Source organism: Rahnella sp. RcJ3, assembly GCF_009498575.1.
In the GTDB taxonomy this organism is placed as follows: domain Bacteria; phylum Pseudomonadota; class Gammaproteobacteria; order Enterobacterales; family Enterobacteriaceae; genus Rahnella; species Rahnella aceris.
The window spans coordinates 172830-230500 of the sequence record NZ_QSNX01000008.1; the positions used below are offsets into that span (position 1 = coordinate 172830).

At 50.5% G+C, this 57671-nt stretch carries 48 protein-coding genes and 1 other annotated feature (2 of these 49 cut by a window edge); of the genes, 15 read left to right on the forward strand and 33 right to left on the reverse strand.

Features of this window, described 5'->3' with window-relative positions; all coding sequences use genetic code 11:
* From DXU84_RS12690 to DXU84_RS12745, 12 genes are all read right to left on the reverse strand, one after another.
* A protein-coding gene (locus tag DXU84_RS12690; RefSeq protein WP_015689761.1) for a flagellar protein FlhE crosses the window boundary here: on the reverse strand, positions 1 to 89 show its beginning. 328 nt of this gene lie to the left of the window's left edge; the window shows 89 of its 417 coding nt (coding positions 1-89); the start codon lies at positions 87 to 89; its stop codon lies off the left edge, out of view.
* A gap of 1 nt (position 90) precedes the next feature.
* Entirely contained in the window at positions 91 to 2175 is a 2085-nt protein-coding gene (flhA, locus tag DXU84_RS12695; protein WP_015689760.1) for a flagellar biosynthesis protein FlhA, read from the reverse strand.
* Entirely contained in the window at positions 2168 to 3322 is a 1155-nt protein-coding gene (gene flhB / locus DXU84_RS12700) for a flagellar biosynthesis protein FlhB (protein ID WP_013575156.1), read from the reverse strand. The genes flhA and flhB overlap by 8 nt, the downstream gene beginning before the upstream one ends.
* A gap of 325 nt (positions 3323 to 3647) precedes the next feature.
* Entirely contained in the window at positions 3648 to 4292 is a 645-nt protein-coding gene (gene cheZ, locus DXU84_RS12705; RefSeq protein ID WP_013575155.1) for a protein phosphatase CheZ, read from the reverse strand.
* Positions 4293 to 4302: 10 nt separating this feature from the next.
* Entirely contained in the window at positions 4303 to 4692 is a 390-nt protein-coding gene (gene cheY / locus DXU84_RS12710) for a chemotaxis response regulator CheY (protein ID WP_013575154.1), read from the reverse strand.
* Between the two features lie 46 nt (positions 4693 to 4738).
* Positions 4739 to 5788 (reverse strand): chemotaxis response regulator protein-glutamate methylesterase, encoded by a 1050-nt coding sequence (locus DXU84_RS12715; protein WP_013575153.1) that lies wholly within the window; start codon positions 5786 to 5788, stop codon positions 4739 to 4741.
* A complete protein-coding gene (gene cheR / locus DXU84_RS12720; RefSeq protein ID WP_013575152.1) occupies positions 5788 to 6660 on the reverse strand; it encodes a protein-glutamate O-methyltransferase CheR in 873 nt (290 codons plus the stop codon). The genes DXU84_RS12715 and cheR overlap by 1 nt, the downstream gene beginning before the upstream one ends.
* Positions 6661 to 6722: 62 nt before the next feature.
* Entirely contained in the window at positions 6723 to 8393 is a 1671-nt protein-coding gene (locus DXU84_RS12725) for a methyl-accepting chemotaxis protein (RefSeq protein ID WP_153375904.1), read from the reverse strand.
* A 121-nt stretch (positions 8394 to 8514) separates the two neighbouring features.
* Positions 8515 to 10209: a methyl-accepting chemotaxis protein gene (locus tag DXU84_RS12730; protein ID WP_013575150.1), complete on the reverse strand. Its 1695-nt coding sequence runs from the start codon at positions 10207 to 10209 to the stop codon at positions 8515 to 8517.
* 96 nt (positions 10210 to 10305) lie between these two features.
* Entirely contained in the window at positions 10306 to 10899 is a 594-nt protein-coding gene (locus DXU84_RS12735) for a hypothetical protein (protein WP_037034841.1), read from the reverse strand.
* A gap of 8 nt (positions 10900 to 10907) precedes the next feature.
* Entirely contained in the window at positions 10908 to 11204 is a 297-nt protein-coding gene (locus DXU84_RS12740) for a hypothetical protein (protein ID WP_013575148.1), read from the reverse strand.
* Positions 11205 to 11402: 198 nt separating this feature from the next.
* On the reverse strand, positions 11403 to 12878 hold the full coding sequence (locus DXU84_RS12745) for an MFS transporter (RefSeq protein WP_013575147.1): 1476 nt from the start codon (positions 12876 to 12878) through the stop codon (positions 11403 to 11405).
* A 114-nt stretch (positions 12879 to 12992) separates the two neighbouring features.
* Here DXU84_RS12745 and ftrA point away from each other — a divergent pair, with 114 nt between their 5' ends.
* Positions 12993 to 14006 (forward strand): transcriptional regulator FtrA, encoded by a 1014-nt coding sequence (gene ftrA, locus DXU84_RS12750; protein WP_013575146.1) that lies wholly within the window; start codon positions 12993 to 12995, stop codon positions 14004 to 14006.
* 566 nt (positions 14007 to 14572) lie between these two features.
* Here the strand turns inward: ftrA and cheW are convergent.
* The 7 genes from cheW to DXU84_RS12785 all read right to left on the reverse strand — a co-directional run bounded on the left by cheW (position 14573) and on the right by DXU84_RS12785 (position 22435).
* The gene (gene cheW / locus DXU84_RS12755) at positions 14573 to 15070 is read right to left on the reverse strand and encodes a chemotaxis protein CheW (RefSeq protein ID WP_013575095.1); all 498 of its coding nucleotides are present in this window, start codon (positions 15068 to 15070) and stop codon (positions 14573 to 14575) included.
* Between the two features lie 82 nt (positions 15071 to 15152).
* Positions 15153 to 17189 (reverse strand): chemotaxis protein CheA, encoded by a 2037-nt coding sequence (gene cheA, locus DXU84_RS12760; RefSeq protein WP_153375938.1) that lies wholly within the window; start codon positions 17187 to 17189, stop codon positions 15153 to 15155.
* Between the two features lie 36 nt (positions 17190 to 17225).
* Positions 17226 to 18329: a flagellar motor protein MotB gene (gene motB / locus DXU84_RS12765; RefSeq protein ID WP_013575093.1), complete on the reverse strand. Its 1104-nt coding sequence runs from the start codon at positions 18327 to 18329 to the stop codon at positions 17226 to 17228.
* On the reverse strand, positions 18326 to 19216 hold the full coding sequence (motA, locus tag DXU84_RS12770; RefSeq protein ID WP_217244285.1) for a flagellar motor stator protein MotA: 891 nt from the start codon (positions 19214 to 19216) through the stop codon (positions 18326 to 18328). Before motA ends, motB begins: the two co-directional genes overlap by 4 nt.
* A gap of 176 nt (positions 19217 to 19392) precedes the next feature.
* Entirely contained in the window at positions 19393 to 20001 is a 609-nt protein-coding gene (gene flhC / locus DXU84_RS12775) for a flagellar transcriptional regulator FlhC (protein ID WP_013575091.1), read from the reverse strand.
* Positions 20002 to 20003: 2 nt separating this feature from the next.
* Positions 20004 to 20348: a flagellar transcriptional regulator FlhD gene (gene flhD / locus DXU84_RS12780; protein WP_013575090.1), complete on the reverse strand. Its 345-nt coding sequence runs from the start codon at positions 20346 to 20348 to the stop codon at positions 20004 to 20006.
* A 1262-nt stretch (positions 20349 to 21610) separates the two neighbouring features.
* A complete protein-coding gene (locus tag DXU84_RS12785) occupies positions 21611 to 22435 on the reverse strand; it encodes an SDR family oxidoreductase (protein WP_112198259.1) in 825 nt (274 codons plus the stop codon).
* Positions 22436 to 22764: 329 nt separating this feature from the next.
* Positions 22765 to 22886, forward strand: a sequence feature (His leader region).
* Between the two features lie 74 nt (positions 22887 to 22960).
* Here DXU84_RS12785 and hisG point away from each other — a divergent pair.
* The 8 genes from hisG to hisIE are packed head-to-tail and all read left to right on the forward strand — an operon-like array spanning position 22961 to position 30115.
* Positions 22961 to 23860, forward strand: a complete 900-nt coding sequence (gene hisG, locus DXU84_RS12790; protein ID WP_013575087.1) for an ATP phosphoribosyltransferase — start codon at positions 22961 to 22963, stop codon at positions 23858 to 23860.
* Positions 23861 to 23863: 3 nt separating this feature from the next.
* Positions 23864 to 25177 carry a histidinol dehydrogenase gene (gene hisD, locus DXU84_RS12795; RefSeq protein WP_013575086.1) on the forward strand — a complete coding sequence of 438 codons (1314 nt, stop codon included), beginning with the start codon at positions 23864 to 23866 and terminating at the stop codon, positions 25175 to 25177.
* A complete protein-coding gene (gene hisC, locus DXU84_RS12800; RefSeq protein WP_121019428.1) occupies positions 25177 to 26310 on the forward strand; it encodes a histidinol-phosphate transaminase in 1134 nt (377 codons plus the stop codon). The genes hisD and hisC overlap by 1 nt, the downstream gene beginning before the upstream one ends.
* Positions 26311 to 26324: 14 nt before the next feature.
* Positions 26325 to 27389, forward strand: coding sequence for a bifunctional histidinol-phosphatase/imidazoleglycerol-phosphate dehydratase HisB (gene hisB, locus DXU84_RS12805; RefSeq protein WP_015689709.1), 1065 nt, complete (start codon positions 26325 to 26327; stop codon positions 27387 to 27389).
* Positions 27389 to 27979, forward strand: a complete 591-nt coding sequence (gene hisH / locus DXU84_RS12810; protein ID WP_013575083.1) for an imidazole glycerol phosphate synthase subunit HisH — start codon at positions 27389 to 27391, stop codon at positions 27977 to 27979. Before hisB ends, hisH begins: the two co-directional genes overlap by 1 nt.
* Before the next feature lie 5 nt (positions 27980 to 27984).
* A complete protein-coding gene (gene hisA, locus DXU84_RS12815) occupies positions 27985 to 28722 on the forward strand; it encodes a 1-(5-phosphoribosyl)-5-[(5-phosphoribosylamino)methylideneamino]imidazole-4-carboxamide isomerase (protein WP_013575082.1) in 738 nt (245 codons plus the stop codon).
* The gene (gene hisF, locus DXU84_RS12820) at positions 28704 to 29477 is read left to right on the forward strand and encodes an imidazole glycerol phosphate synthase subunit HisF (RefSeq protein ID WP_013575081.1); all 774 of its coding nucleotides are present in this window, start codon (positions 28704 to 28706) and stop codon (positions 29475 to 29477) included. The genes hisA and hisF overlap by 19 nt, the downstream gene beginning before the upstream one ends.
* 23 nt (positions 29478 to 29500) lie before the next feature.
* Complete coding sequence (gene hisIE, locus DXU84_RS12825; RefSeq protein WP_041689068.1) at positions 29501 to 30115, forward strand: bifunctional phosphoribosyl-AMP cyclohydrolase/phosphoribosyl-ATP diphosphatase HisIE; 615 nt, start codon at positions 29501 to 29503, stop codon at positions 30113 to 30115.
* A gap of 118 nt (positions 30116 to 30233) precedes the next feature.
* Here the strand turns inward: hisIE and gndA are convergent, their stop codons facing one another.
* The 8 genes from gndA to rfbC form a co-directional block, all read right to left on the reverse strand.
* Entirely contained in the window at positions 30234 to 31643 is a 1410-nt protein-coding gene (gndA, locus tag DXU84_RS12830; protein WP_013575079.1) for an NADP-dependent phosphogluconate dehydrogenase, read from the reverse strand.
* A gap of 274 nt (positions 31644 to 31917) precedes the next feature.
* Positions 31918 to 32736, reverse strand: coding sequence for a glycosyltransferase (locus tag DXU84_RS12835; RefSeq protein ID WP_370461770.1), 819 nt, complete (start codon positions 32734 to 32736; stop codon positions 31918 to 31920).
* A 14-nt stretch (positions 32737 to 32750) separates the two neighbouring features.
* On the reverse strand, positions 32751 to 33671 hold the full coding sequence (locus tag DXU84_RS12840; RefSeq protein ID WP_134706176.1) for a glycosyltransferase family 2 protein: 921 nt from the start codon (positions 33669 to 33671) through the stop codon (positions 32751 to 32753).
* A 76-nt stretch (positions 33672 to 33747) separates the two neighbouring features.
* Positions 33748 to 38784 (reverse strand): rhamnan synthesis F family protein, encoded by a 5037-nt coding sequence (locus DXU84_RS12845; protein WP_153375906.1) that lies wholly within the window; start codon positions 38782 to 38784, stop codon positions 33748 to 33750.
* Complete coding sequence (locus DXU84_RS12850; protein ID WP_112151819.1) at positions 38771 to 40150, reverse strand: ABC transporter ATP-binding protein; 1380 nt, start codon at positions 40148 to 40150, stop codon at positions 38771 to 38773. Before DXU84_RS12850 ends, DXU84_RS12845 begins: the two co-directional genes overlap by 14 nt.
* Positions 40140 to 40976, reverse strand: a complete 837-nt coding sequence (locus DXU84_RS12855) for an ABC transporter permease (RefSeq protein ID WP_153375908.1) — start codon at positions 40974 to 40976, stop codon at positions 40140 to 40142. Before DXU84_RS12855 ends, DXU84_RS12850 begins: the two co-directional genes overlap by 11 nt.
* A 116-nt stretch (positions 40977 to 41092) precedes the next feature.
* The gene (gene rfbD / locus DXU84_RS12860) at positions 41093 to 41965 is read right to left on the reverse strand and encodes a dTDP-4-dehydrorhamnose reductase (RefSeq protein WP_134706174.1); all 873 of its coding nucleotides are present in this window, start codon (positions 41963 to 41965) and stop codon (positions 41093 to 41095) included.
* A gap of 79 nt (positions 41966 to 42044) precedes the next feature.
* Positions 42045 to 42584: a dTDP-4-dehydrorhamnose 3,5-epimerase gene (rfbC, locus tag DXU84_RS12865; RefSeq protein ID WP_112198264.1), complete on the reverse strand. Its 540-nt coding sequence runs from the start codon at positions 42582 to 42584 to the stop codon at positions 42045 to 42047.
* 613 nt (positions 42585 to 43197) lie between these two features.
* Between rfbC and rfbB the strand changes: the two genes are divergently transcribed.
* The gene (gene rfbB / locus DXU84_RS12870; RefSeq protein WP_153375910.1) at positions 43198 to 44262 is read left to right on the forward strand and encodes a dTDP-glucose 4,6-dehydratase; all 1065 of its coding nucleotides are present in this window, start codon (positions 43198 to 43200) and stop codon (positions 44260 to 44262) included.
* 19 nt (positions 44263 to 44281) lie between these two features.
* Complete coding sequence (rfbA, locus tag DXU84_RS12875) at positions 44282 to 45154, forward strand: glucose-1-phosphate thymidylyltransferase RfbA (protein ID WP_037034876.1); 873 nt, start codon at positions 44282 to 44284, stop codon at positions 45152 to 45154.
* Positions 45155 to 45268: 114 nt separating this feature from the next.
* Here the strand turns inward: rfbA and galU are convergent, their stop codons facing one another.
* The gene (gene galU / locus DXU84_RS12880) at positions 45269 to 46156 is read right to left on the reverse strand and encodes a UTP--glucose-1-phosphate uridylyltransferase GalU (protein ID WP_013575068.1); all 888 of its coding nucleotides are present in this window, start codon (positions 46154 to 46156) and stop codon (positions 45269 to 45271) included.
* A 462-nt stretch (positions 46157 to 46618) separates the two neighbouring features.
* On the opposite strand from galU, the gene DXU84_RS12885 reads away from it, so the two are divergent.
* On the forward strand, positions 46619 to 48208 hold the full coding sequence (locus DXU84_RS12885; protein WP_013575067.1) for a TerC family protein: 1590 nt from the start codon (positions 46619 to 46621) through the stop codon (positions 48206 to 48208).
* Positions 48209 to 48286: 78 nt separating this feature from the next.
* Here DXU84_RS12885 and asmA read toward each other — a convergent pair whose 3' ends face one another.
* The 4 genes from asmA to apbC form a co-directional block, all read right to left on the reverse strand.
* A complete protein-coding gene (asmA, locus tag DXU84_RS12890; protein WP_013575066.1) occupies positions 48287 to 50137 on the reverse strand; it encodes an outer membrane assembly protein AsmA in 1851 nt (616 codons plus the stop codon).
* Between the two features lie 43 nt (positions 50138 to 50180).
* Complete coding sequence (dcd, locus tag DXU84_RS12895) at positions 50181 to 50762, reverse strand: dCTP deaminase (RefSeq protein WP_013575065.1); 582 nt, start codon at positions 50760 to 50762, stop codon at positions 50181 to 50183.
* Positions 50763 to 50799: 37 nt separating this feature from the next.
* On the reverse strand, positions 50800 to 51441 hold the full coding sequence (gene udk, locus DXU84_RS12900) for a uridine kinase (RefSeq protein WP_013575064.1): 642 nt from the start codon (positions 51439 to 51441) through the stop codon (positions 50800 to 50802).
* Between the two features lie 146 nt (positions 51442 to 51587).
* Positions 51588 to 52700: an iron-sulfur cluster carrier protein ApbC gene (apbC, locus tag DXU84_RS12905; RefSeq protein WP_013575063.1), complete on the reverse strand. Its 1113-nt coding sequence runs from the start codon at positions 52698 to 52700 to the stop codon at positions 51588 to 51590.
* Between apbC and metG the strand changes: the two genes are divergently transcribed.
* Positions 52694 to 54883 (forward strand): methionine--tRNA ligase, encoded by a 2190-nt coding sequence (metG, locus tag DXU84_RS12910; RefSeq protein ID WP_255425905.1) that lies wholly within the window; start codon positions 52694 to 52696, stop codon positions 54881 to 54883. The genes apbC and metG overlap by 7 nt on opposite strands.
* 193 nt (positions 54884 to 55076) lie before the next feature.
* On the opposite strand, the gene DXU84_RS12915 is transcribed toward metG, so the two are convergent.
* Positions 55077 to 55349 (reverse strand): DUF1127 domain-containing protein, encoded by a 273-nt coding sequence (locus DXU84_RS12915; protein ID WP_013575061.1) that lies wholly within the window; start codon positions 55347 to 55349, stop codon positions 55077 to 55079.
* 168 nt (positions 55350 to 55517) lie between these two features.
* Here DXU84_RS12915 and DXU84_RS12920 point away from each other — a divergent pair, with 168 nt between their 5' ends.
* Positions 55518 to 56936 (forward strand): PLP-dependent aminotransferase family protein, encoded by a 1419-nt coding sequence (locus DXU84_RS12920; RefSeq protein ID WP_013575060.1) that lies wholly within the window; start codon positions 55518 to 55520, stop codon positions 56934 to 56936.
* 25 nt (positions 56937 to 56961) lie between these two features.
* Positions 56962 to 57671, forward strand: the 5' portion of a protein-coding gene (locus DXU84_RS12925) for a LysR substrate-binding domain-containing protein (RefSeq protein ID WP_015689689.1). Its footprint extends 181 nt past the window's final position; the window shows 710 of its 891 coding nt (coding positions 1-710); the start codon lies at positions 56962 to 56964; the stop codon falls past the right edge of the window.

The following is a 57671-nucleotide window of genomic DNA, read 5'->3' on the forward strand; positions in this document are numbered from 1 at the left end:
ACGCCGCGCTGGGTATCGGACCATGAACCGGACGCGGCCAGCGCGGGCAGGCTCAGTGTGGTCAGCAACAACAGTGTGGCGCGGCGCATGTTATTCACCGCCGATGGTGGCGGTCATGCGGATCTGGCGGCTGTCGCTCATTTCCAGATTCGACATCACGACGATATTGGGCAGTGAACGGCGCAGGAAGCGTGACAGCAGCGGACGCAGTGCGTGGTTCACCAGCAGAACCGGTGGCGCACTGAGCATATCCTGACGTTGTAATGCCGCCTCGGACTGGGTCAGCAAACGTTCAGCCAGACCTGGTTCCAGACCACCGCCGCTTTGCAGCGCCTGTAACAGCAGACGTTCCAGGGAGGTATCCAGTCCGATAACCTGCACTTCACCGCTGCCCGGGAACCACTGCTGGGTAATCGCCCTGCCGAGCGCAACACGCACCACGGACGTCAGTTCGTTAGGATCCGGCTGGTTCGGGGCATATTCCGCCAGTGTTTCAACAATGGTGCGCATATCGCGGATCGAAACGCGTTCAGATAACAGGTTCTGCAACACTTTGTGCATATTGGTCAGAGAAATGATGCCCGGAATGAAATCTTCCGTCAGCTTCGGCATTTCTTTGGTGACACGTTCCATCAGTTCCTGCGTTTCCTGACGGCCAAACAGCTCTTTGGCGTGCATGCTGATCAGGTGATTCAGATGCGTTGCGACCACGGTACTGGCTTCCACCACGGTATAACCCTGAATTTGCGCCTGCTCACGCATAGCAGGTTCAATCCAGACCGCCGCCAGCCCGAATGCCGGATCAACCGTCGCTTCGCCTGGCAATTCGCCAATCGCGCTGCCCGGGTTGATCGCCATCCAGCGGCCCGGATGCGCCGCACCCGTACCGATTTCCACGCCTTTCATCAGGATACGGTAGCCTGCTGGTGGCAGTTCGAGGTTATCGCGAATATGAATAACCGGCGGCAGATAGCCCATTTCCTGTGCGAATTTTTTACGGATACTGCGGATACGTCCCAGCAGCTCGCCGTTTTGGGCGAAGTCCACCATCGGGATCAGACGGTAGCCCACTTCCATACCCAGCGGGTCTTCAAGCTGAACGTCCTGCCAGCTGGCTTCTACCATTTGTTTACCGTTGTCTGCCACGGCCGGTGCGGCCGCTGCGGTGGCCGGTTTTTTCAGCTCCTGACCGCGAGTCCACCACGCCAGCGCCAGCAGCCCGGCGGTGAACATCAGGAAGACAAAGTTCGGCATGCCCGGCACCATACCGAGTAACCCCAGAACACCGGCACTCAGCATCATGACGCGCGGATTGCGGAACAACTGGGTCACCATCTGCTCGCCGACGTCTTCGTTGGTGCCGACGCGGGTGACGATAACACCGGCTGCAGTAGAGATAACCAGCGCCGGGATCTGCGCAACCAGACCGTCACCGATGGTCAGCAGCGTATAACTTTCAGCCGCATGGCCGAGATCCATACCGTGTTGCAACACACCCACCAGCAGGCCGCCGACGACGTTGATAATCATGATCATCAGACCGGCAACGGCGTCACCCCGCACGAATTTACTTGCACCGTCCATTGAACCGTAGAAGTCCGCTTCCTGCGTCACGTCGCTGCGGCGTTTTTTCGCTTCGTCTTCGCCAATCAGACCGGCGTTCAGATCCGCGTCAATCGCCATCTGTTTGCCGGGCATCCCGTCAAGCACAAAACGCGCGCCCACTTCGGCAATACGCCCGGCACCTTTGGTGATAACCATGAAGTTGATCAGCACCAGGATGATAAACACCACGATACCGATGGCGAAGTTGCCGCCGACCAGGAAGTGACCGAAGGCTTCAATCACCCGCCCCGCGGCCGCGCCGCCGGTATGCCCTTCCAGCAGGATCACACGGGTTGAGGCAACGTTCAGCGACAGACGTAATAAGGTGGAAAACAGCAGAATGGTCGGGAATGCCGCGAAATCCAGCGTGCGCTGGGTAAACATTGCCACCAGCAACACCATGATGGATAACGCAATGTTAAAGGTGAACAGCAGGTCAAGGATGAACGGTGGTAACGGCAACACCATCATCGACAGGATGATCAGGATAAGAATTGGGCCTGCCAGTACCTGCCATTGTCCGGACTTAAAGTTGGCGGGTAAACGCAGTATCGCGGCCAGATTAGCCATGGGTATCACTCTCTCCTGCTGCAAAATCCAGACCTTCAGGGACTGGTAAATGTTGAGGTTTTTTCGGGATCAGCCCGCCTTCGCGCTTCCAGCGTTTCAGCTGATAAACCCAGGCCAGAACTTCAGCCACGGCGGCATACAGCGTCGCCGGAATTTGCTGACCAATGTCACTGTGCCGGTAAAGCGCACGCGCCAGAGGCGGCGCTTCCAGCATCGGAATTTTGTGCTCGACACCGAGTTCCCTGATACGCAGCGCCACGTCTCCCGCGCCTTTCGCCAGTACTTTCGGTGCACTCATTTTGTTTTCACTGTATTGCAGCGCAACGGCGTAGTGCGTCGGGTTGGTCACGATAACGTCCGCTTTTGGCACATCGGCCATCATGCGGCGCCTGGCCATTGCACGTTGCTGCTGGCGGATACGCCCTTTAACGTGCGGGTCACCTTCCTGACTTTTATGTTCGTCGCGGATATCCTGCTTGCTCATGCGCAGCTTTTTCAGGTTGCTCCAGATTTGCCAGAACACGTCGAAACCCACCATCGGCGTTAATCCCAGTACCACCATCAGCCCGCAGAACACCACCATGTTCAGTGCTTCACCCAGCGCCGGAATGGTCGGTTGCGCCATGAGCCGCATCATGTCCGGCCATTTATGCCACAAATACAACCCGGCGACGGTGCCGACCAGCAAGGCTTTCAGAACGGCTTTCAGCAGTTCCGCCAGCACCTGACCGGAGAATAAACGTTTCAAACCGGCAATCGGATCCATACGGCTGAACTTGAACTCAAAGGATTTACCGCTGAACATCAGGCCGCCGAGTAACAGCGGCGCGGCGAGTGCGATCAAAATCAGGCCGCCGATCACCGGCAATAATGCCCAGACTGCGCGGCCCAGCAGCGTCGCCATCTGCTGCAAAACCTGCCGGTCATCGCTGACCATGCCGTGATCAAACTTAAGACCTTGCGAAATCATCACGCCAAGCTGCCGCGCCATAGATTCGCCCGACATCCACAGCAGCGTTAAGCCGCCTCCCAGCATCAGAATTGAGGTCAGTTCGCGCGAGCGCGGTATCTGCCCTTCCTCACGCGCTTTTTCAAGCCGGTGTGCGGTGGGGGCCTCACTTTTTTCGAGATCGCTTTCTTCAGCCACCGGCGGTTCCTGTCAGGGTTTACCCGGCATGTAAAACACGACGGGCACAATTTCATGCAAACTCCCAACGTCACTGGAGTTGTAGCAAGGCAGCAAGCGAGAGGATCCCGATGAGCTGATATGAGTCAGTGATTCGGGTGAACGAACGACGCTACAGATTCAATGACGCAGGGATAGCATGACAAAAGCGGCGAAGTCTTATTGGTGAATTAGAGAGGGAAAATGGCGGCTATTCAGCAGATGAATTTATTTGTAAAAATTCCAGATAAGGAAAACACCCCTCAGTGCGAGACGGAGAGGTGTTTATTGCTGACGTGCTGGCACATCAAAAACCTAATGAATCCAGCAGATCGTCTACCTGTTCTTGTGAGGCCACAACACCGACACCGTTGGAATCGAGTTGCGGGCCGTTCAGCAGGCTGTCGTTTTCGCGCTTCGCTTTAGCCTGTTGTTCAGGAATATTTTCCATCAGCACCATTAACAGCTGATTTTCGATTTCCTGTACCACGGTCATCATGCGTTTAATGACCTGACCGGTCAGGTCCTGGAAGTCCTGTGCCATCATGATTTCCATCAACTGAGCATTGGTAAAACTGGTGTGCTCAGGGATTTCTTTCAGGTAGCTGCGGGTGTCCGTGACCAGCTCGCGGGCATCCGATAATTCAATCGGATTTTCAAACCATTCATCCCAACGCTTATCAAGTTTCTTCGCGGCAGATTCAAGTTTGTTCTGACGAGGCTGCGCAGCCTCAACACAGTTCAGGGCGCGTTCAGCCGCCTGAGCCGTCATGGTGACAACATAATCAAGACGATCGCGGGCATCCGGAATTGCTTCGGCTGCCTGAGCAATGGCCTGATCCAGACCAAGTTCACGCATGCTGTCACGCAACATACGGGTCAGTTGCCCAATACGGGCGATAATTTCGCCCGCGGTTGCTGCATCATTTGCAGGCATTGGTATCTCTGCCATATACGGACTCCTACATGCCCAGTTTTTCGAAGATTTTGCCCAGTTTTTCTTCCAGCGTGGCGGCGGTAAAGGGTTTAACCACATAACCACTGGCCCCGGCCTGTGCGGCGGCGACGATGTTTTCTTTCTTCGCTTCTGCGGTTACCATCAGCACCGGCAACTTGCCCAGCGCAGCGTCAGCACGGATGGTTTTCAGCAGATCCAGACCGTCCATGTTGGGCATGTTCCAGTCGGATACCACGAAGTCAAAACCCCCGGCGCGCAGTTTGTTCAGCGCATCAACACCGTCTTCTGCTTCTTCAACGTTGTTGAAGCCCAGCTCTTTCAGCAGGTTGCGCACGATACGACGCATGGTAGAGAAATCGTCTACTACCAGAAATCTCAGATTTGGATCGGCCATGTTTTATCTACTCCTAAGGTTTGCTACCCAGCACAAGGCTGAAAAATTAAATACGTAATGCCTGACCGGCTGATATTTGCGCCAGCATCCGCTGGCTGATTTGGCTGAGATCCACCACTTCGTTTACGCCACCGGTGGCGATAGCCTCACGGGGCATACCGAACACCACACAACTGGCTTCGTTTTGTGCAAGGGTGTAAGCCCCTGCCCGGTGCATCTCAAGCATGCCGGCGGCGCCGTCATTGCCCATTCCCGTCAGGATCACCCCAACGGCATTGCGTCCGGCAAACTGCGCCACCGAACGGAATAAAACGTCGACCGACGGACGATGGCGGTTCACCGCCGGACCGTCGTTCAACTTAACCTGGTAGTTGGCGCCACTGCGCGTGAGTTCCATATGTCTGTCACCCGGTGCGATATACGCATGGCCCGGCAAAACACGCTCTCCGTCTTCCGCTTCTTTCACCGTGATCTGACATAACTTGTTCAGACGGTCGGCGAAAGAACGGGTGAAACCCGGTGGCATATGCTGGGTAATCATCAGCGCCGGACAGGTCGGCGGCAGCGGTTGCAGCACGTGGCGGATAGCCTCTGTGCCGCCCGTTGATGAGCCGATGGCAATCAGTTTTTCACTGCTCAGCAGCGGCGTATGGCTGAGAATACGCGGCTGATCAATGTTGACGCTTTTGTTCAGACGCGCTTTTGAGGCCGTGCGGATTTTATCGGCAATCATCTCGCTGTAGGCCAGCATACCTTCACGGATACCCAGTTGCGGTTTGGTCACAAAGTCAATCGCGCCAAGCTCCAGTGCACGCAGGGTAATTTCCGAGCCTTTGCCGGTCAGTGAGGAGACCATCACCACCGGCATCGGACGCAGACGCATCAGCTTTTCGAGAAAATCCAGGCCGTCCATACGCGGCATTTCAACATCCAGCGTCAGCACGTCCGGGTTAAATTTCTTGATGAGATCACGCGCCACCAGCGGATCGGGGGCGGTCGCGACCATTTCCATATCCGGATGGCTGTTGATGATTTCAGTCATCAGCTGACGCATTAACGCCGAGTCATCGACGCTCAACACTCTGATTTTATTCATTACCTCTCCTTGGCGAGGCCATAGACAGTCTGACCGCGCAAATAAAATTCCCGGCTGATTTGGCTGAAGTTTTCGGAGTGTCCGGCAAACATCAGACCACCCGGTTTAAGTAACGGAACAAATCGGCGTAAAATTTTCTCCTGCGTTTCTTTATCGAAATAAATCATCACATTACGGCAGAAAATTGCATCAAACGGACCGTTCAGCTGCCACTGGTTCGCCAGCAGATTCAGTTGCTGGAAAGCCACCATCTGCGCCAGTTCGGGACGCACACGCACCAGGCCACTGTGCGGGCCTGTGCCTTTGAGGAAAAATTTCTGTAACTGCTGCGGGCTGAGCGTGCGCAGTTCTTCGAGGCGGTAAACCCCGGCGGTGGCTTTCTCAAGCACCTGCGTATCGATATCACTGGCCTGAATGCGGCAGCTTGCCATCCGCGGCCCCAGCGCTTCACTCAGCGTCATGGCGATGGAATAGGGTTCTTCGCCGGTCGACGCCGCCGTGCTCCAGACGCTGTAACTGTTCGGACGCGAACGGGCATGTTCTGCCAGGATCGGGAAGTGATGCGCTTCGCGGAAAAACGCCGTCAGGTTGGTGGTCAGCGCATTAATAAACGCCTGCCATTCCGGACTGTTGCTGTCGTTTTCCAGCAGCGCCATATAGCTGGTGAAATCATTAAGCCCAAGTATCCGCAACCGCCGGACCAGGCGGTTGTAGACCATTTCGCGTTTGTGATCCGCCAGCACAATACCCGCGCGCTGATAGATAAGCTCACTTATCCGGCGGAAATGGGTATCGGACAGCGGTAAACGCTGGATCATCTGTGCCATGATCGAAGTGTTATCAGCACTCATTGGCGAGCCTGGTTGATTCATGGTGCAGCTCCATTAGAGGGACAGGTGGTGTAACGGGTACCCAATTCACTCTTCATCTGGTATCAGAATGTTTCCCAGTTATCTGCCGATACCGCGCCTGCGGTTGCCGGAAGTAATGCGGGTTGGGCCACCTGGCGGGATGTCAGGCCCTGAGCCAGTCCGCTGCGGCGTTGACCTGCGCCGTCAGTGGTGGCAAGGCGAAACACCGATACCGCACGGGTCAGATTTTCAGACTCGATTTCCAGCGCATGCGTGGAAGAAGCGGCCTGCTGAACCAGCGTGGCGTTTTGCTGTGTAACCTGATCCATTTGGGTCACGGCAATCGATACCTGTTCGATGCCACGACTTTGTTCGTCAGACGCCGAGGCGATTTCGCCCATGATGTCAGTTACGCGGGTGACAGCACGAACGATGTCATCCATGGTATTTCCGGCGGATTCAACCAGTTGGGAACCCTGACTGACGCGGCTGACAGATTCATCTATCAGTGCTTTGATTTCTTTCGCGGCCTGTGCGCTGCGTTGTGCCAGGGTTCGTACTTCACCGGCCACGACCGCAAATCCACGGCCCTGCTCACCGGCACGTGCCGCTTCAACCGCCGCGTTCAGTGCCAGAATGTTGGTCTGGAACGCAATGCCATCAATGACGCTGGTGATTGCGCTGATTTTCTTCGAGCTGCCTGCAATATCATTCATGGTTTTCACCACGTTGCCGGTCAGTTCACCACCTTTTTCTGCGGTATTCGACGCATCGCGTGCCAGTTGCGTGGCCTGACAGGCATTCTCGGCATTCTGTTTCACGGTGGCGGTCAGTTGTTCCATGCTCGCTGCGGTTTCTTCCAGCGCCGACGCCTGCTGTTCAGTCCGTGAAGACAAATCAGTGTTGCCCGCCGCGATCCCTTTCAGGCCGGAGAACATGGTGTCAGCGCCGTGACGCACGGTGCGGACGGTGTCTGCCAGCGACGTTTGCATCTGCTGCAGGCTTTCCAGCATGACTTTAATTTCGTAGCGCCCTTCTGCAACAATGGGCGAAGAGATATCACCGGCCCCGATGCGGTCGAAATGTCCGCGCATAATGGTCAGCGGAGTAAACAGAATGCGGCGGGTCACCACCAGCGCCAGTACCGTCAGGGCAATCAGCAGAACCAGGGCGACGGAGGTGTTGATCATGACATTCTGGTAAGACGCTGCGGTTTGCGTTTGCGCTTCCCCGAAGCGGGCACTGACGTAGGCAGTGTAATCACCGACATCTTTCTGGAACTGATCCTGATACTTTTGCGCCGGACCGTTCAGAAAACCGTTCATGTCGCCGCTGGACAGCAGCTCAGTCAGCGTCTGCAACATATCGTGCAGTTGCTGATAACTCGCCTTGTTCACAGCGGTCAGTGCCACCGCTTTTTCTGTTCTGCGGGGCAGAGCCAGAAATGCAGCGTAAGCGTCTTCGGCCTTTTTCAGGCTGGCTTTGGCATCCGACATCAGCTGAGTGATGTTTTCCTGGGGCTGTTTCAGCGCCAGACGCGTTGCCGCGCGGTTAAGGGTATTACGGGTCTGCAACAGATAAGACCAGGACTGGCTGAGCGCATCACGCTGTTCAGCGGTGTTGGATATCTGCTCAAAATTCAATTTATCCGTGTGGGCGGCCTGCAGCGATAACCCGCTGTTAACCAGTTGCATAACAAAGAACACTATCAATAACAAAAACATGCAGGTGGACACACGGATGTGCTTAAACATGGATAACCTCATTAGGTGCCAGCCCAGACCGGCACCTTTATTCTTATACCCTACATACTCGGGACTGCCTTTGCGTTAACGGCAAACCTGACTCTTTCGGGTCGCGATGTTATGTACGTGCTTAGAAGGTTTCCCAGTTTTCGGTTAAATCTGTTCCCTGCGCTCCACCCTTACCGGCTTTAGAACCAGAAAGGTTCGGAGTCAACAGAGACAGCCTCGCCGAAGATGCCGGATTCTGGCGCACGTTGTTATTTGCGGTCTGGCTCAGCGTAAACACGGCCACTGATTGCGTCAGCAGGCTCGCCTGCTCTTCCAGCGCCGCAGAAGCGGACGCGGATTCTTCAACCAGTGAGGCGTTCTGCTGCGTCACCCGATCCATTTCAGTGATGGCTTGTGCGACCTGCTCAATCCCGCGGCTTTGTTCATCCGATGCCGAGGTGATTTCGCCCATAATGTCAGTCACACGCGTAACGGCATTCACCATGTCATGCATGGTTTCACCGGCACTTTCCGCCAGCACTGAACCGGTATTAATGCGGCTGACAGAATCATCAATCAGCCCTTTAATTTCTTTTGCTGCCTGCGCGCTGCGTTGCGCCAGGGTACGGACTTCACCGGCCACGACCGCAAATCCACGGCCCTGCTCACCTGCACGCGCCGCTTCAACGGCGGCGTTCAGCGCCAGAATGTTGGTCTGGAAAGCAATCCCGTCGATCACACCGGTAATGTCGGTGATCTTTTTCGAGCTGCTGGCGATGTCATTCATGGTATCGACCACGTTTGCTACCACTTTCCCGCCCTTCTGTGCGGTTTCGGACGCGCTCAGTGCCAGCTGGCTGGCCTGACGGGCGTTTTCGGCGTTCTGTTTCACGGTCGCGGTCAGCTGTTCCATACTGGCGGCGGTTTCTTCCAGCGCAGACGCCTGCTGTTCAGTACGTGAGGACAAATCACTGTTGCCTGCGGAGATCTCGCTCGCACCGCTGTAAATTGCATCAGCGCCATGACGTACACCAGAGACCGTGCGGATCAGTTCGTCCTGCATGTACTTGAGACTATCGGCAAGCTGGCCGATTTCATTACGGCTTTTCACGACTATTTCGTGCGTCAGATCACCGGTTGCAATTTTACGGATGGTATCGACGATATTTTTCAGCGGATGGATCAGGATGCGTTGCACGCCAGTCCAGGCCAGCAGGATGAAAATCGCCAGCACAATCAACACGGTACCCAGCATCCATATGGCATGCGTGAAGGAATTCTCGCTCACTTTCACCGCCTCGTTATACAGACGGTCGTTCTGATCGATATAGGTGACGAAAGCTTTTTCGAAGTTGTCCTGATACTGCTGAGTCGGTTGTTCGAAGAAGTCATTGATACGCCCCAGACCAATCAGCTCAATCAGTTCCGAAAGCGCGTCATGCAGCACCTGATATTGCTTTTTGGCGTCGGCGGCAAATTGCGGGTTCTGGCTGGCATCAGCGGGGATTTTTTGATAACTGGCAAAGTGCTGATCGGCGATTTGCAGATCTTTGGTGGCGGTATCAATCAGTTCTTTGACCGTTGCGCCGCTGCCCATCTGGTTGGCGTCGAGCATGAAACGGATACCCGCACGGTTCAGGGTGTTGCGGGTTTGCAGCAGATAAATCCAGCTGGCGTTAAATTCTGCCTGTTGTAAACGGATTTGCTGAGACGTGGTGAAATTATCTTTGTCTGTCTTTAACGATTTAAAGAACAGGCCACCGGATACCAACTGTAAAGCACCGAAGACCACCAGTAAGATCACGATGCCCGTGACCACTTTCATACGGTTAAACATGTTGTTCCTTTTCAAATGAGAATTATCTGGAACAGTTATCGGCAGGAAGAACAGGAACTTTATGTGATGGGGGTCAAATTTTTTCGGGGGAAGTGATCAGGCAACGGTGGCGACAAAACTCTTTAAAACTGCGATGCGATGGGCATCCGGATTGACCAGAAGGTCGTGATGAATCATCAGCACCACGCCTTTAAGTAACTCTGTGGTGTTGTCGATCTGGGACAGGGATTTGAGTTTTTCGATATCATTACCGATCTCGCGCCCTTTCAGGGAAAGGCGCTTATTGGCCAGACCGGTCGCCAGTTCGGACGTCAGCAAGGTCACCAGGCGCAGGGCCGCTTCAGGGTTTGATGCCAGCTGATGAATATAATATTTGAGCAGTAACGGCACGAAATCAGGGGTTGCCCCCAATTCCGCACTCGCCATGTTCAGCAGATCAATCATGTGCGCAGGCACACGGGTTTCCACGGCTTTGCGTTGTATCTGCAACTGCTTTTTGATGGCAGGCACAGACTGAAAAGGGATCACCGCAACGCTGTCGCAGGTTTTACATACGCCCGCAATGATATTTTTCACCATACCGCTGCCGTCATCAAACGGCACATCGCGCAGCTGATAGCTGACAATGCGAAAAGCCTCACAGACACCACACATCGCCTTTTTCTCGTCTCCGACTTTATAAATAATCATATTCTTCCTTAATGATGAACGCTGATAAAAACACTGGTGGGCTCTGTAAAATACCACTTGATGTACCAGGGTACTCCGGCACTACTGACGGTGATGATGTGGACATCAATACTGCTGTCAAAATGGTAGGGGCGAACCTGATAATGATCTCCGGATGCCCTGCCGATTAAGGCAGCCACTTCAAAGGGCGAGATGTCACCCGTACTTAACAAATTCTTAAGCTGAATCCCGCGTCTTGCCTCAAATTCAATATTTCCATTCTTCAAACATTCGATCACCTTCCATTTGATCTCTCTGAAACTCATGAGCCCTCAATGTACGCCAGTTGTCGTACTTAATCAAATTATCATTTTGCATCACGACTATTTCCGTGAAGCCCCGTCCCGCAGGGCTATCACGCCATATTCAGTAAAAAGATGCGCAGGGAAAATGATTATTTTTCAGACAAATGGAAGACATTACGCAAAAACGCGCTGCACGATATGCAACGCGGATTTGTAAACTCAGGACGGCTCGCAAGACACCGTTTTACGCCGCCCCCTGCCGTTAAAAAGCAAATAACTGAGAAGTGCCAGTACCCATACGCCTGCCGCGCCATAGAGCAGAATGCCTGCAAAGCCATCAGTCAGTGCCTGCGCAATCTGTCCGCTTTGCAGGGTTTCAATGGCTGAGCCGCCTGCAATACGTTCTGCCAGCAAAGATAAATCCCCTGCTGCGGGCATGACTTTTTTCAGGCTCCCGGCAATTCCCGCCACCAGCAGGTTTCCCATGAGCGCAATGTTGATCGCCAGGGTAATCAGGCGCGCACTGATATCAATCCCCGACGCCATTCCCGCGCGGTTGGCCGCAACGGAACCGGTTGTGGTGTTGGTGACCGGTGTATTGGTCAGCCCCAGCGCAATGCCTGCCAGCAGCGCACCCGGCAATAGGCTAAGGTGATGAACGACGGCGATTTGCATCAGCATAAAACCTGCGCCTATTGTGAATAATCCCAGCGGGATCAGACGTGACGCGCCAAAACGTGTTGTCAGTTTTTCACCGAGCGGTGGCATCAGCAACGTGGGCAACGTATAAGCCAGCAGTGCCATACCGGTAGCGACACTGCCATAACCCAGCCCGCCCTGATAATACACCGGCAGATAAATCATCAGCGGCCAGAAGCTGAAATTCATCCCTACCGACCCCATCAGCGCACCAGAAAATGCCCGGACGCGGAAGACCGAAAAATCAAACATCGGGTGCGGATGGCGTTTTTCAATGCGGATGAACATCACCGCGCTGACGGCGGTAGCCAGCAGAACAGCGCCTGCTGTAACACTGCTCCAGCCCAGACTGCTGCCCTGAGTAATGAGGAACGTCGCGCCCAAGACCGTGACCGAAAGGGTAATCAATCCCCCCAGATCCAGTTTTTTAGCCTGTCCGTCACGGGATTCCACCACGTTTTTCAGCGCCAGAATCAGGGTCAGTACGGCGATAACAACGTGGATCAGAAACACCCATCGCCAGCTCAGCCAGGCGACCAGCGTGCCACCAATGATCGGGCCGAACCCTAACCCGAAACCAAACGTAATCCCCCATGCGGCAAACGCCTGACTGCGCGCTTTCCCTTGCGGAAACTGCGAGGAAAGGATCGCAATCAGGCAGGTCAGCATTGCGCCGCCGCTCAGTCCCTGAAGAAAACGTCCTGCGATAAGCCATTGTGCGCTACCGGCGAGACCGCACATCAGCGAGGTCAGCCCGAACGCTGTAATGCTGATGATAAAAACACGTTTCCGTCCATAGCGGTCTGCCAGCGTACCGGTCGCCATCAGTACCGTGGTGCAGGCGAGCGTGTAAGCGTTCATGATCCACTGAAGCTCGCGGAAACTGGCATGCAGTTCCTGTTCGAGTACCGGTGATAATACGGGGACGCTGGAAATTTCCAGCCCCGACATCAGGGCGGCCAGACAAACCGCCATCAGTGCGAGTGTGTTTTTCATGATTAAATCCTGCGGGGATAAGAGACGCATAGCATGGAAGATTGGCGTCAGAGTAGAAATCTGCCGGTATGCCATGTATCGTCAAGATCGTGCCAACCTGAGGGTTATCCTTTCATGCAAAAAGTTGATCTGCCGCTGATGTCTTCCTCCCGCCATCCCGCTGCGCCCAACCGGCGACTGGTGCTGCTGGCTTATGAATGTCTGTGTACCTTCGAGTTTGGCATCGCCGTCGAAGCCTTTGGCCGTGCCGATGAACTCACGGGCGAACCGCTGTACGAGTTAGCCGTCGCGTCGGTAGAAGAAGGGACTTTCGGCGCGCAAGGCGGCGTGCGACTGGTGGTAGATGGCGGGCTGGAACTGCTGGAAGACGCCGGTACGATTGTGATCCCCGGCTGGCGCAGCATTCACGAACCGGCGTCTGAGCGGCTGATTGCTGCGCTGCAAAAAGCCCATCACAACGGGACAAGAATTGTGTCGATCTGCGCGGGAAGTTTCGTGTTGGCCGCTGCGGGTTTGCTGGACGGTAAACGCGCGACGGCGCACTGGAACAGCACCGATGTCCTAGCGCAAAAATTCCCTGACGTGCAGGTTGAGCACGGCATGATTTATGTCGATGAAGGCAGCATCATCACCTCTGCCGGTGGTGCGGCGGGCGTCGATTTGTGTCTGCATCTGATCCGCCGTGATTATGGTATCGAAGTCGCTAACCGTACAGCGCGCCGCATGGTGACGCCGCCGCTGCGCGAAGGGAATCAGGCTCAGTTGATCCAGCAACCGGTACCACGGCATCAGACAAAAACGCTGGCGCCCTTGCTCGATGACTTACGCGGCCATCTCAATACACCGCTGGTGATTGATCAGCTCGCCAGACAAGCCGGTATGAGCCGCCGCACCTTCCTGCGCCGCTTCCATGATGCTACCGGCACCACACCGGGAGAATGGATGCTGACCGTGCGGCTGGAAAAAGCCTGCGCCCTGCTGGAAAACGGCACACTGAGTATTGACCGCGTTGCCGAACAGGCCGGTTTCGGTTCGCCGGAAACTTTACGTCATCATTTCCGCCAGCGGCTGGGCATGTCGCCGACACAATGGCGCAAGGGGTTTGTTGAACGGGATTTGGTGGGATGAGTTTTGGGGGGCTGGCAGCAGTGGACTTCCGCCGCCCTGGTGACGCATTTCTAAGCTGCCTGTCCGGCAGTGAACTGTTGGGTTTTCAGCTTTAGGCTTTGAACGGCAAGAGATTATCCCTGTTTTAGCAGAAATACCCTCTTTTTTTGTGGGTTCGCATGCACTCATTAAATCAATGAGTTAGGAGCAGTGCAAAAAAGAGGGTCAGTCTGGAGATGTCATTAATACCCCATCCCGGCCTTCCCCTTCGCCGGGGAACGAGCAAGAAAAAAACTTCTGCCCTTATTTTTAACAGGAAGAATCAGAACGAGGGTTTTATTCGATCGAGACTGGCGTGATCAAAAATCTTGCTGAACGGAGCGGCCTGAAGACCGGGGGCTTCAGGACCGGGAGAAGGCATCGCGGAGCGACAAGATTTTGCGCCACACGCTAGGGTGACAGAACATGTCCGTCGTGCCTGCGACAGCGCGCAGTGAAAAGAGCGTGGAGTCCAGAGGCCCGCGCGATTGCGGGTCTCTGGGCCAGTGTGGGCGGCGAGCCCACGACCTTGACCTTAAAAACGAAAATCAAATTTTCGTCACACTATCAACGAGTGCCATTTCTTCACTGCTCAGCAGCTTCTCAATATCCACCAGGATCAACATACGGTCACCCAGCGAACCCAACCCCGTCAGATACTCCGTCGACATGGTCACGGCGAATTCCGGTGCCGGGCGGATCTGATCCTGGCTCAGCGACAGCACGTCTGATACGCCGTCAACCACGATTCCGACAACGCGGTTTTCGAAGTTAAGTACAATCACCACCGTGTTTTCGTTGTAAATCACATCTTCCTGAGCGAATTTCACCCTCAGGTCGAGGATCGGCACGATGACGCCGCGCAGGTTGGTGACACCTTTAATAAAGGCCGGGGTGTTAGCAATACGGGTTACCTGATCGTATCCACGGATTTCCTGCACTTTGAGGATATCGATGCCGTATTCTTCATCGCCTAAAGTAAAGATCAGAAATTCCTGACCTACTGTTTCGCCCGCAATTTTCGCCACGGTTGCAAGTCCTGCCATGTTGTTCACCTTTGCTTTTATCTTTAAATCGGCCTGAGTTTTTCACACCCGGCAACCTTGCGGTCACCGGCAGCTTTGCTTGTTATGCGGCGGTGGAGCCTGTTGCTAATTTATCGCGGTTCAGTGACTGCAATGCAGACACGTCCACGATCAGCGCCACACTGCCGTCGCCCAAAATAGTGGCGGCGGAAATGCCCGGTACTTTGCGATAGTTGCTTTCCAGGTTTTTCACCACAACCTGATGCTGACCAATCAACTGATCAACCAGCAACGCGTAGCGACGCCCTGCACTCTGCAAAATCACCACAATGCCCTGCGTGGCTTCGGTTTTGGCGTCTTCAACATCAAAGACGTTGTACAACTCAACCAGCGGCAGGTATTCACCGCGCACCTGCAGAACACGTTCGCCACCAGCCATCGGATGCAAATCCTCTGACAGCGGTTGCAGAGATTCCATCACCGCGTTCAGTGGCAGAATGAAGACTTCTTTACCGACTTTCACTGACATCCCGTCGAGGATCGCCAGCGTCAGTGGCAGCAGGATACGGATGGTGGTGCCTTTGCCCTGCTGGGAATGGATTTCAACGTGCCCACCCATTTCCTGAATGTTTCGTTTCACCACGTCCATGCCGACACCACGGCCTGAAACGTCAGTGACTTTTTCTGCGGTCGAGAAGCCTGCGGCAAAGATCAGCATGCCGACTTCTTCATCGCTCATGTTGTCATGGACGTTCATGCCCTGCGATGCGGCTTTCGCCAGAATACGTTCGCGGTTCAGACCGGCACCATCGTCGATCACTTCGATGCAGATATTGCCGCCCTGATGTTCTGCAGAAAGCGTCAGGTTACCGGTGGGTTCTTTACCATTGGCAATACGCACATCCGGCGTTTCCACACCGTGATCCAGACTGTTACGCACCAGGTGCGTTAACGGATCGATGATACGTTCGATCAGGCTCTTATCCAGTTCGGTCGAGCTGCCGAGCAGTGTCAGTTCGATTTGCTTATTCAGTTTGCTGGCCAGATCTCGCACCAGACGCGGGAAGCGGCTGAACACGAATTCCATCGGCATCATACGAATCGACATCACCGATTCCTGCAAATCACGGGCATTACGTTCGAGCTGGCCCATGCTGTTGAGCAGGTCACTGTGGACAACCGGATCCAGCAGATCTGAACGCTGCGCCAGCATGGACTGGGTGATCACCAGTTCGCCCACGAGGTTGATCAACTGGTCAACCTTTTCAACAGCAACACGGATGCTGGTGGATTCAGGGGCTTTAGGTGCACGGGCTTTGGCCGGTTCGCTGTTCGGCACTGCCGTCAGTACCGGAGCCTGACGGGCGACGACCGCCGGTGCTGCAGCCACTTCCGCCACAACAGGCGCGGATGCGGCAACCGCAACGGCTTCAGAAGCAACCGCTGCCGGGGCGTGAGTGAAGCTGATTTGTTCCGGCTCCAGCACAAAACACAGCACGGCAATAATGTCGTCTTCGCTAACGGTGGTGACCAGGGTGGCTTCCACGCTGTCATCAGTCTGAACCGGATCTTTTATCTCGCCGAGATTGCCGAGTTCCTCCAGCATCACAGGAATTTCCTGTGTTTTCAGGCCGGAGAGACGAACGCGCAAATCGCCCTTACCGGCAGCGGGTGCAACCGGCGCTGTCGCGACAGATTGTGCCGCTGTCTGGTCTTCAACCACGTGAAGATCAGGCACAGGTTCACGCGCCTGTTGCGCTTCGAGGGCCAGTTGTCTCAGGGCCGCACAGATATATTCAAAGCTTTCTGCGTCAGGATCCCGGGAAGATTTATAGGCGTCGAGTTGCTCCTGCATAATGTCTTTTGTTTCCAGAAACAGGTTGATGATGTCGGTGCTCAGGCTCATTTCAGCGCGACGAGCACCGTCGAGCAGGTTTTCCAGTAAGTGAGTCGTTTCCTGTAAAACCGTAAATCCAAACGTGGCTGCACCGCCTTTGATTGAGTGCGCTGCGCGGAAAATCGCATTCAGTTGCTCAATGTCAGGCGCCTGCGGATCAAGTAACAACAGATGTTGTTCCATGTCCGCCAGCAACTCGTCTGCTTCATCAAAAAATGTCTGATAAAAATCAGTAATATCCATGCTCACGTGATCACCTCTGCTGTGAATCGCGGCTTGTTAATGTGTCGCAGGTGCCGTGCCCGCCGCGGCAGCCGGAGCTGCCGTCGCAGGTTGAGCGCCTGCCGAGGGTGTCACTGGCGTCTGCGTCTCAATCCCGGGTATTGATGGTGCTTTCTCTGGTGTGGCCGGTGCCGGGTTTGCCTGTGGCGCTAACGCCGGAGCTGCCGGAGCCGAACTCATTTTTGGTGCTAATGCCGGCACTTTTTGTGTGCCTTGTACTTGTCTTTGCAGCTCGCCAGCGTCACTGATCGTGATCGCCTCGCCCTCGCTGTTTTCCCGTTCAATCGCTTCTTCCGCGTGTTTGTTCAGGACCAAAATACTGATACGACGGTTGATGGCGTCACCTGCCGGATGGTTTTTCAGTTGCATGGAAGACCCCATGCCCATCACCCGCAGGACTTTCCCTTCGCTGAGGCCGCCGCTCATCATCTCGCGACGTGAAGCATTCGCGCGCTCAGTCGACAGTTCCCAGTTGCTGTAGCCACGTTCACCTGTGGCATACGGCATGTCATCGGTATGCCCCGCCAGGCTGATCTTGTTTGGAAAACCATCCAGTACCGGGGCAATCGCCCTGAGGATATCGCGCATGTACGGCTCAACAATCGCGCTGCCAAGCTGGAACATCGGGCGGTTTTTGCTATCGATAATCTGAATGCGCAAACCCTGCTCGGTCAGGTTAATCATCAGGTGTGGACGTAAATCTTTCAGCCGCGGATCCGACGCCAGCATGTCTTCCAGTTTTTGCTGCAACCGCTGTAAATCGTCCGACTCACGCTTACTCGCCCCCTGCGACTGCTCCATTTTATGGACTTCCCCGTCCTGTACGGTCGGGTCTTCGCCACCGCCCGGGATCGGGCTGGTAGCATCGCTGCTGCGCGGCCCGCCGGTGATCGCCACCGCAAGGGGGGTACGGAAGTATTCGGCAATTTGCACCAGTTCTTTAGGGCTGGAGATCGAAATCAGCCACATCACCAGGAAGAAAGCCATCATCGCTGTCATAAAGTCAGCGTAAGCAATTTTCCACGAACCGCCGTGATGCCCTCCGCCGTGCTTATTCTTTTTCTTGCGTACAACAACGATTGGATGGCTCTGATGCTTCATACTTTTTCTTCTTCAGTTTGTTTCTGACCCGGCGACTTGACCTGGCGAACGTGTTCCTCCAGTTCAATAAAGGAAGGCCGCTCCGAGGTGTACAACGTTTTACGGCCAAATTCGACGGCAATTTGTGGCGCATAACCGTTAATGCTCGACAGCAATGTCACCTTGATGCACTGCATCATTTTGGCGTTTTCAGCACTCTTCTGGCGTAACACGCTGGCCAGCGGAGAAACAAAACCGTACGCCAGCAGGATACCGAGGAAGGTCCCGACCATCGCGTGGGCAATCAGCGCCCCGAGTTCTGCGGCAGGTCGGTCAGCAGCGGCCAGGGTATGTACGATCCCCATTACCGCAGCGACGATACCGAATGCCGGGAGTGAGTCACCCACCAGCGCCAGGCTGTTCGCCGGCACTTCACTCTCGTGCTCGTAAGTTTCGATTTCCTCGTCCATCAGCGCTTCAATTTCAAAGGCATTCATGTTGCCGCTGACCATGAGGCGCAGATAGTCAGTCAGATATTCGACTAACTGTTTATCGGCAAGGATGCGCGGATAATTAGCAAAAATGTCGCTTTCGGCCGGATTGTCGATGTCATTTTCCAGCGACAGCATCCCCTGTTGGCGTGATTTGGCTAATACCCGGTAAAGCAGCGCCATCAGATCCATATACAACGCTTTATTGTATTTTGATGCGCGGAACAACTGCGGCAGCGCGCGCATGGTGGATTTGATCGCTTTGCCGTTGTTACCGACGAAGAAGGCACCGATGCCGGCACCGCCAATAATGAGCAATTCTGCGGGTTGGTATAACGCGCCCAGCTCACCGCCGACGAGCATGAAACCGCCGAACACAGAGCCCAACACCACGATGTAACCTATTATCACTAGCACGATGAATCCTTAATTCGATGTGGTTTTAGGGCGAGGTTAAGCGCGCGCCATGTGCCTGACCGATTTGTGCCGTGGAAACGTGCATAAAAAGTGTCAGAGAATGGCTGAGATGTTAGGGGGGAATTGATGAGCGGTGGTAGCCACCGCTCAGAACGACTTACTGCTACCCAACTATCTCAAACTGCGTGCTTGACCTGTTCGTCCAGCTCTTGAGATGTTATATCGGCAACCTGCGGGGAAAGTTTACGTTTTTTTACTGCTCGGGACGGGGGCTGGCAAAGACTGCAAACAAACCCGTGGCGGGGTTGGTGTGCATGGGTAATAAATGAGCCATCACAGCAGTTACACGCTGAAAGCTGCAACATGCCGCTGTCGACAAAACGTACTAACGTCCAGGCACGGGTCAGCGCAAGGATCGGCGCTTCCCCCGGCTGCTCAGGACACTGTTCCAGATATAAACGATAAGCCTTGATCACCGCCTCCACGCCATTACAGTGGCCGCTCTTTAGCAGGAAAGAGTAAGCGTTGTAAAACATGGAGGAATGGATGTTCTGTTCCCAGGTCATGAACCAGTCAGTAGAGAACGGCAACATGCCTTTCGGGGGAGGACTTCCTCGCAACTCTTTGTACAATTTAATCAGTCGGCCACGACTTAATTGCGTTTCGCTTTCCAGCATCTGCAATCTGGCACCCAGCGTAATCAGTTCCATAGCCAGCTGAATGTCCCGTGCTTCCTGAACAATACTTTTTTCTGCTGGCTTGGTTGACGCATCTTTACCAGACATAGCTACGCCCTTTTCTTCATCGCGCCGCTTTCTTTCGCGGCCAGGCCTTTCAGCAGATGGCTGGACAACAAGATACCGGTATGGATTTGTTGTAAGTCATCCACCCGCGATTCCTGGGTCAAGCGTTCAATTGTCTTGCTGTCATCAAAGCGGAACTGACACAAAAGCTGGTTCGTTTCAGCTAACTTCACCATCTGAGGCAGCGTCAGCTGTCTCAGGGTATCTGCCATAACGTCATCGATCCCCAGGCGAAACATCGCTGAGGCCTTTTCGTCGTTAATCAAACGCTGTGCCAACAGTAAATATGACAGGTTGATATCATATATGTGCTTAAGCAATTCGGACATTCTGTTCTACCCCATTACCGATGCCGTTTTTTTAAGACGGCGGATTGATAGACATATTCCATGCAGCAAGAGTTTTACCCGGCGTGACAGGAGTATTTTTTACTATCAAAACAATTGGATCATTGGCTGATTAATAAATCTCACGATGATTATTAGATTTATCCCGCGGTATTTACTTCACCGCCAATACAAAGTTGTTCCTGATGTAAACTAAATTAATTGTGACAATTGCACTGCTAAGTAATCGAAAAACACTTTAGTTTTGGTGTACTGGCAGAGTCCGTTGCTGTGATGGCGCCTCATTCAGTGAAACGCTTTTACATACATTATTAGGAATAATCTTACTACGCTGCAACTCTAACCCCGTTTCCTTTATACATACAATCTTACCGTTGACGAATTTTGAATAAAGTGTGATAGAGATCACACTTTATAACTTTATTTTGCTTCTGAAAGTGCAATTTATCGTAAAAATCTGCGCATTTTTAAGCCAAAAGTAAAAAAGCGTCTAAAAAGCTCTCTTCAGACAGCCTTTTTTAGCCTTTTTTAGATCAATTTGTACAAAGGCCAACCAAAGCCAAATGAACAGCACAGATAATAATTAATAACTTCTCATGCAGCTATTTATGCTGGAAATTTCAAATAGCATGATCATTGTGCTAAATACACCCAACCCAGTCAGCACAAGGGTTTTCGGGGAGTTGTCCTAATGGTTTGTGAGGAAATTAAGCGCGAATTGTTCTTAAACCGTGAGCAGGCACGCGGTTTAAGAAATAAAAAGACAATTATTGTAATAATTTATGACCGGACACGCGGAAACATCCAGCAACAAGACCGGATTGATAAGAAGAAGTGATGGAATGGCATAGTGGTGCCGAACTTAACCTATCGGCAACTGTTCAGGAAAACTTTAATCATTGTGCTTAAAAAAGTGCTTTATACCGCGCAATAGCAAATTAAAAACGCGCGACTAGGAATTTTATTACCAAACCAGCATCTGTCGCCAGTTTCACCTGCAGATTGGCGATTAAAACGCATTTTTAACTACGCTGTCAGAAGAATATTAGACAACAAGCCTAAAAAATGTACCGCCATTAAACCGGCTAATTAAACGGAAGGATAAAATAGGCGTTGCAGGATAAATGAATAATTTCCTGCACATGAGAAAGGGGTTTTCCGAACGTTAATGCAGCAGACACTTAACAACCTGCCGAAATTTCCGGCAGGTCATAACGTGAAATTATCTACACCGCGTTTGGTGATTAAAAAGGCATGGTTCGCGGATCAGGATGCTGATATTCAAAGCCAAGTTCTTTGCAGATTCGCTCACCATCGACGATTTTGCCCTTCTGTGCTGAAGCTTGTTCAGCAAAAGTCGGCGGCTCCAGCCCCATCTGTCTGGCCAGCGCCGGATAAAACTCCGCTTTAGCAGGATGAGCAGGTGCGCACAGGTTATATGTATGGCCGCCTTTCGGCAGACTGAGTAACAACGCAATCGCGGCAATCACATCATCCTGATGCACCAGGTTGACACCATGCTGACCGCCTTTCACCTGCGTCTTTCCGGCCATAAAACGTCCCGGATGGCGATCGCCGCCGACCAGACCGGCCAGACGCAGTACATCGACAGACGTATTGGGTAAACCATGGAGCCAGTTTTCGAGTTCTTTGAGCACCTTTCCGCTGGTCGTGACCGGTTCAAGCGGCGACCCCTCACGCACCACACCCTCTCCTTCACCGTAAACAGATGTCGAGCTGGTGAAAATAATGCGTTTGACGTTATGCGCCAGCGCGCTGTCGGTTAACAGCTGTACCGCCTGGAAGTACAGTTCGCTGCCGTCCACCGTCCGGCGCGCAGGCAGGGTAATAATCAGCGCATCGACATTCAGCAACTGATCGAGATCTTCCGCCACACATTCCATCTGCGGCGTAAACACCAGCGGGAAACACTCGATCCCCACGGCTCTGGCGGCATCTACCCCATCCGGCGTGGTTTTACTGCCGACCACCTGATAACCTTTTGAAGCCAGCGCCATCGCCAGTGGCATTCCCAGCCAGCCCAGTCCGATAATCGAAACCTTCTTCATACTTCGCTCCGTTGTTTCATTGGCATGTGGCATCACATCACCCACTGCTGATACTGCTTCCTTTATACTAGCAAATGTCACCTTTTCCCGGTTCAGCCTGCGTAAGGTTTTCTCTGCCTCTGTTAACAGATCATTCATTTATTCGATGAAAACCCTGCTGCAGATAAGAAAAACTCATCATCGGAAAAAAAGGTTGCGCTGTTACCGCCCGATAGTTTAGTTTTATTGGCAGCGAATTTGATATGTGTGGCGAATGATTCAAATCTGAATCACGCGGCATATAAATGAACATACTGAGACACTGACATGACAAACGTTCTGATTAACCACCGTCATCACCATCACCCTGACTAGTCTTTCAGGCGATTGGTGCTGGGAGACTGTTTAGATCTTCCAGTGGCGCAGAACGCAGAGATAGCCCCCGGAAGATTTCTTCCGGGGGCTTTTTTTTTGGCCTGACGGATTGAAGTTAACGCCTTTAAACAAACGATTTTTACGATAAATAATTAAGAAACTGAGGTCATCATGCTGGATAAAACACGTTTACGGATAGCAATGCAAAAGTCGGGTCGCCTGAGCGATGAATCACGCGAACTGCTGGCCCGCTGCGGGATCAAAATCAACCTGCAGGAACAGCGTCTGATCGCCTTCGCAGAAAACATGCCGATCGACATTTTGCGCGTGCGTGATGACGATATCCCGGGGCTGGTGATGGACGGTGTGGTGGATCTGGGTATCATCGGTGAAAACGTGCTGGAAGAAGAGTTGCTGAGCCGCCGCGCCCAGGGCGAAGACCCGCGTTATTTCACCCTGCGTCGTCTGGATTTTGGCGGTTGCCGTCTGTCACTGGCGACGCCACTGGACACGGAGTATACCGGTCCGCAAAGCCTGCAAAACGCCCGCATCGCCACCTCGTATCCGCACCTGCTCAAGCAGTATCTCGATAAAAAAGGCGTCGATTTCAAATCCTGCCTGCTGAACGGTTCTGTGGAAGTCGCCCCGCGCGCCGGTTTGTCGGATGCGATTTGTGACCTGGTCTCTACCGGCGCCACGCTCGAAGCCAACGGCCTGCGTGAAGTGGAAGTGATTTATCGCTCCAAAGCCTGTCTTATCCAGCGCGACGGCGAAATGCCACAAGAGAAACAACTGCTGATCGACAAAATGATGACCCGTATTCAGGGCGTTATTCAGGCACGCGAATCCAAGTACATTATGTTGCACGCGCCAAGTGAGCGTCTTGATGAGATCGTTGCCCTGCTGCCGGGCGCTGAGCGTCCGACCATTCTGCCGCTGGCAGGCGATCAGCAACGTGTGGCCATGCACATGGTCAGCAGCGAAACCCTGTTCTGGGAAACGATGGAGAAACTGAAAGCGCTCGGCGCCAGCTCCATTCTGGTTCTGCCAATCGAAAAAATGATGGAGTAAGCCATGAAGCCTGACGCGTTCACTACCCCGATTGACTGGCAGCAATGCGACGAACAACAGCGTCGCGAGCTGCTGACACGCCCGGCAATTTCGGCGTCTGACCGTATTACCGAATCTGTCAGTGAAATCCTGCGCCGCGTGCGCAGTGAAGGTGACAGTGCGCTGCGCGAGTTTTGCGCCCGCTTTGATAAAACTGAAGTCCGGGAATTGCGCGTCACTGCACAGCAAATCGGGGCAGCGGCCGCGCGTTTAGGTGAGGACGTTAAACAGGCGATGGCACATGCCGTGCGCAATATCGATACCTTTCATCAGGCACAAAAACTGGCTGTGGTGGATATCGAAACCCAGCCCGGCGTACGTTGCCAGCAACTGACCCGCCCTATTCAGTCCGTGGGTCTGTATATTCCGGGCGGTTCTGCGCCGCTGGTGTCCACCGTATTAATGTTAGCGACCCCGGCGCGTATTGCCGGATGCCAGAAAGTGGTGCTGTGTTCTCCGCCGCCGATTGCCGATGAAATTCTGTATGCCGCTCAACTGTGTGGCGTGGAAGAGGTGTATCAGCTTGGCGGTGCGCAGGCAATTGCCGCGCTGGCCTTTGGCACCGAAACCGTGCCGCGTGTGGCGAAAATCTTCGGGCCGGGCAATGCCTACGTCACCGAAGCCAAGCGTCAGGTTAGTCAGAGCCTGGACGGCGCGGCAATCGATATGCCAGCCGGGCCTTCAGAAGTGCTGGTGATTGCCGACAGTGGCGCGACACCTGACTTTGTCGCCTCTGATTTGCTTTCTCAGGCAGAACACGGCCCCGATTCTCAGGTGATTTTGCTGACGCCGGATTTGAAAATGGCGCAGGCGGTTGGTGAAGCCGTTGAACGCCAGTTGCAGACATTATCCCGCAGCGAGATTGCCCGTCAGGCACTGGCAAGCAGCCGTCTGATTGTGGCGAAAGACATCGCGCAGTGTATTGAAATCAGCAATGCGTACGGTCCGGAGCACCTGATCCTGCAAACCCGTGAGCCGGAGCAACTGGTCGACAGTATCACCAGCGCCGGTTCAGTATTTCTCGGTGACTGGTCACCGGAATCCGCAGGCGATTACGCTTCCGGCACCAACCACGTCTTGCCGACTTACGGTTACACGGCCACCTGTTCCAGCCTCGGTCTGGCAGATTTTCAGAAACGCATGACCGTTCAGCAGTTAACGCCTGAAGGTTTGCTCGGTCTGGCAAATACCATCGAAACCCTGGCGCAGGCTGAGCAACTGACCGCACACAAAAATGCCGTGACTTTGCGCGTTAACGCTTTAAAGGAGCAACGCTGATGAGCAATGAAAACACCCTCAGCGTTCAGGCGCTGGCACGTAAGAATGTGCAGGAACTGACCCCGTATCAGTCCGCACGTCGTCTCGGCGGCAACGGTGATGTGTGGCTTAACGCTAACGAATACGCCATCGCGCCACAGTTCGAACTGACGCAGCAGACCTTTAACCGTTATCCGGAATGTCAGCCTGCGCTGGTGATCAACCGTTACGCAGCTTATGCGGGTGTTGACCCGGAACAGGTGCTGGTCAGCCGTGGCGCAGACGAAGGCATTGAACTGTTGATCCGCGCATTCTGTGAACCGGGCAAAGACGCTATTCTTTATTGCCCGCCGACTTACGGCATGTACAGCGTCAGCGCCGAGACAATTGGCGTGGAAGGCCGCACCGTGGCCGCAAAAGCCGACTGGTCTTTGGATCTCCCGGCCATTGAAGCCGCGCTGGATGGCGTGAAACTGGTTTATGTGTGCAGCCCGAATAATCCGACCGGCAATATCATCGATCCGCAAGAGATACGTGCTGTGCTGGAAATGACCCGCGGACGCGCCATTGTAGCGGTCGATGAGGCCTATATTGAATTTTGCCCGCAGGCGACAGTGTCGGGTTGGTTGCAGGAATATCCGCACCTGGCGATTTTGCGCACGCTGTCCAAAGCGTTTGCCCTCGCCGGTTTGCGCTGCGGCTTCACGCTCGCCAACAGCGACCTGATTGGTTTATTAATGAAAGTGATCGCGCCTTATCCTTTATCTACGCCTGTAGCCGATATCGCTGCACAGGCGCTGAGCCCGGAAGGGCTGGCGATAATGCGTCAGCGGGTGACTGAAGTGACGGAAAACCGCGCGTGGTTGCGGGAAGAACTGGAAAAATGCGCCTGTGTTGAAGAGGTTTTTGCCAGCGACACTAACTACGTCCTCGTCCGCTTCTACGCTTCAAGTGCCGTCTTTAAAAACCTCTGGGATCAGGGCATTATCCTGCGTGACCAGAACAAGCAACCGGGACTTTCCGGCTGCCTGCGGATCACAATCGGTACCCGGGAAGAACTGCAACGGGTGATCACCGCCCTGCAGCCTTTACCTGGCGCTACCGCATCCACTCTTAATGATAATCAAAATAGCCCCCGCAAGGAGCACATGTGAGCCAGAGTCCGTTATTGCAAAAAACACTGTTTATCGACCGCGACGGTACCCTGATTTCCGAGCCACCTGAAGATTTTCAGGTCGACCGTCTGGACAAACTGGCCCTCGAGCCGGGCGTCATTCCGGCACTCTTAGCGCTGCAAAATGCCGGTTTTAAACTGGTGATGATCACCAATCAGGACGGTCTGGGCACCGCCAGTTTCCCGCAGGAAACCTTCGACCCGCCGCACAACCTGATGATGCAGATCCTGACCTCACAGGGCATCGTTTTCGACGAGGTGCTGATTTGTCCGCACCTGCCAGCCGATCACTGCGATTGCCGTAAACCAAAAACCAAACTGGTGGCGGGTTATCTGGAAAGCGGCGTGCTGGACACGGCAAACAGTTATGTGATTGGCGACCGTGACACTGATATCCAGCTGGCGGCCAATATGGGTATCGCCGGGCTGCGTTATCAGCGCGATACGCTGAACTGGGCGACGATTGCAGAGCAACTGACTCAACGTGACCGCCATGCAAAAGTTAACCGCGTAACGCGGGAAACGGCCATTGATGTGGATGTCTGGCTGGATCGCGAAGGTGAAAGCAAAATCCGTACCGGCGTCGGTTTCTTCGACCATATGCTGGATCAGATCGCTACGCACGGCGGTTTTCGTATGAACATCGAAGTGAAAGGCGATTTATATATCGACGATCACCACACGGTGGAAGATACCGCACTGGCGCTGGGCGAAGCGCTGAACAAAGCGCTGGGCGATAAACGTGGCATTGGCCGTTTCGGATTCGTACTGCCAATGGATGAATGTCTGGCTCGCTGTGCACTGGATATCTCCGGGCGTCCGCACCTGGAATACAAAGCTGAATTTAACTATCAGCGCGTCGGCGACCTGAGCACGGAAATGGTCGAACACTTCTTCCGTTCACTGTCTTATGCGATGGCCTGTACCCTGCACTTGCGTACTAAAGGCAAGAACGATCACCACCGTGTTGAGAGCCTGTTCAAAGCCTTTGGCCGCACACTGCGCCAGGCAATTCGTGTGGATGGCAACACCCTGCCGAGCTCGAAAGGAGTGCTGTGATGAATGTCGTTATCCTTGATACCGGCTGTGCCAACCTCTCTTCCGTGAAATATGCAGTTCAGCGTCTGGGCTATGAGCCCACGGTGAGCCGTGAACCGGAGATTGTGTTGCAGGCTGACAAATTGTTTTTACCGGGCGTCGGCACGGCGCAGGCGGCGATGGAACAGCTCGAACAGCGTGAGCTTATTGACCTGATCAAAGCCTGCACCCAACCGGTGCTGGGCATTTGTCTGGGTATGCAACTGCTGGCTTCATCGAGCGAAGAAAATGGCGGTATCGATACACTGGGTATTATTGAGACGCCGGTGCAGCGCATGCCAGACCTCGGTTTGCCGCTGCCACATATGGGCTGGAATCAGGTCACCGCCAACGCCGACAGCCATTTATTCCGCGGCATTGATGAAAATGCTTACTTCTATTTCGTCCACGGATTTGCCATGCCGGTATGCGAAAACACGGTCGCTCAGACACTTTACGGCGAGCCCTTCAGCGCCGCCGTACAAAAAGACAACTTCTTCGGCGTGCAGTTTCATCCCGAACGTTCCGGTGCCGCGGGCGCACAGTTGCTGAAAAACTTTCTGGAGATGTAAACAGCATGATTATTCCCGCTTTGGATTTGATCGAAGGCAGCGTGGTGCGTTTGCATCAGGGCGATTACGGTCAGCAACGTGACTACGGCAATGATCCGTTACCGCGTTTGCAGGATTATCAGCAGCAAGGTGCGCAGGTTCTGCACCTTGTCGATTTAACCGGCGCGAAAGATCCGGCTGCACGCCAGATCCCTTTGCTGACGAAATTACTGGCCGGTGTTTCCGTGCCGGTGCAGGTCGGTGGCGGCATCCGTAATGAGCAGGACGTTGAAGCACTGCTTAACGCTGGCGCAACCCGCGTGGTGGTCGGTTCGACTGCAGTGAAAGATCCGGCGACCGTGCAGGGCTGGTTCAGCCGTTTCGGCGCGGATGCGCTGGTGCTGGCACTGGATGTACGCATCGATGCCGAAGGTACCAAAAAGGTGGCCATCAGCGGCTGGCAGGAAAACTCCAATGCCACGCTGGAACAGGTCGTCGAGCAATATCTGCCGTTCGGCCTGAAACATGTGCTGTGCACCGATATTTCCCGTGACGGCACGCTGGCCGGTTCCAATGTCGAGCTTTATCGTGAAGTGACAGCGCGTTATCCGCAGGTGGCGTTTCAGGCTTCAGGCGGTATCGGCTCACTGGATGATATCGCTGCATTGCGTGACAGCGGTGTGGAAGGCGTGATTGTCGGGCGCGCATTGCTCGACGGTAAATTTAATGTGACGGAGGCAATTTCATGCTGGCAAAACGGATAATCCCCTGCCTCGACGTTAAAGACGGTCAGGTCGTCAAAGGCATACAGTTCCGCAATCACGAAATCATCGGCGATATCGTACCGCTGGCGCAGCGCTATGCGAAGGAAGGCGCGGACGAACTGGTATTCTACGACATCACCGCCTCAAGCGACGGCCGCGTAGTGGATAAAAGCTGGGTATCGCGCGTGGCTGAAGTTATTGATATCCCTTTCTGCGTGGCGGGTGGCATTAAGAGCCTTGAAGATGCCAGCCAGATTTTGCAGTTTGGTGCAGATAAGATTTCTATTAATTCCCCTGCCCTGGCGGATCCGACACTGATCACCCGCCTTGCCGACAGGTATGGTGTACAGTGTATCGTCGTGGGTATCGATACGTGGCACGATACAGAGACGGGAACTTATCAGGTTCATCAGTTTACCGGTGATGAAGCGCGTACTAAGATCACCACCTGGCAGACTATCGACTGGGTGAAGGAAGTGCAGGAACGCGGCGCAGGTGAAATTGTGCTGAATATGATGAATCAGGACGGCGTGCGTAACGGATATGACCTTGAGCAACTGAAGATGATCCGCGAAGTGTGTCATGTTCCGCTGATCGCTTCGGGTGGCGCGGGGACCATGTCACACTTCCTCGACGCCTTCCGCGAAGCACAGGTCGACGGCGCACTGGCCGCCTCTGTGTTCCACAAACAAATTATTAATATTGGCGAGCTGAAAAGCTACCTGGCCGAAAATGGCGTGGAGATCCGCTTGTGAGTAATCAGGATGTAAAAACCGGTCTGCTGACCGATGAACAGATTAGCCAGCTCGACTGGGAAAAAGTGGATAACCTGATGCCAGCCATCATCCAGCACGCGGTGTCGGGTGAAGTGCTGATGCTCGGATATATGAATCAGGAAGCACTGGGCGTTACGCAGTCTTCCGGCAAGGTAACGTTTTATTCACGCACCAAAGAGCGTCTGTGGACCAAAGGCGAAACGTCAGAAAACTATCTGAACGTCGTCAGCATCACCCCGGATTGCGATAACGACACGCTGCTGGTGTTGGTCAATCCGCTTGGCCCGACCTGCCATAAAGGCAATAACAGCTGCTTCCACCCTGCTGAAACCGACTGGGCGTTTCTGTATCAGCTCGAAGAACTGCTCGCCTCGCGCAAAACCGCCGATCCGGAAAGCTCGTATACCGCCAAACTTTACGCCAGCGGTACCAAACGCATCGCACAAAAAGTCGGTGAAGAAGGCGTTGAAACTGCGCTGGCTGCCACCGTCAACGACCGCTTTGAACTGAAAAATGAAGCCTCAGATCTCATTTATCACCTGCTGGTATTGCTGCAGGATCAGGATCTGAACCTGAGTGCGGTCATTGAGAATCTGCGTCAGCGTCATAAGAAATAACGTCGAAAATTCAAAAGTAAAAGTTCAGACGTGAAAAAGCCGCCTTTGCTGATGCATTGGCGGCTTTTTTGTCTCGACGTGACAACACCGGCACGCTTAACACGTGCCGGTCAGGCAATTAATCCAACCATTCGGTATGGAATACGCCATCTTTGTCGGTACGTTTGTAAGTATGCGCACCGAAGTAGTCACGCTGTGCCTGGATCAGGTTGGCGGGCAGAACCGCAGAACGGTAGCTGTCGTAGTAGTTGATCGCAGCAGAGAAGGTTGGCGTCGGGATACCGTTCTGAACGGCATAAGACACGACATCACGCAGCGCTTGCTGATATTCATCAGCAATGTTTTTGAAGTACGGAGCCAGCAGCAGGTTAGCGATAGAGGCATTTTCAGCATACGCATCGGTAATTTTCTGCAGGAACTGTGCACGGATGATACAACCCGCACGGAAAATCTTCGCGATTTCACCGTAGTTCAGATCCCAGTTGTTCTCATCTGATGCGGCTTTCAGCTGTGAGAAGCCTTGCGCGTAAGAAACGAGTTTGCCCAGATACAGAGCACGACGCACTTTCTCGATGAACTCCGCTTTGTCGCCAGAGAAAGGTTTCACCGCCGGGCCGGACAGTACTTTAGAAGCCGCAACACGCTGGTCTTTCAGGGAAGACAAGTAACGGGCAAACACAGACTCGGTGATCAGCGTCAGTGGTTCGCCCAGATCCAGTGAGCTCTGGCTGGTCCATTTACCGGTGCCCTTGTTCGCTGCTTCATCCAGGATCACATCGACCAGGTATTTACCTTCTTCGTCTTTCTTAGTGAAGATGTCTTTGGTGATGTCGATCAGGTAGCTGCTCAGCTCGCCTTTGTTCCAGTCAGCAAAGGTGGTCGCCAGCTCTTCGTTGCTCAGGTTCAGGGACTGCTTCAGCAGAGAATACGCTTCTGCGATCAGCTGCATGTCGCCGTATTCGATACCGTTGTGCACCATTTTGACGTAGTGGCCAGCACCATCTGCACCGATGTAAGCCACACAAGCGTCGCCATCTTCAGCGCGGGCTGCGATTTTTTCAAGAATAGGTGCTACCAGCGCGTAGGCTTCTTTCTGACCGCCAGGCATGATAGACGGGCCTTTCAGCGCGCCCTCTTCACCGCCGGAAACGCCGGTACCGATGAAGTTGAAACCTTGCTCGGACAGTTCGCGGTTACGGCGAATGGTGTCTTTGTAATAGGTGTTACCGCCATCGATCAGGATGTCGCCTTTATCCAGGTGCGGAGTCAGGGATGCGATGGTTTTATCAGTTGCTTCACCGGCTTTCACCATCAGCAAGATACGACGAGGTTTTTCCAGCGAGTCAACAAACTCTTCGACGGTGTAGTGCGGAACCAGATTTTTACCCGGATTTTCAGCGATGACTTCATCAGTCTTGTCGCCTGAACGGTTAAAAATGGAAACGGAATAACCACGGCTTTCAATGTTAAGCGCGAGGTTACGGCCCATGACCGCCATACCGACAACGCCGATCTGTTGTTTGGACATTAGCAACTCCTGTCTGAAATAGTTGATCGCCCAGTTTTTAGTCTAAACCCCTGTAAACAGTGAGTTTAACTGCACTGAGCCATACAAATGAACACAAGCATTGTACATGAGAATGGCGAAGGGTGAACCTATTGCAGCCATAACAATATTCTGATCGCACATGCCAGCAATCCCCTGCTTCGCCCTTCTCAGAGGCCAGCTTTACTTTACCGGTAACATGTGGGGAATGCAGGTAAAAAAGAGCTTTCGCAGGCACACTTTAACGACTTATGTTTCAACGGCCATTCTTAATCGGTAACTGGCTAAGGCATTTCTGGTTAAGCTGTGCTCTCTCTTTGTCGCAGAACCAACCCCATTTATTGAAATATTTAATTGCGGAAACAACGTGATAAATCATAAATTTTTTATTCTGGTATGAGGAACGCTGAGCCTCATGGACGACAACAGAGTCAGGGCAATATCGTACAGCGAATTCTGATTGGCTCACCCTTCGAGATAAATCAACATCTTCCAGGTAAAGGAAAAAACGGGGATCAAATCCTTTTGTTTCCTTCAGGGCATCCCTGCTCATGAGCATGAAGCATCCGGATAAAGAGGGGGCGAAAAATGCCTGATTGAGATCAGCCTGATGTAGTTCATAAGTCTCGTTAATACCGCTGGAAAGGCGGGTAAAAAAACGTCTTATAAAAAGCTGATACGGTGTCGGCAATAGTCGACAGCAATGCTGCAAGGAACCATCTGGGTAAATGACTTTAGGAATGCTCAATCCGATCTTATTAATGACACAGTAATGATAGAGTTTGTCAACTTCGCCGGATTTGAAAGCAATATCCGGATTACAGATCAGCGTAAACTCATACTGCTCTGCATAACGCCTGAATACTTCATTATGACCTGTCCCGAAACCACAATTGGTCTTTAAAATTAGGATCTCGATTTTAGGGTGGCTATAGTCTTTTAACCAGCGGCATTCCCCGCCATTATCAACAATGACAATTTTTGATATAGTTTCCTCATTAATCAATGAGTTAATCGTTGGCTCGATATCCGCATACTGGTGTTTATAGAGCACTAAGGAAGCGATGATTTTCACTATTTATACCAGTCTTATATTTTATTCAGCAGCACATAAGTCAGTGTGGTGAAATAGCCGATGGCCTGTTGATGATAGATACCGGAACTTTTCATCAGTTTTAACCTCATCGAAAGGCTACTGTTCCTGATGCTTTTAAAGTCGTGCAGAGTCGCCGCAGACTCCGGCGTAAGGTGTCGACTGACCCTGCCCAGCACTTCAAAATTCATATTATTCCAGATAGCCGCTCTCCCACTGTGAGCCTGCAAAAAATTTTGTATTCGCTTACCCAGCCCCATACTATTGCCAATAACATTATTATGGTGTTGTCGATAAAATACAGTAGGAATAGTGTCAAAAAAAACTTTCCCACCACATCCGCTGACAATCTGATAGAGAGACCAGTCATGCGCAACCATAGGAGCGCCATAAGCCAGAGCAAGAAGCTCTCTGGCCTTATGATTGAAAACCATCGTATTGCCACTGGCAATGTTTTGAAGGATTGAATTTGCGAAAGCCGGGGGGCGTTTATAGTTAGGGGAGGCCCCGATGATTTTTCCTTCAGCATCCGTCAATGTTGTCCTGGAACAATACAGCGCAGGGACATCCTCAGGGATCTCAGAAAGCCAATTAATCGCCCGCTCCAGCTTGTCAGATTTCCAGACGTCATCTTGATCAGAAAAGGCATAATATTTCGCGCATATTTCTTCATTGTTAACCATATGCATGAAGTTTTCTACAAACCCGCGTTTTGGACCTTTTAAGAGTGTGCCTTCAAAGTGGGAGCAATCAATAAATGAACGGGCTATTGCGCAGGTTTCATCGGAAGAACCATCGTCAGAGATGTAAATATGTACATTATTGACAGATTGATTTTCAATAGATTCTAGTTGAGATAGCAAATATGGTGCACCATTGTACGTGCACATCATAACTGCAATTTCAGGGTCCTGCATATTGGGATAACCTTATTCTGATACTGAGAAAAAGTCTGCCCCACAGGGGCAGACTTTAGAAAAGAAAACCAAAAACTCAGTTGATCAAACCTCGTCCACAATAGTCATCATCAAGAACCATTTTTTCCAGGACACTGTTCTTATTCTCAAGCGTTGCTTCAATGAAATCAGCATACAGTACATCAGCAATCTCTACCGAAGGTACAAAGCTATTGTAAAATTTATTTCTAATCTCAACGGACTGATTCACGAAGTCCATCGCACCTTCTTGCAACGCGTTTCGGGTGGGTTGAGTGGACAATTCTGCTTCACTTAAAACCTTAAAGCGTGGTTTAAATAAATTATCTTCATCAAAGACATACTTCGTCACCTGAGGGTCATTAGCGCTTAATAATTGCTCCAAGCAGAAACTGTTACTGAATATGCGGGAGCCAATATTTTTAGCCTGCCCCAATTCAACATAACAGCCTTCGGCAAATGCATTTTCTGGCATGCCCTCGCGAATGTTATGTGCGGTCGCGAAATAGAATCCGTGAATTGGACCAGACAATAATTTATTTATAGATTTTTGGATCGTCCCAGAATATCCCACATCCACTACCGCTACATTTTCGCTGCTGGTAAGCCCAACAGAGTCAAAATACTGTAAAAGGATGTTCTTTTCAGCTGAAGCTTCAGCCAAAATATCAGGTGTAAGAACATGCAATAAGTCGTTAATAGCAGACAAATCCCCGTCTTTTACCTGGAGTAAAGTACCTTTTTTCCAGACACCTGAGGCATAAATCTCATTCCAACGATCATCTGAAAGTTCTAAACCAAACCGTTCGTAGAAAAAGCTCTGTACTTTATTAGGATAATAATTAGACAGCGCGATTGCACAAATATCTTCAAATGACGCAATATTTGGGACATTAACCGCTCTGCGGGAAACCTGTAGATAGTGGCTATTTGGAGCATCATCAACTGTTTTGGACCATGCATCATAAACTTGCTTGATTAGCTTACCCTCACGAGCAAGGAAATATAGATCCGTCACATTTTGCGCTTTTGCTCTCTCAGCAAGCCATGCGCAAAATGCTGATATTGTCGGCCCCACGAGATTAAAGCCAAGTTGACGAGGGGCAGATGAAAATATAGCAATATCATTAGCATCAAAGTTATAGCATTTATTCAGGTTTTCTCTGACTAACATCCCAATGGTCAATTCTCGATTGAGATTGTTCTCATAAACTTCTGGTCGAATAAGAGTCTCATATTCAGGCAAAGATTTGGCGAGATCTGCAGCACGGAGTATGTGTAAAGCACGCAATTTGAACTCATCACAAGGCAGTTGCAAATCGGAGCGCTCATTATCACCAAACATAACAACTTCCTCACCCTTCACGCCTTCTTCATCAAGCATGAATGAATAGAGTTGTCCGGTATCTTTCCTTATGCCCAAATCTGAGGAAAGGTATAGGCGATCATAATTATCAATCCCATTGAGCTCTAACATCGTTTCGATAGTTTGTATTGATAAAAACATATCGCTGATGAGAACAACACGTTTGCCCCATTCCTTGGATTTATTGAGGAGGTGTACCATATCTTTTCGAGGTGATACTGATGCTAATTCAACAATTTCTTCAATGCGTTGAATTTCAGCACATTTCTCGGCAGACAGTTTAGTTAGCAAGCCAAACTGCTCATATATATCAGAGATGGAAATATCTTTCCCTTTAATATTGCGTGCATTAACCTCTGCCATTGCTCTGAAATTAGCAAAGAGCTTGCCCTCGGACTCATTCAATCTCTGACGAATGATTTCTTTAGTATGATCGGCAACGAGTAATGGACGAACAAGTAATGTATCAAAAATATCGAATGCTATAACTTTAGTTTTGGAATCTCTGATCAAATGGCTGTAAGTTTCATCAGCACGATTTAAATATTGCTGATCAAAGCGAAATGGTGACCAAGAAGGGCTGCTATGATCTTTTATAATAATGGACTGATAGCCTTGAGATGTAGGTACAATCCCGAGCATCCTTTCCAGCGCATGCGCTAATGTACCATCAGTTTGGCCCAATTCTTCCGGGAATTCTTCCCATTGAAGATTTAGGTCAAAAAGAGGTTTCATTGCTGACATTTTTGCCCAAAACATGGAACCCGCTGGGAAATGGTAATAACTTTCAGGCATCGGTATACCAATACGTTGACAAAGCATTGCCCCATCTTGCTTATTAGCCAACCATGTAAATGCCGGATACGGCACCTGAACAAAAGCTTGGGGGAAAATGATCCCTACCGTAGGATTATCTTGGAATAATCCAAAAATACGATTTGTATTTTTTTCAGTACCTAAAAGAGTATTAAACAAATACTCACGCCATCCCAACGTTGTCCCACCATTATAGAGAGACTTTTTGCTCTGTATATGACAGACATAATCGTATTCTTTTAGCCGTTCACCAAACTGACAGAACATCGGCGCAATGTCTCTGCCGCGATTCGGTACAATTTCAACATATAAATTAGAAATGTTTTTTATTTTCTTCAGCGCATTAGTACAAACGTCTCTCCCTTCCTCAGTAGTAACTGATACATAAACGTCAAATGAGAACGGGATAACTGATAGATGGGCACTAAACTCATTTATTAAATCATGATAAAATATGTGGCAGTGTACAGCGACCTTGCCTGGTGTTCCTTTAAAATTGTCTCTGCAGGTATTAATATCAACCATCCAGTCAGTTTTAGCTTGCCTGATCCCTGCAATGCTCTCGTTAGTACGGATAAAAGATGGATGGTCATAGAACCATTCTGGTTTTAATTTCATCGCAACTTTTAAAGCACTAAGCTTATATCTATCTGGCAGAGCATGATAAACACGCTGTGCATATGTTCTACTGCGCTGATTCACTCGTGTGGTGAGCAATTTAGCAGGGCGTATAACGTTCCGCACAACTTGGCCAGATTTAACCTTAACACTTTGTCCAATATAGAAAAATTTTCTAAAAATCACGCGCGCTGGATTGCGTAAATAAGAGGGAGTGCGTCTTGAAATTACGCGAATAGGAGCTGAAAATTTCCAACTGGAAGAATCGTAAATACCATTTAGTTGCTGTTGCAATAAATGATTTTCATGGCGGCACTGTCCCAAAAGCTGCTCATTGAGAGCAGCATCGTTATAAAGCTCAGTGAGTTGCTTATCACGTAAAGATATTTTATCCAGTAGTTCTAAATGAGAATTATTTAATTTATCAACATTTTCTCTGTTGGCATCTTCTAATGTTTTAATAGTCATCTCTTTGCCGGCAATATCTAATTCAAGTGACTGAATTACGCTTGCGCGTTCATCAGCTACAGTAAGCAATTCTGCAATATGCCCCTGTAAATGTTTCTGTTCTTCAATTGCAGTGTTTAAGTCGTTGACAATAGCCTTTGCAGAATCCCTTCTGACATTTAATTTTACCTCTTTAAGAACAGAGAGTATAGCAACAGCATCTTTAGACTGAACAGATGCCAGAAAATCTGCTTCTGCTTTCAACCAGGTATTTTTTAAATCATCGTCACAGCTAAAGCCTATTGCATTCATAATAGATAATGAATAATCAGCAATACTTTCTCCCCGATAAGATGGGCTTGATGAAATTGACGTCAATCGCAATAGAGAATGGAAAATCCCTCTGAAGACTATATATCCCAGAGTAATCTCAGCAGGTGAATTCCACTCTTGGTCAAAAAGTTTCTTATCACCATTATCTAATGTAATAAAATTGAAAGGCATTGCATCCAAAAACTCAGAAGGCAAAACCGTCAGGCTATTGAATTCTTTGGAAAGACTGGCTCGCTTTTGAATTTCATTGATCCAGATACTGGACCAGCAAACGATATCTTGAATTGTCCAGTTGGGTTTGTTCACAGTATGAACGAGAGAAAGCCATAAACTCTCGCCGTCATGGAAAACACCACTTTCAACAATTGAATGTTCATTAACTGATGATGGAATTGAAACATCACCGCCACTGGTGAGCACAACTAATTCATCATTTAAATTAGTTTTGAATAGACTTGTTTTTTTGAATTCATTAGCTCTGCCATCTGAAAAATGATAAGCAGCGATCGTTTGATCGATAATTTCCTCATCAGGTTTTATCTGACTACTTACCATTAAAAAAGAGTTACTCAAATCAGGTGCAAGATCATTATTCCAAATATTATAAAGACCTTCCTCAATAGAAAAATAATTTTCTGAATTTTTCTGCGGGTCCTGATGTGCACTTTCGATTGCCAGTTGCGAAAATTGTGATGAAAAGTTTTTCCATCCACGCGGGCAAATAATGCTGACGGGTAATTTATAATCAGGAAGTGGCAAAAACTCTTCGTTATGCAAAAAACCTGAATTAGCTAGCACAGCTTTAAGTTCACTACGGCCAAAAGTAACGACGCTTTTTTCAGTGTAAGAGTTGTTGATACCAAACATTGGCATATTTACATGATCTTCATTGACTCCTGAAAAATACTTTATACCTAATTTATTTTCGATTGCGACGAAAAGCTTGCCGGTCTCAGTCATTCTGTCCCGACATGAATCTAAAAGAGTTTTTTGACCATCGTGTCCAAGAAATACTCGCGCATACTCCAATACGCCTACAAGTATAACTGCATCAAAATGACCAATGTCAGGTATAATATCACTCGGTGCACAAATGACGTCTACATTAGACAAATCCCGGGTTCGTGCTCTTGCAATTTGAGCACGTCGAAGGCTTCCTTCTACCGATACAACATCAGCGCCACTTTCTCCCAAAAAACGCGTTATTGCGCCGCAACCGCAACCTATTTCGAGAACCTTTTTACCTTTTAACCACTGCTCAAAAGGACGCAATAAATTCGAGCGTCTGGAGGAAAGATGATAAGTGGATGGCCAATCCTTCATCTTATCTGACAGCTCTTTTGAATTTATGCTTACATCAGCTGATTCGGTAACAGACTTCAATACGTAATTCTCAGCCTCATCACCGTCATTATATGCAAAAGCTGGCAATTCAACAGGACGCCAAACATTGGTCGTTTTATCAATAAAGAAGTCATTATTTAATAAAATTTCATGTATGTTATTCTGTTTCAAAATTTATTCTCGCATTCAAATTGGCTAAGCCAGTGAAAGATTTTACAGGCCCGACAGCCAAGTGTATTGAATCATACCGGCGATCGTGCGGTATAATCTCACCATCAAGAGAACTACTGGCAATACCGACAGAGATAAAGAAATCACCTTCATATACCATCATCGGCAATGTAACAGAAACCACCATTTCAGTATCAATTTCCGCCACATCAACCAAGTCTACAGATTGCCATTCACTATTCGTGTTATAGATTGTCACGCCTTCTTTAGTTTTAATAGCGAAACCAAATATTGGCCTCACGACAACGTCGCGAAATCTTACTTTAATAGCCAGGGTTAATTCTTTTCCAGGTGTAACTGTGCTTGGATAATCTTCACCATCCTGACAGATGTAAAAATCTATCAGTTCCGCTGCACGGTCTCCCCATCGGTACTCTGACGGATTATAGTTAGGGCGTTCTGAGTATTCTCCCGTCAATAATGAGCTGAAGCTACCAGGTGAGAGGTTAGATTTCGATTCCCGGTCCCGAATCTGAACTTCACGGGAAACAGCCTTCTCAAGTTTATCGTCTTGATCTTTTCTAATGGATGAGCCGTTTTTCTTACCAAAAAGAACATCCAAATACCTGTTAACCACATCGTTAGGGCTACCCTGAACTTGTACCACTCCATGGTCTAACAACAGTGCACTATCACAATGTGTCACAATTTGCTCTGTGGCATGTGATACAAAAAGAATTGAAGTACCGTCCTGTTTAAGCCTTTTCAGTCGTGAAAAACATTTCGCCTGAAATTTTGCATCCCCAACTGCCAGGGCCTCATCAACAATAAGAATCTCTGGGTCTATTTGCGCCTGAACTGCAAATGCCAGGCGGACCAACATCCCACTCGAATACGAACGGACCGGAGAGTTGATAAAACCGCCAATGTCGGCAAAAGATAATATGTCATCTAATTTATTCTCAGTTTCCTCTTTAGATAACCCCAAAAGAGAAGCATTTAAATAAACATTTTCCAGACCTGTGAAATCAGAATTAAAACCTGCCCCCAGTTCCAGTAAGGCTGCAACACGACCATTGACGGCTACATTTCCCGCTGTCGGCGTTAAAGTCCCAGCAATTATTTGCAAGAGTGTGGACTTGCCAGAACCATTTTGGCCAACAATCCCCATCGTCTGGCCACGTGGTAAATTAAAAGACACATCTTTTAACGCCCAGAAGTCCTGATGATAGATGCGTGCCTCTTTCCCTAATTTACGGTCAATTTTAGGCATAACGAATTGCTTAAGCCTGCGTGCAGGACTTTCATAGACCTGGAAACATTTATCAACATTTTCAATTCTAATGGCAAAATCATCAGAGGACATCTGCGAATCCTTTTCTAGTCTTTTGGAACCAAGCATAGCCTAACCACATAATGAAAATTGCAATCAAGGAATATATTGCCAGCCCCGTAAAATCAGGTAATTCCCCCCAAATAATGACAGCCCTTCCTTGCTCGATAATAAATGTCAATGGGTTAAGTAAAATTACTTTTCTCATTGCAACAGGCACAGCTGTAATAGGATAAAACACAGGGGAAAGAAACATTAATACAGTGACTACAATCGAAATGGTTTGACTAACATCACGGATAAACACCCCTAACGAGGCAAGAAACCAAGTTAAACCCAGCGTCAGTAAAATCAAAGGGAACAGGACTAATGGAAAGAAAACTATAGTCCAATGAAGGTAACCATTAAATATGACAAAAGCCGCAGACAAAACAAATGTGCTAACAAAACTATGGAAAAGCACATTACCCAGCGCGACCAGCGGCAATATTTCAAGAGGAAAAACTACTTTTTTAACATAATTTACATTATTTAAAATCATGGAAGGGGCACGACTGAGCATTTCAGCTAACAGTGTGTGAATGATCAAACCGACGAAGAGAATTATCGCAAAATCGGCTTTAGATTCATTTCCAGCAGCCTGAGTGCCCCAGCGGGCTTTAAAAACAACCGAGAACACCAACGTATATACAACCAGCATAAAAATTGGGTTGATGAATGACCAGAAGACCCCCATCACTGAACCACGATATCGGCCAATAATTTCACGCTTAGCCATCTGTAATATTAAATTTTTATTATTCCACGCGCTATTAAATAGCGAAAGCAGTGAAGTGGGTTTTCCTAAATGAGGATTCATAGACTTCTCTTTTTGCTTCACATTTGAAAGTTAACAGTTTCTTTGAGTTGAGGTTTTTTAAAACTCAACTCAAATTAATTGACACCTTGAAAGTTGCCTGAATCAATTTTCTAATTTCACCCGTGGTACGCACCGATATTTTCAAGTGCTTTCTGCCAGTCACTTGGTGCAATATTGAATTTTTTCAATAACTTGCCACAATCAAGTTTGGAGTTGGAGGGACGTTTGGCAGGCGTCGGGTATTCAACAGTTTTAATATCCAGTATTGAAGGCGATTTAGCGAGAACTGAATGTTTTGTAGCTGAGGTGAAGATTTCTGCCGCAAAACCTGCCCATGATGTATAAGGATACCCTGAATAGTGATACACGCCCCAACGTTCGTCTTCAGGCTTAAGTTGACCAGCTATTGCAAGCAGAGTTTCCGCGATATCCCCGGCATAAGTTGGACTTCCGAATTGATCCCCAACAATAGATAATTGCTCTCTGTCTTTCGCCAGTCGCAGCATTGTTTTTACAAAATTGTTGCCATACTCACCGAATACCCAGGCAGTACGCAAAATAATGTGTTTTTTACAAGCCATGGCAACAGCTTGTTCACCTGCCAATTTGCTTGCACCATAAACACCGGTAGGCCCTGTGGTATCTGTTTCCACATAGCATCCCTCATGGTCCCCAGAAAAAACATAGTCAGTCGATATATGGAGAAAAGAAGCATCAACCTGTTGCGCTGCAATAGCCAAATTTTCAGCGCCTGTGCTATTGATTAAATAGGCAAATTCACGTTCAGATTCTGCACGATCGACAGCGGTATAGGCAGCAGCATTAATAATCGAGTTAGGGCGGAACTCGCTGACAACACTCATTACTTTCCGGTGATCGGTAATGTCAAGCTCTTGCCTGTCAACAGCTTTTACCTCCCAATCAGCCGGAGCTCGTCGCACCAATTCTCTACCAACCTGGCCCGCGCATCCTACGATCAACAATTTCATTTGGTTAAAGTACCTATAGAATTTTACAGTGTTCTTGTATTGATGCCTCAAGCCAAAACCCGAGGCCTTTGACAGCACATCAAATTTTAAAAAGTTCTGAAAAACCTTGACCCAATGCATCTTTTGCAGAGAGCAACGGTTCACTAACAGGCCATTTTACCCCGACTTCAGGATCGTTCCAGATCAAGCAACCTTCATTTTTCGGATCATAGTAATCAGTACATTTATACTCAAAATCGGCGAAGTCTGAAATCACCACAAAGCCATGGGCAAGACCGGGTGGTACCCACAGCTGATTCTTATTGTCTTCCGAAAGATATACACCTACCCACTTACCGAAAGTTGCGGACTCTGGACGGATATCAACCACAACATCAAATACTTCACCACGGACAACACGAACCAACTTGCCCTGCGGTTTAGACGTTTGAAAATGTAAGCCACGAAGAACGTTTTTCGATGAACGGGAGTGGTTATCCTGAACAAAATCCAGATCGATTTCTAACATTTCCTTGTAGCGATTTTGCTGAAATGTTTCCAAAAAGAATCCGCGATCATCACCGAAAACTTTAGGTTCCACTAATTTTACGCCAATAACTTCTGTGTCAATAACATTCATTTTTATAGCTCACTCGTTATGCAATTATCCAACGACACGTTACCTTTGCTGTATAAACGGTTGTTGATGCCGTTCTTACAAATTCCATTTATGAAGCATTCAGCCATTCCCATTTTCTAAAAAATCGTACCACAAATGCCTATTGTGGCTCACTCAGAATCTGGCTAAAAGTTCATTTCTCGGCTAACTGTATCTTTACTATACGGTTCGTTGCTTACAAACTCATCCGCAATTTGCAATACACTGACCAGCAGAGCACCGTGACCGATAATGAGACAGCCATCCCCCTCTCTGAAACCAAGTTTTTGCTGCAAATTGGACAATTCCTACAAGAACCCTGAGTCACAAGTAATATGATACGTGTCCAGTTCTGGCAGAAGATTTTGTGTGTGTGCCCCCCACAACAGCAGGGTACTTTTTAAACAGACCGTTGATATATTTTAGTTAAACATAGCTTGCAGAAATATTTAGCATGAAAATGCAGGAATCACCTGATTATAGCTGCGCTTACACTAACTCTGCGCTACGCTATGTTCTTATTCGCGACAAAAGCGAAATAGCTGATTTTTTGGGCATGTGAAAAAGCTAACACTTAATAAATGAGTACGTATATATGAAAATTTTGATCACCGGTGGTGCCGGTTTCATCGGTTCAGCAGTTGTTCGTCACATTATTGATAATACAAAGGATAGTGTCCTGGTTGTCGATAGCCTCACATACGCGGGCAATCTTGAGTCACTCCTTCCCGTATCATCTGATCCCCGCTATCAGTTTGCGCAGGCAAATATTTGTGATCGCACAGAACTGGATACTCTTTTTACTGACTTCCAACCGGATGCTGTTATGCATCTTGCTGCTGAAAGCCATGTTGATCGCTCGATTGATGGCCCGGCAGCCTTCATCGAAACCAACATTGTTGGCACTTATGTGCTTCTGGAAGCAGCCCGACATTTTTGGCTTTCTCTGCCTGAAGAGAAAAAATCGGCTTTCCGCTTCCATCATATTTCAACGGATGAGGTGTATGGCGATTTGCACGGCACAACGGATCTTTTCACTGAAACGACGCCATATGCGCCAAGCAGTCCCTACTCTGCATCAAAGGCCTCCAGCGATCATTTAGTGCGAGCCTGGCAGCGCACTTACGGCTTCCCTACTATTGTGACAAATTGTTCGAATAATTACGGTCCTTATCATTTCCCGGAAAAACTCATTCCACTCATCATTCTGAACGCACTTTCAGGTAAAGCATTACCGGTATACGGTGATGGCGCACAGGTGCGCGACTGGCTGTATGTTGAAGATCATGCCCGTGCACTTTATAAAGTGGTTACCGAGGGTGTCGTAGGCGAAACCTATAACATTGGTGGTCACAATGAGCGCAAAAATATTGACGTCGTTAAAACCATTTGTGAGTTGCTCGATGAACTGATTTCCGCAAAACCAAATGGGATCGCCAAGTTCTCCGAACTGATTACATTTGTGAAAGATCGTCCTGGTCACGATATGCGTTACGCCATTGATGCCAGTAAGATCGAGCAAGAGTTAGGCTGGAAACCACAAGAAACTTTCGAAAGCGGAATTCGTAAAACGGTTGAATGGTATCTGAACAATGAAAATTGGTGGCTCCGGGTTCAGGATGGTTCTTATGCCGGTGAACGTCTTGGCTTGACTAACTAATTTTAAGGAGAAGAATCTAGTGAAAGGTATCGTTTTAGCTGGCGGTTCAGGCACACGCTTGTACCCCCTAACCCGCGGTGTATCGAAACAGCTGTTACCGATTTATGATAAACCGATGATTTATTACCCAATATCTGTGCTTATGCTGGCAGGTATTAATGAAATATTGGTGATTTCTACCCCTGAAGATATGCCATCCTTTCAACGCTTACTGGGTGATGGTTCTCAATTCGGCATTAAACTCGAGTATGCAGTACAGCCATCTCCAGACGGCCTTGCCCAGGCATTCATCATCGGTGAAGAGTTTATAAACGGCGAACGTTGTGCACTTGTTCTTGGCGACAATATCTATTTTGGTCAAAGCTTTGGCAAACAGCTTGAAGCCGTTGCTAAACGAGAAACGGGCGCAACAGTCTTCGGCTATCAGGTTCAAGACCCCGAGCGTTTTGGCGTGGTTGAATTTGATAAGGACTTTAAAGCACTTTCCATTGAGGAAAAACCATTAAAACCAAAATCTCAGTGGGCAGTGACCGGACTCTATTTCTATGACAAAAATATCGTTGAAATGGCTAAACAAGTTAAGCCATCTCATCGTGGTGAGCTTGAGATAACGACATTAAACGAAATGTATCTTGAGAAAGGTCAATTGCAGGTGGAGCTTCTGGGCCGAGGTTTTGCGTGGCTCGATACAGGAACACATGATAGCCTGATTGAGGCTTCACAATTCGTCCACACCATTGAGAAACGACAAGGTTTTAAAGTAGCTTGTCTGGAAGAGATTGCGTTTCGTAAAGGATGGTTGAGCAAAGAGCGTGTTGCTGAACAAGCTGCATTAATGAGCAAAACTGCTTATGGCGCGTATCTGACCCAACTACTTAACGAACATAACTGATTATAAATTCAGGCTGATGGGCTAGTCCGGCCTGAATTATTTTCTAAATATCACTTCAGATAAAAAAAAGCACCGAAAATTCGGTGCTTTTTATTGCTCGAAGTCAATCAATTTTTACTCTTCGGCAAACTCTTTCAACCATGCCTTGAACGCTTCGCCCTGCGTGTTATGGCGAATACCGTACTCAACAAACGCCTTCATGTAACCGAGCTTATCACCACAGTCATGCGAACGGCCCGTCATGGAGAAGGCTTCAACAGTATGTTTTTTCATCAGCATGGCAATGGCATCAGTCAGCTGAATTTCATTACCTGCACCATACGGTGTCACTGCCAGCAGTGGCCAGATAGCTTCGGACAGAACATAACGGCCGACAACCGCGAGGTTTGATGGCGCGTCCTTCAGTTCCGGCTTTTCAACGATAGCCGTCATTGGCGCGCTTTCGCCCGGCTCAACTTCTACGCCGTTGCAGTTAACAATACCGTACTTGGAAACGTCTTTCTCCGGCACTTCTTCAACCATGACCTGGCTGTTGCCAGTTTCCTGGAAGCGACGAAGCATGGCAGCAAGGTTATCTTTACGCAGATCGCTGGTGGAATCATCCATCAAAACGTCTGGCAGAATAACCGCGAAAGGAGAATTACCAATCAGAGGTTTTGCACACAGAACCGCATGCCCAAGGCCTTTTGATTGCCCCTGACGTACGTTCATGATGGTCACGCCTTTCGGGCAGATAGACTGCACTTCTTCCAGCAGCTGACGTTTCACACGGGATTCAAGCATACTTTCCAGCTCGAAAGAGGTATCGAAGTGGTTTTCGATCGCGTTTTTCGAAGAGTGTGTGACCAGAATGATTTCTTTGATGCCCGCCGCAGCACATTCATTAACGATGTACTGGATCAAAGGCTTATCGACGATAGGCAGCATTTCTTTTGGAATGGCTTTCGTCGCTGGCAACATACGTGTGCCCAGACCGGCAACAGGGATAACAGCTTTTAACATTGTAAAGGATACTCCTTGAAACCTATGGTGTGTAAATTCAGTCAGTTACCATCCAAACGCGTCAGGGATTTCTCTGAACTGAAATTGTAAAATTGATTTAAATTCCCAATCCGATAGTTCTTCCATGAGTATAGTCTCTGTGATTTGGTTTAGGGAGACCATACTCATGACTTTAGGACTCAAACACGATTATGTTAATTCAGTTACGATACCAGTAAGCCGCACCAAACAGTAAGCTAAAGGCTTATTTTTAGGAATGTTATACCTGTTCGGTGATTTAATAATCGTAACTTGCTGCTTTCCAAATCAGTCCTGACGGCTTTTTATCACATCTCATCCTTCTTCCCCTGGGCCCCCTTGCCAGTTTGCCTAGACCGCTGTTTTAGATTTGAAATTTGTAGCGCTGGCGCCCATTATTCACCATGCGACAGCTGTCGTGTAACCAAAGGTGAAAAACGCAATATGGAATGGATCGCCGATCCCTCGATTTGGGCCGGGCTTGCGACCCTGGTAGTTCTCGAAATTGTCCTGGGGATAGACAATCTCATTTTCATTGCCATCCTGGCGGAAAAACTTCCGCGTCAGCAGCGTGACAAGGCTCGCGTCACCGGGCTTTTACTGGCCCTCGTCATGCGCTTACTTCTGCTGGCCTGCATTTCCTGGCTTTCGACACTGACCCGCCCTCTTATTGCCGTGCTCGGGCATCCGTTCAGCGCGCGCGATATGATTATGCTTGCGGGGGGGATATTCCTGTTGTTCAAAGCGACGATGGAGCTTAATGAACGACTCGAAGGCAAAGATGAAGAACAAAGCCATCAGCAGCGCGGTGCTAAATTCTGGCCGGTCGTTGCTCAGATTGTCGTGCTGGATGCGGTCTTTTCACTCGACTCGGTGATTACTGCAGTCGGGATGGTTGAGCATCTGGCCGTCATGATGGTGGCGGTGTGTATTGCTATCGGCCTGATGCTGCTCGCCAGTAAACCACTGACACGTTTCGTGAATGCGCATCCGACTATCGTCATCTTATGTCTCAGTTTCCTGCTGATGATCGGCTTTAGCCTGGTTGCCGAAGGTTTTGGCTATGTTATCCCGAAAGGGTATTTGTATGCCGCGATCGGTTTCTCCGTGATCATTGAAGGGCTGAACCAACTGGCACAGTTTAACCGCAAACGCTTTTTATCCTCGCGGCGCTCTCTGCGCGAGCGCACTGCAGAAACCGTATTGCGCGTCTTGCGTGGCAAACATGAAGAAGCCGAACTTGATGCTCACTCTTCAAACATGATTGCAGACAGCGCTGACGAAGAAGATGCGATTTTCAACCAGCAGGAGCGTCACATGATTGAACGCGTGCTGGGACTCGGGCAACGCACTGTCAGCAGCGTCATGACCTCCCGCCATGATGTAGACCATCTTGAACTTAATGACCCTGTCGACGTGCTGACGCAGCAAATCGCTGATAACCAACATACCCGTATGCTGGTCACCGAAGACAGCTCCACCGACGAACCGCTGGGCGTTGTGCACGTTGTCGACCTGCTCAAACAACAACTGCTGCAAAATGAACTGGATCTTAAGGCGCTGATCCGCCAGCCCCTGATTTTCCCGGAACAGCTTTCTCTGCTGATGGCCCTCGAACAATTCCGCCAGGCAAAAACGCATTTTGCTTTCGTGGTCGATGAATTTGGTTCTGTCGAAGGGATCGTGACCCTGACGGATGTGATGGAAACCATTGCCGGTAACCTGCCAGAGTCTGACGAAACGCCTGATGCACGGCATGATATCCAGCAGCAGGAGGATGGAAGCTGGATAGCCAACGGCTACATGCCGCTTGACGATCTGGTGATGTATATTTCCCTGCCGGTGGATGAAAAAAGGGAATATCACACGCTGGCCGGTCTGCTGATGGAATATACCCAAAGTATCCCGCAGGTGGGCGCACAGATACACATTAATGACTATCTGTTTGAGCCTTTAGAAGTCAGCAGTCACCGTATTTTAAAAGTGAAGATTACGCCACCTGATACCGCCTCTGAAGACGATTACGAAGTCTGACTCACTCCTGTAAACAAAACGGGGTGCCTGCGATGGCACCCCGTTTTGTTTATGCTCAGAATTGGCTTAGAAAAGAGATTACTTGTTGAGTAATTTCTCAACATCGCTTTTTTCTTTACTGTCCTTACGCTTGTCGACCCAGTTCTGAAGGGCGCTGCGAGCGCTTTGTTCAAACGTACGCCTCAGTATCTGGTCCACCTGCAGCTGATATCCCATCTGAGCCCAGGGTCCGTAAACCCGCAACGGGATGTCTGTCGTTTTCAGGGTATTGATCAGATTATTGTCACCTTTCCAGCCACCGGTAACGCGGATCAGCAGGTTCATATCCACCTTTTGATTCGACATATCGATTGTTCCGTCACCTTTCGCAGACACCATTGGCGACTGACCTTCAAGATTATTCAGCGTCAGTGTACCTTCGGCCAGATGTCCCTGCGCTTTCAGCGTATCGATCTGGCTATAGTGCTCATACTTTTCAAGTCCCTGAACATTACTGGTATTACGGCTGACCGCCTGCTGAATGAGTTGCTGAATATTAAGGCCATTCAGACGCGCGTTATCCATTGAAAGCTGCCCCTCGCCTTGCCATCGCCGTGCAAAATCAACGGCCGACAACCCTTCTCCGTTAACATTCCCTTGCATAGAGAAGCTCCCGGTAAGGACTTTCGGTAACCCGTAAGCTGTCAGTAAATCACCCAGTTCAATGCTGTCCACATCCGGTGTCAGATGGACCTGAATTTTATTCCCCGTGACATCCAGGGTGCCTGGCAGAGAAAAGCGCCCTGTTCCCAGGTTGCCGCTAAATGCCGGCAAGGAAACCTGGCCCTGATGATTGACCGCATTCAGGGCAAGGTTCTGGATTTTCATACCGCGATAAGTGAGATCAGCAACTTTCAGCGCCAGGGTGGCATTGAAGGTTTGCAAATCATTCAGCCCGTTTGGCTGTTCATCCACATCACGGGCGATAACGGGTGCTGACGTCACAGACTGCGCGGTTTGCGACGATTGTTCCTGCGTATCAGGCTGCCAGCCGGAAAGCGCATCAAGATCAAGCTTATCAGCGGTTAAATTGAGCTGATAATCCGCCAGTTCTCCCAGCTTCGCAGAGGCCGTGCCGGAGATCTGATTATCATTGGCCGACAGCGCCAGCTGGTTCAGCGTCAGCATATTGTTATCACGCTGATAGCTCACCTGCATGGAACCATTCCCCTGAAGGCCTTTCACCGGGATATCGGCACCGTTCAGTTGATAAGTGAACTTGCTGATGCTGGCAGAGACAGCCTGCGGATAGTGCTGCATATCCAGGTCGGCTTTCATGGTGAACGACAGATCGCGCTGGTCGCGGTTTATGCGACTTGAAAGCTGGATACTAGCCTGACGGTTGTCATTCTTTTCCATTTCCAGATTGATATCACGCACGTTGATCTGCTCGTCATCACCGCGCTGCCAGATGAGTAAACTGTCAGCCACGCTGATTTTATCAATATCAAATTTCCAGCCCGCTTCAAGTTCGGATGCGCCGGGCGCAACAGGCGTTGGCGTAGAAGGTGCGACCGGTGCATTGGGCTGATTCTCTTCCGTTTCCGGCGTTAAACGAATGACGGCGTTTTTCAGCAGAACCTGCTTAACCGCGAGCTGATGAGAAATAAGAGGCCAGAGTTTGACATCCAGCCGCATGTTCTCAGCGCTGACAACCGGTGCCTTAGCCCCAGGCGCGGTCAGAGAGGTCTGTCCGGCAATGATGCTGAGCTGCGGCCAGACATGCCAGCGCAGGGAACCGTTGATAGCCAGTTGATAGCCGCTTTTCACCTCGACCCTCTCTACCATGTACTGGCGGAAATCGTTCGGGTTAATCAGGAATACCAGCGAAGTCATACCGGCAATGATAACCACCAGTAAAATCACCAGTGTTGTCAGGAGTCTTCTCATGCCTTCCTCACGTTTTTATCCGGTAAACGGATAAAAAACAGAATCAGTCTTTATCAATACGACTGGCAATAGCGCTTTGCTGGTCGCGGTATTTCGCGTCCTGACGGCTATTGTATGGCCGTGCAGCAGAACCGGATAACGGTTCAAAACTCAGCGCGCCAATCAACATTCCCGGGCGAAGCGCCAGCGGGAGCTTACCTGAATTATAAAACTCGAGAACAATACGCCCCTGCCAGCCCGGATCAATGCGGTGTGCGGTCACGTGCACCATCAGCCCGAGACGCGCCAGTGAAGAGCGTCCGTCCAACCAGCCCACCAGATCGTCAGGAATGGTGACAGACTCAAAGGTCACCGCCAGTGCCAGTTCGCCCGGATGCAGGAAGAACGCCTCGCCTTCCGGCAACACAATCTCATCACTCATCACTTTATCGAGTGCAGCGCTGACTTCGTCTTTAGGGCCACTCAGATCGATATAACCCGCATTGTGCCCGAGGAAAACGCGAAATCCGTTACCCAGACGCACATCTACCGTTGCACCATTAATCCGTTCGACCGGAGGACGGGGTGAAATACCTAATTTGCCGCTGTCCAGCCAGGCCTCTATATCTCGGTCGCAAAGTCTCATCGTATCTCCGGTATGGTTTTAACGGATTGTTCCGCGATTAATTGAAGAACTGGCTGATTTTAGCCTTGAGGATATCAATCGCAATCCGGTTTTTGCCGCCGCGCGGCACAATGATGTCTGCGTATTGTTTTGAAGGCTCGATAAATTGCAGGAACATTGGACGAACCGTTTTCTGATACTGCGCCATCACAGAATCCATCGAACGACCACGTTCATTGACGTCACGCTTCATACGGCGCATCAGACAGATATCCAGCGGAGTATCGACGAAAATGGAGAAATTCATTTCGTCACGCAAACGTGCATCGGTCAGGAGCAGGATCCCTTCCAGGATAATCACTTTCTTCGGTTTAAGGGTCACCGTCTCAGGCAGACGGGTATGCTCAATAAAGCTGTAGCTTGGCAATTCAATCGCCTGACCAGACTTCATTGCCTGTAAATGCTGGAACAGCAAATTGTGGTCCATCGCACTGGGATGGTCGTAGTTGGTTTTGACCCGCTCTTCCATGGTCATGTGACTTTGGTCTTTATAGTAGCAATCTTCCGGGATCACCCCGATATGCTCATCACCGACCTGATCACGAAGTTCACGGTATAACGTACTGGCGATGAGGCTTTTTCCCGAAGCAGATGCGCCAGCGATACCCACGATGACACACTGATGGAATTTGTCAGACATAAAATTAAAGACCTGATTTGGAAGTTGGAAGGCAAGCACAGATATATGCTTTGAACGCGCCAATTATAAGTACAACACACTGCCCGATGCCAGCGTTAAGGCTGTGTAATCGCTGACATCAGGTAATAATTCACAGAGTTGGGGGATTAAACGGCTCTGAAGGCAATTTCTGTCGGGATGGCATCGCCTTTCCAGAACAGTTGTGACGCAATTTTTGCCGCCAGCTCACGGTAAATTGCCGTGAATTCACTTTCAGGATTGGAAACAACTGTTGGCTCACCACGATCTAAATCTTCACGCAACGAAATATGCAGCGGCAATTGCGCCAGTAAATCACAGCGGTATTTCTCAGCCAGACGTTGTGCGCCACCGGTACCGAAAATCGGTTCGTGATGCCCGCAGTTGCTGCACACATGCATACTCATGTTCTCTACAATCCCCAGAACCGGCACATGCACTTTTTCAAACATCACGATGCCTTTCATTGCATCGAGCAGCGCAATATCCTGCGGCGTCGTGACCACTAAGGCGGCGGTAACCGGGATGTTTTGCGACAGCGTCAGTTGAATATCACCCGTACCCGGCGGCAAATCGATGACCAGATAATCCAGATCAGGCCACAGCGTATCCTGAAGCATCTGCATCAGCGCTTTACTGGCCATCGGCCCGCGCCACACCATGGCATTTTCATCCGTCACCAGATAGCCAATCGAGTTGGTCGCCAGGCCGTGTGCCATAATCGGCGACATGTGCACGCCGTCCGGCGAGGTCGGGCGTTCTTCCTCAGTGCCCAGCATATTCGGTACTGACGGGCCGTAAATATCGGCGTCCAGAATACCGACTTTGGCACCTTCTGCTGCCAGCGCCAGCGCCAGGTTCACCGCCGTGGTCGATTTCCCTACCCCGCCTTTACCCGAACTGACCGCCAGAATATTGCGCACACCTTTGATACCCGGCTGATCGTTTGCCCGTTTGATGGTGGCAATATCGTGGCGCAGATTCCACTGAATGGCCGAAGCACCGGTCACCCGCAACAATTCGCTGCTGGTTTGTTCTTTTAATACATCAAAACCACTGTTCCAGGCGAACGGCAGGGTCAGATCAATATGTAAAACGTCATCCATTAACACGCAGTGATGCAACGCTTTCATCGCGGGCAAATCTTTTTGCAGTGTGGAATGGCGGAAGGTGGCCAGTACGCCGGTCACGAGTGCGCGCAGCCCTGCGGGTGTGGTCTGCTGTGGGGATTGAGATGTCATCCCGGCTCCTTGAAAGGGGGTTATCAGACTATTTATCTATCCATAAGCATAACAGAACACACGTAAGGAGATCCCCCGTTTGTTTACGCGGGGCGGCGCTTTCGGTTAACATCAATGCCCCTGATTTCAACTACAGAAAGCAAGCTCTTACTATGGCTCAAGTCGCGAAAAAAATTTTGGTAACCTGTGCACTTCCGTACGCCAACGGATCCATCCATCTCGGTCACATGCTCGAGCACATCCAGGCTGACGTCTGGGTCCGTTACCAGCGAATGCGCGGCAATGAAGTGCATTTCATCTGTGCGGACGATGCACACGGCACCCCGATCATGCTGAAAGCGCAGCAGCTCGGTATCAGGCCGGAAGAGATGATTGCCGAAATGAGCCAGGAGCATCAGAAAGATTTCGCCGGCTTCGGCATCAGCTACGACAACTATCACTCCACGCACAGCGACGAAAACCGTGAGCTGTCTGCGCTGATTTATGGTCGTCTGAAAGAAAACGGTTTTATCAAAAACCGCACCATTTCGCAGTTGTACGATCCTGAGAAAGGCATGTTCCTGCCAGACCGTTTCGTTAAAGGCACCTGCCCGAAATGTAAATCACCGGATCAGTACGGCGATAACTGTGAAGTGTGTGGCGCAACCTACAGCCCGACGGAACTGATTGACCCGAAATCTGTGGTCTCCGGTGCGACGCCGGTGTTGCGTGATTCCGAGCACTACTTCTTTGACTTACCTAAATTCAGCGCGATGTTGCAGGCGTGGACCCGTTCGGGCGCGTTGCAGGAACAAGTGGCAAACAAAATGCAGGAGTGGTTCGAGCATGGTCTGCAACAGTGGGATATCTCACGCGATGCGCCATACTTCGGCTTTGAAATTCCTGATGCGCCGGGCAAATATTTCTACGTCTGGCTGGACGCGCCAATCGGCTACATGGGTTCATTCAAAAACCTGTGCGACCGCCGCAGTGACCTGAATTTTGACGAGTTCTGGAAAAAAGATTCCACCACCGAGCTGTATCACTTTATCGGTAAAGACATCGTTTATTTCCACAGCCTGTTCTGGCCTGCCATGCTGGAAGGCAGCGGTTTCCGCAAGCCGACCAACCTGTTTGTGCACGGTTATGTCACCGTCAACGGCGCAAAAATGTCCAAGTCGCGTGGCACGTTTATCAAAGCCAGCACTTATCTGAACCATCTGGATGCGGACTGCCTGCGTTATTACTACACCGCGAAACTGTCTTCACGCATCGACGATATCGACCTGAATCTGGAAGATTTCGTGCAGCGCGTTAACGCTGATATCGTGAACAAAGTGGTTAACCTGGCCTCACGTAATGCCGGTTTCATCGCCAAACGTTTTGACGGCAAACTGGCTGACACGCTGGCCGATGAAACGCTGTACAAAACCTTCACCGATGCCGCTGAAAGCATTGCTCAGGCGTATGACAGCCGTGAATCAGGCCGTGCAATCCGCGAAATCATGGCGCTGGCTGACCTGGCAAACCGTTATGTCGATGAACAGGCACCGTGGGTTGTCGCAAAACAGGAAGGCCGTGATGCCGACCTGCAGGCCATCTGCTCAATGGGCATCAACCTGTTCCGCGTACTGATGACCTATCTGAAGCCGGTTCTGCCTTCACTGTCAGAGCGCACAGAAGCCTTCCTGAATACCACACTGGACTGGGACGCGATTGCCCAACCATTGTTGTCGCATCAGGTAAATCCGTTCAAAGCGCTGTTTAACCGTATCGAACTGGATAAAGTCACCGCGATGGTTGATGCCTCGAAAGAAGACATCGCAGCCGCCAAAGTACCGGCAACCGGTCCGCTGGCCGATGACCCGATTCAGGAAACCATCACGTTTGATGATTTCGCCAAAGTGGATATGCGTATTGCCCTGATCAAGAGCGCTGATTTCGTGGAAGGTTCAGACAAACTGCTTCGTTTGCAACTGGATCTGGGCGGTGAAACCCGTCAGATTTTCTCCGGTATCCGCTCTGCGTATCCTGATCCGAAAGCACTGGAAGGCCGTCTGACCATCATGGTCGCTAACCTCGCACCGCGTAAAATGCGCTTCGGCATCTCTGAAGGGATGGTGATGGCGGCGGGCCCAGGCGGAAAAGACATCTTCCTGCTCAGCCCGGATTCCGGCGCACAGCCGGGTATGCAGGTGAAGTAAGAAAGCTTTGAGTGACGAAAAAGCCCGATAATTTGATCGGGCTTTTTTTTATACCTGAATAAAGCCAATACCCTATAGCTTTCGGGTGCCCGGAAGGCGGCAAGTGAGAAAGTCCCCGGTCACTTACATCAGTAAGTGACCGGGGCGCATGAGCGCAGCCAACGCATCTGGCGCACGAAAGATGACGGGTATTTCATTTAGGCCAGTTCGGCCAAATGGCTTTCGGATACTCTCTGTCGATATCCGATTTCGCCAGCCCGATATCTTTCAATTGATCAGCACTCAGCGAATGCAAAATCTTGCGGCTGACGCGGCGCTCATTCCAGCCATGCACGATAGCAAACAACTGTTTTATCCATCCGCTCTTTTTTTGCGGCATCTGTACTGCCCTATCCGCCCCCAAGATATCAGCACAAGCGCGTGTCTCACATCCGGCAAACTGCCGTTCTTCAATGATATTTTTCATATTCTGCTCCCGTTGACGACCTGACATCAGGATCTTACAAACAGTAAAAACATTACAGATTCAGTTTTTTTATATTTCGACCATACAGATCTGGATCTGATGACAGATTCAGCGTTAGATTGTGTCCATCTGTACTGCTTTCTTTGCGCAGGCGTTGAGGAAAAGATAATGAATCGTTACGAAAATCTGGCAAATGTCTTGAGTGACCGTATTGAGCAGGGGCTGTATCCGGCGGGTATCCGGCTGCCTTCGGTGCGGGTGTTAAGCAGTGAACATGGCGTCAGCGTCAGCACGGTTCAGCAGGCCTACCGCGTGCTGGAAGAAAAACAGCTGGTGGAGGCACGACCAAAATCAGGCTACTTTGTCAAAGATGCACGCTTGCAGGCAGCGCTTCCGGCGGTTTGCCGCCCGACGCAACGTCCGGTGGATATTTCCCAGTGGGATCAGGTACTCGAACTGATTACTTCCCCGCACCGTCCCGGCGTGGTGCAGCTCGGGCGGGGCTCGCCGGATGTCACGGCTGCCACGCTCAGGCCCCTCAGCCGCCTGATGGGGCGCGCCGGCCAGCATCAGAATCTCAACGCGTTTCATTACGACAGCATTTACGGCTCAGAAGAATTACGCGAACAGATCGCCCGTCTGATGATTGACAGCGGCAGCCATATGGATGCCAGCAATATTCTGATCACCACCGGTTGTCATGAAGCGCTGTCTATCGCCATCCGTTCGGTCTGCGAACACGGCGATATCGTGGCGGTGGATTCGCCGAGTTTTCACGGGGCGATGCAAACCCTGAAAGGTTTTGGCATGAAAGCGCTGGAAATCCCGACCGATCCGGTGACCGGGATCAGCCTCGAAGCGCTGGAAATGGCACTGGAACAGTGGCCGGTCAAAGCCATACAACTGACGCCCAACTGCAATAATCCGCTCGGTTACAACATGCCTGATGACCGTAAGAAAAGCCTGCTGCGTCTGGCGCAACGCTACGATATCGCCATTATCGAAGACGATGTTTATGGTGAACTGGCGTATCAGTATCCGCGCCCTGCCACCATTACCTCTTTCGATGAAGATGGCCGCGTATTGCTGTGCAGTTCGTTTTCCAAAACACTGGCGCCCGGTTTACGCGTCGGCTGGATCGCGCCGGGTCGCTATCACGACCGTGCGCTGCACATGAAATACATCACCACCGGCGCCTCGGCTACGCTGCCACAAATCGCTATCGCGGATTTCATCAAACAGGGGCATTATCTGCAGCACATGCGCCGGATACGTAACCAGTACCAGCGCAATCTGTGCACCATGACTGACTGGGTGATGAAATATTTTCCGTGCGGCTCCCGGGTTAGCCGCCCTCAGGGCGGTTTTTTGCTGTGGATCGAACTTGATGAACGCGTGGATACGCAGCGGCTGAACCGGCTGCTCGAAGAGCATTTAGTGCAAATTGCCATCGGTTCGATATTCTCTGCTTCTGGCAAATACCGCAATTGCCTGCGCATCAATTATGCACAGCCCCTGACAGCAAAAACTGAACGCGCCATCCAGCAGGTGGGCCTGACGATTTCTCAGATGCTGGAAAACTGCTAAACGTCCATCCGGAGACACTTTTACCGTGCAGATAGAACCGTTACCGCCACTGAACACGCTGGTGGCTTTTGAATGCGTGGCGCGTTATTGCAGTTTTTCCCGGGCAGCCGACGAGCTGAATCTTACCCAAAGCGCCATCAGCCGCCAGATCATTCAACTGGAGGAAATGCTCGGCTGTAAGCTTTTCCAGCGCGCCCAGCGTAAAACGACCCTGACGCCGCGCGGTGAAACCTATGCGCAACAAGTGCGTAAATTACTGGGCGATATTTCGCAATCCACGGCGGAAGTCATGGGCTGGAACGGTTTGCCGCAGGTCACGCTGGCCTGCACCAGCGCCATGAGCGGCCTGTGGCTTTCGTCGCGTCTTTCCTCGTTGCGCCAGTTGCTGCCCGACCTGCAAATCCGCATGAAGATTTCCGACAGCTTTTCAGATCTCAAGTCATCAGAATTTGATCTGGCTATCTTCTATCTGCGCGAGCCACCGCCCGGTTATCACGTACAGGCGCTGTTTGACGAAGTCTGTTATCCGATGTGCTCGCCGGCATTCCTCAGCCGTATGCCACCTGACGCCAGCGCCGCCGATTTACTTGAACAGACATTGCTTATTCAGGATGACCCGCAACGCGAATGGACCGGCTGGCGCGACTGGTTTGCGTCGCAGGACGTCAGCTTCGTCACGCCGCGCAGAACATGGCGGGCCAACAACTATCCGTTTCTGGTGCAGTCGGCGGTGCT

Bases quoted from the DNA above. Each gene is read 5' to 3' on its own strand.
- flhA (WP_015689760.1), bottom strand. From the start codon at position 2,175: ATGGCTAATCTGGCCGCGATACTGCGTTTACCCGCCAACTTTAAGTCC.
- cheZ (WP_013575155.1), bottom strand. From the start codon at position 4,292: ATGGCAGAGATACCAATGCCTGCAAATGATGCAGCAACCGCGGGCGAA.
- cheY (WP_013575154.1), bottom strand. From the start codon at position 4,692: ATGGCCGATCCAAATCTGAGATTTCTGGTAGTAGACGATTTCTCTACC.
- DXU84_RS12715 (WP_013575153.1), bottom strand. From the start codon at position 5,788: ATGAATAAAATCAGAGTGTTGAGCGTCGATGACTCGGCGTTAATGCGT.
- cheR (WP_013575152.1), bottom strand. From the start codon at position 6,660: ATGAATCAACCAGGCTCGCCAATGAGTGCTGATAACACTTCGATCATG.
- DXU84_RS12725 (WP_153375904.1), bottom strand. From the start codon at position 8,393: ATGTTTAAGCACATCCGTGTGTCCACCTGCATGTTTTTGTTATTGATA.
- DXU84_RS12730 (WP_013575150.1), bottom strand. From the start codon at position 10,209: ATGTTTAACCGTATGAAAGTGGTCACGGGCATCGTGATCTTACTGGTG.
- DXU84_RS12735 (WP_037034841.1), bottom strand. From the start codon at position 10,899: ATGATTATTTATAAAGTCGGAGACGAGAAAAAGGCGATGTGTGGTGTC.
- DXU84_RS12740 (WP_013575148.1), bottom strand. From the start codon at position 11,204: ATGAGTTTCAGAGAGATCAAATGGAAGGTGATCGAATGTTTGAAGAAT.
- DXU84_RS12745 (WP_013575147.1), bottom strand. From the start codon at position 12,878: ATGAAAAACACACTCGCACTGATGGCGGTTTGTCTGGCCGCCCTGATG.
- ftrA (WP_013575146.1), top strand. From the start codon at position 12,993: ATGCAAAAAGTTGATCTGCCGCTGATGTCTTCCTCCCGCCATCCCGCT.
- cheW (WP_013575095.1), bottom strand. From the start codon at position 15,070: ATGGCAGGACTTGCAACCGTGGCGAAAATTGCGGGCGAAACAGTAGGT.
- cheA (WP_153375938.1), bottom strand. From the start codon at position 17,189: ATGGATATTACTGATTTTTATCAGACATTTTTTGATGAAGCAGACGAG.
- motB (WP_013575093.1), bottom strand. From the start codon at position 18,329: ATGAAGCATCAGAGCCATCCAATCGTTGTTGTACGCAAGAAAAAGAAT.
- flhC (WP_013575091.1), bottom strand. From the start codon at position 20,001: ATGTCTGGTAAAGATGCGTCAACCAAGCCAGCAGAAAAAAGTATTGTT.
- flhD (WP_013575090.1), bottom strand. From the start codon at position 20,348: ATGTCCGAATTGCTTAAGCACATATATGATATCAACCTGTCATATTTA.
- DXU84_RS12785 (WP_112198259.1), bottom strand. From the start codon at position 22,435: ATGAAGAAGGTTTCGATTATCGGACTGGGCTGGCTGGGAATGCCACTG.
- hisG (WP_013575087.1), top strand. From the start codon at position 22,961: ATGCTGGATAAAACACGTTTACGGATAGCAATGCAAAAGTCGGGTCGC.
- hisD (WP_013575086.1), top strand. From the start codon at position 23,864: ATGAAGCCTGACGCGTTCACTACCCCGATTGACTGGCAGCAATGCGAC.
- hisC (WP_121019428.1), top strand. From the start codon at position 25,177: ATGAGCAATGAAAACACCCTCAGCGTTCAGGCGCTGGCACGTAAGAAT.
- hisH (WP_013575083.1), top strand. From the start codon at position 27,389: ATGAATGTCGTTATCCTTGATACCGGCTGTGCCAACCTCTCTTCCGTG.
- hisA (WP_013575082.1), top strand. From the start codon at position 27,985: ATGATTATTCCCGCTTTGGATTTGATCGAAGGCAGCGTGGTGCGTTTG.
- hisF (WP_013575081.1), top strand. From the start codon at position 28,704: ATGCTGGCAAAACGGATAATCCCCTGCCTCGACGTTAAAGACGGTCAG.
- gndA (WP_013575079.1), bottom strand. From the start codon at position 31,643: ATGTCCAAACAACAGATCGGCGTTGTCGGTATGGCGGTCATGGGCCGT.
- DXU84_RS12840 (WP_134706176.1), bottom strand. From the start codon at position 33,671: ATGCAGGACCCTGAAATTGCAGTTATGATGTGCACGTACAATGGTGCA.
- DXU84_RS12850 (WP_112151819.1), bottom strand. From the start codon at position 40,150: ATGTCCTCTGATGATTTTGCCATTAGAATTGAAAATGTTGATAAATGT.
- DXU84_RS12855 (WP_153375908.1), bottom strand. From the start codon at position 40,976: ATGAATCCTCATTTAGGAAAACCCACTTCACTGCTTTCGCTATTTAAT.
- rfbD (WP_134706174.1), bottom strand. From the start codon at position 41,965: ATGAAATTGTTGATCGTAGGATGCGCGGGCCAGGTTGGTAGAGAATTG.
- rfbC (WP_112198264.1), bottom strand. From the start codon at position 42,584: ATGAATGTTATTGACACAGAAGTTATTGGCGTAAAATTAGTGGAACCT.
- rfbB (WP_153375910.1), top strand. From the start codon at position 43,198: ATGAAAATTTTGATCACCGGTGGTGCCGGTTTCATCGGTTCAGCAGTT.
- galU (WP_013575068.1), bottom strand. From the start codon at position 46,156: ATGTTAAAAGCTGTTATCCCTGTTGCCGGTCTGGGCACACGTATGTTG.
- DXU84_RS12885 (WP_013575067.1), top strand. From the start codon at position 46,619: ATGGAATGGATCGCCGATCCCTCGATTTGGGCCGGGCTTGCGACCCTG.
- asmA (WP_013575066.1), bottom strand. From the start codon at position 50,137: ATGAGAAGACTCCTGACAACACTGGTGATTTTACTGGTGGTTATCATT.
- dcd (WP_013575065.1), bottom strand. From the start codon at position 50,762: ATGAGACTTTGCGACCGAGATATAGAGGCCTGGCTGGACAGCGGCAAA.
- udk (WP_013575064.1), bottom strand. From the start codon at position 51,441: ATGTCTGACAAATTCCATCAGTGTGTCATCGTGGGTATCGCTGGCGCA.
- metG (WP_255425905.1), top strand. From the start codon at position 52,694: ATGTCATCCCGGCTCCTTGAAAGGGGGTTATCAGACTATTTATCTATC.
- apbC (WP_013575063.1), bottom strand. From the start codon at position 52,700: ATGACATCTCAATCCCCACAGCAGACCACACCCGCAGGGCTGCGCGCA.
- DXU84_RS12915 (WP_013575061.1), bottom strand. From the start codon at position 55,349: ATGAAAAATATCATTGAAGAACGGCAGTTTGCCGGATGTGAGACACGC.
- DXU84_RS12920 (WP_013575060.1), top strand. From the start codon at position 55,518: ATGAATCGTTACGAAAATCTGGCAAATGTCTTGAGTGACCGTATTGAG.